General features: G+C 37.5%; 54 protein-coding genes (1 of these 54 running past the window's edge). 22 read left to right on the top strand and 32 right to left on the bottom strand.

The annotated features are described in order from the left end of the window. The 9 genes from ACOMC3_RS02825 to ACOMC3_RS02785 all read right to left on the bottom strand — a co-directional run. Positions 1-2329, bottom strand: partial view of a SusC/RagA family TonB-linked outer membrane protein gene (locus ACOMC3_RS02825; protein WP_420318014.1) — the 5' portion only. It extends 641 nt beyond the left edge of the window; only the first 2329 of its 2970 coding nucleotides appear in the window; it begins with the start codon at positions 2327-2329; its stop codon lies off the left edge, out of view. Positions 2330-2574: 245 nt separating this feature from the next. Next, positions 2575-4524 (bottom strand): OmpA family protein, encoded by a 1950-nt coding sequence (locus ACOMC3_RS02820; protein WP_420318013.1) that lies wholly within the window; start codon positions 4522-4524, stop codon positions 2575-2577. Next, positions 4479-5096 (bottom strand): 7-carboxy-7-deazaguanine synthase QueE, encoded by a 618-nt coding sequence (locus ACOMC3_RS02815; RefSeq protein ID WP_420318012.1) that lies wholly within the window; start codon positions 5094-5096, stop codon positions 4479-4481. Before ACOMC3_RS02815 ends, ACOMC3_RS02820 begins: the two co-directional genes overlap by 46 nt. Beyond that, a complete protein-coding gene (locus ACOMC3_RS02810; RefSeq protein WP_420318011.1) occupies positions 5080-5955 on the bottom strand; it encodes a bifunctional 5,10-methylenetetrahydrofolate dehydrogenase/5,10-methenyltetrahydrofolate cyclohydrolase in 876 nt (291 codons plus the stop codon). Before ACOMC3_RS02810 ends, ACOMC3_RS02815 begins: the two co-directional genes overlap by 17 nt. 1 nt (position 5956) lies before the next feature. Continuing rightward, entirely contained in the window at positions 5957-7750 is a 1794-nt protein-coding gene (gene lepA, locus ACOMC3_RS02805; RefSeq protein ID WP_420318010.1) for a translation elongation factor 4, read from the bottom strand. A 111-nt stretch (positions 7751-7861) separates the two neighbouring features. Then, positions 7862-8314 (bottom strand): D-aminoacyl-tRNA deacylase, encoded by a 453-nt coding sequence (dtd, locus tag ACOMC3_RS02800; protein WP_420318009.1) that lies wholly within the window; start codon positions 8312-8314, stop codon positions 7862-7864. Further along, the gene (locus tag ACOMC3_RS02795; RefSeq protein WP_420318008.1) at positions 8311-8985 is read right to left on the bottom strand and encodes an NAD(P)H-binding protein; all 675 of its coding nucleotides are present in this window, start codon (positions 8983-8985) and stop codon (positions 8311-8313) included. The genes dtd and ACOMC3_RS02795 overlap by 4 nt, the downstream gene beginning before the upstream one ends. Positions 8986-9018: 33 nt before the next feature. After that, positions 9019-9414: a YkvA family protein gene (locus tag ACOMC3_RS02790; protein ID WP_420318007.1), complete on the bottom strand. Its 396-nt coding sequence runs from the start codon at positions 9412-9414 to the stop codon at positions 9019-9021. A 3-nt stretch (positions 9415-9417) separates the two neighbouring features. Beyond that, positions 9418-9936, bottom strand: a complete 519-nt coding sequence (locus ACOMC3_RS02785; protein WP_420318006.1) for a hypothetical protein — start codon at positions 9934-9936, stop codon at positions 9418-9420. A gap of 166 nt (positions 9937-10102) precedes the next feature. On the opposite strand from ACOMC3_RS02785, the gene ACOMC3_RS02780 reads away from it, so the two are divergent. Beyond that, the gene (locus tag ACOMC3_RS02780) at positions 10103-10384 is read left to right on the top strand and encodes a HesB/IscA family protein (RefSeq protein WP_420318005.1); all 282 of its coding nucleotides are present in this window, start codon (positions 10103-10105) and stop codon (positions 10382-10384) included. Positions 10385-10436: 52 nt separating this feature from the next. On the opposite strand, the gene folB is transcribed toward ACOMC3_RS02780, so the two are convergent. Genes folB through ACOMC3_RS02765 form a run of 3 tightly spaced genes read right to left on the bottom strand, consistent with a single transcriptional unit; the run spans position 10437 to position 12688 of the window. Further along, on the bottom strand, positions 10437-10787 hold the full coding sequence (gene folB / locus ACOMC3_RS02775) for a dihydroneopterin aldolase (protein ID WP_420318004.1): 351 nt from the start codon (positions 10785-10787) through the stop codon (positions 10437-10439). A 3-nt stretch (positions 10788-10790) separates the two neighbouring features. Beyond that, a complete protein-coding gene (locus ACOMC3_RS02770; RefSeq protein ID WP_420318003.1) occupies positions 10791-11786 on the bottom strand; it encodes a DivIVA domain-containing protein in 996 nt (331 codons plus the stop codon). Continuing rightward, complete coding sequence (locus tag ACOMC3_RS02765) at positions 11783-12688, bottom strand: WD40 repeat domain-containing protein (RefSeq protein WP_420318002.1); 906 nt, start codon at positions 12686-12688, stop codon at positions 11783-11785. Before ACOMC3_RS02765 ends, ACOMC3_RS02770 begins: the two co-directional genes overlap by 4 nt. A 29-nt stretch (positions 12689-12717) precedes the next feature. Between ACOMC3_RS02765 and ACOMC3_RS02760 the strand changes: the two genes are divergently transcribed. Then, positions 12718-13323, top strand: coding sequence for a 4'-phosphopantetheinyl transferase family protein (locus ACOMC3_RS02760; protein WP_420318001.1), 606 nt, complete (start codon positions 12718-12720; stop codon positions 13321-13323). A gap of 65 nt (positions 13324-13388) precedes the next feature. Here the strand turns inward: ACOMC3_RS02760 and ACOMC3_RS02755 are convergent, their stop codons facing one another. From ACOMC3_RS02755 to ACOMC3_RS02725, 7 genes are all read right to left on the bottom strand, one after another. Further along, complete coding sequence (locus ACOMC3_RS02755) at positions 13389-15992, bottom strand: ABC transporter permease (protein ID WP_420318000.1); 2604 nt, start codon at positions 15990-15992, stop codon at positions 13389-13391. Then, positions 15989-16327 carry a PadR family transcriptional regulator gene (locus ACOMC3_RS02750; RefSeq protein WP_420317999.1) on the bottom strand — a complete coding sequence of 113 codons (339 nt, stop codon included), beginning with the start codon at positions 16325-16327 and terminating at the stop codon, positions 15989-15991. Before ACOMC3_RS02750 ends, ACOMC3_RS02755 begins: the two co-directional genes overlap by 4 nt. 112 nt (positions 16328-16439) lie before the next feature. Beyond that, positions 16440-17120: a DNA alkylation repair protein gene (locus tag ACOMC3_RS02745; RefSeq protein WP_420317998.1), complete on the bottom strand. Its 681-nt coding sequence runs from the start codon at positions 17118-17120 to the stop codon at positions 16440-16442. A gap of 22 nt (positions 17121-17142) precedes the next feature. Then, positions 17143-17994, bottom strand: coding sequence for a transglutaminase-like domain-containing protein (locus ACOMC3_RS02740; protein WP_420317997.1), 852 nt, complete (start codon positions 17992-17994; stop codon positions 17143-17145). 13 nt (positions 17995-18007) lie between these two features. Next, positions 18008-19636, bottom strand: a complete 1629-nt coding sequence (locus tag ACOMC3_RS02735) for an acyl-CoA carboxylase subunit beta (protein WP_420317996.1) — start codon at positions 19634-19636, stop codon at positions 18008-18010. Positions 19637-19646: 10 nt separating this feature from the next. After that, positions 19647-20564, bottom strand: a complete 918-nt coding sequence (locus ACOMC3_RS02730) for an MlaD family protein (RefSeq protein WP_420317995.1) — start codon at positions 20562-20564, stop codon at positions 19647-19649. Positions 20565-20576: 12 nt separating this feature from the next. Continuing rightward, the gene (locus ACOMC3_RS02725; RefSeq protein ID WP_420317994.1) at positions 20577-21377 is read right to left on the bottom strand and encodes an N-acetylmuramoyl-L-alanine amidase family protein; all 801 of its coding nucleotides are present in this window, start codon (positions 21375-21377) and stop codon (positions 20577-20579) included. A 166-nt stretch (positions 21378-21543) separates the two neighbouring features. Here ACOMC3_RS02725 and ACOMC3_RS02720 point away from each other — a divergent pair, with 166 nt between their 5' ends. From ACOMC3_RS02720 to ACOMC3_RS02690, 7 genes are all read left to right on the top strand, one after another. Further along, on the top strand, positions 21544-24276 hold the full coding sequence (locus ACOMC3_RS02720; RefSeq protein WP_420317993.1) for a putative LPS assembly protein LptD: 2733 nt from the start codon (positions 21544-21546) through the stop codon (positions 24274-24276). 72 nt (positions 24277-24348) lie between these two features. Beyond that, a complete protein-coding gene (locus tag ACOMC3_RS02715) occupies positions 24349-24615 on the top strand; it encodes a hypothetical protein (RefSeq protein ID WP_420317992.1) in 267 nt (88 codons plus the stop codon). 164 nt (positions 24616-24779) lie between these two features. After that, entirely contained in the window at positions 24780-27812 is a 3033-nt protein-coding gene (locus tag ACOMC3_RS02710; protein WP_420317991.1) for a SusC/RagA family TonB-linked outer membrane protein, read from the top strand. Between the two features lie 12 nt (positions 27813-27824). Further along, positions 27825-29195 (top strand): RagB/SusD family nutrient uptake outer membrane protein, encoded by a 1371-nt coding sequence (locus ACOMC3_RS02705; RefSeq protein WP_420317990.1) that lies wholly within the window; start codon positions 27825-27827, stop codon positions 29193-29195. A 63-nt stretch (positions 29196-29258) separates the two neighbouring features. Continuing rightward, positions 29259-31673, top strand: coding sequence for a T9SS type A sorting domain-containing protein (locus ACOMC3_RS02700; RefSeq protein ID WP_420317989.1), 2415 nt, complete (start codon positions 29259-29261; stop codon positions 31671-31673). Continuing rightward, positions 31670-32329: a hypothetical protein gene (locus ACOMC3_RS02695; RefSeq protein ID WP_420317988.1), complete on the top strand. Its 660-nt coding sequence runs from the start codon at positions 31670-31672 to the stop codon at positions 32327-32329. The genes ACOMC3_RS02700 and ACOMC3_RS02695 overlap by 4 nt, the downstream gene beginning before the upstream one ends. Then, positions 32289-32699, top strand: a complete 411-nt coding sequence (locus ACOMC3_RS02690) for a hypothetical protein (protein WP_420317987.1) — start codon at positions 32289-32291, stop codon at positions 32697-32699. Before ACOMC3_RS02695 ends, ACOMC3_RS02690 begins: the two co-directional genes overlap by 41 nt. On the opposite strand, the gene ACOMC3_RS02685 is transcribed toward ACOMC3_RS02690, so the two are convergent. Beyond that, a complete protein-coding gene (locus ACOMC3_RS02685) occupies positions 32692-33456 on the bottom strand; it encodes a helix-turn-helix domain-containing protein (protein WP_420317986.1) in 765 nt (254 codons plus the stop codon). The genes ACOMC3_RS02690 and ACOMC3_RS02685 overlap by 8 nt on opposite strands. A gap of 142 nt (positions 33457-33598) precedes the next feature. After that, a complete protein-coding gene (locus tag ACOMC3_RS02680; protein ID WP_420317985.1) occupies positions 33599-34048 on the bottom strand; it encodes a helix-turn-helix domain-containing protein in 450 nt (149 codons plus the stop codon). Between the two features lie 337 nt (positions 34049-34385). Between ACOMC3_RS02680 and ACOMC3_RS02675 the strand changes: the two genes are divergently transcribed. The 4 genes from ACOMC3_RS02675 to ACOMC3_RS02660 all read left to right on the top strand — a co-directional run bounded on the left by ACOMC3_RS02675 (position 34386) and on the right by ACOMC3_RS02660 (position 37073). Further along, a complete protein-coding gene (locus ACOMC3_RS02675) occupies positions 34386-34529 on the top strand; it encodes a hypothetical protein (RefSeq protein ID WP_420317984.1) in 144 nt (47 codons plus the stop codon). Positions 34530-34649: 120 nt separating this feature from the next. Continuing rightward, on the top strand, positions 34650-35237 hold the full coding sequence (locus tag ACOMC3_RS02670) for an RNA polymerase sigma factor (RefSeq protein WP_420317983.1): 588 nt from the start codon (positions 34650-34652) through the stop codon (positions 35235-35237). Then, entirely contained in the window at positions 35218-35925 is a 708-nt protein-coding gene (locus ACOMC3_RS02665; protein ID WP_420317982.1) for a hypothetical protein, read from the top strand. The genes ACOMC3_RS02670 and ACOMC3_RS02665 overlap by 20 nt, the downstream gene beginning before the upstream one ends. Before the next feature lie 11 nt (positions 35926-35936). Further along, positions 35937-37073, top strand: coding sequence for a hypothetical protein (locus ACOMC3_RS02660; protein ID WP_420317981.1), 1137 nt, complete (start codon positions 35937-35939; stop codon positions 37071-37073). 51 nt (positions 37074-37124) lie between these two features. Here the strand turns inward: ACOMC3_RS02660 and ACOMC3_RS02655 are convergent, their stop codons facing one another. Next, entirely contained in the window at positions 37125-37613 is a 489-nt protein-coding gene (locus tag ACOMC3_RS02655; RefSeq protein WP_420317980.1) for a hypothetical protein, read from the bottom strand. A 146-nt stretch (positions 37614-37759) separates the two neighbouring features. Between ACOMC3_RS02655 and ACOMC3_RS02650 the strand changes: the two genes are divergently transcribed. From ACOMC3_RS02650 to ACOMC3_RS02635, 4 genes are read left to right on the top strand one after another with little or no spacing between them, the layout of a single operon-like run. Next, positions 37760-38617 (top strand): SPFH domain-containing protein, encoded by an 858-nt coding sequence (locus ACOMC3_RS02650; protein ID WP_420317979.1) that lies wholly within the window; start codon positions 37760-37762, stop codon positions 38615-38617. A gap of 2 nt (positions 38618-38619) precedes the next feature. Then, positions 38620-38772: a hypothetical protein gene (locus ACOMC3_RS02645; RefSeq protein WP_420317978.1), complete on the top strand. Its 153-nt coding sequence runs from the start codon at positions 38620-38622 to the stop codon at positions 38770-38772. 10 nt (positions 38773-38782) lie between these two features. Beyond that, positions 38783-39292, top strand: a complete 510-nt coding sequence (locus ACOMC3_RS02640) for a hypothetical protein (protein ID WP_420317977.1) — start codon at positions 38783-38785, stop codon at positions 39290-39292. Beyond that, a complete protein-coding gene (locus ACOMC3_RS02635; protein ID WP_420317976.1) occupies positions 39285-39437 on the top strand; it encodes an Arc family DNA binding domain-containing protein in 153 nt (50 codons plus the stop codon). The genes ACOMC3_RS02640 and ACOMC3_RS02635 overlap by 8 nt, the downstream gene beginning before the upstream one ends. 39 nt (positions 39438-39476) lie before the next feature. Here the strand turns inward: ACOMC3_RS02635 and ACOMC3_RS02630 are convergent, their stop codons facing one another. Beyond that, positions 39477-41975, bottom strand: coding sequence for a M14 family metallopeptidase (locus ACOMC3_RS02630; RefSeq protein ID WP_420317975.1), 2499 nt, complete (start codon positions 41973-41975; stop codon positions 39477-39479). 123 nt (positions 41976-42098) lie between these two features. Between ACOMC3_RS02630 and ACOMC3_RS02625 the strand changes: the two genes are divergently transcribed. Further along, positions 42099-44321, top strand: a complete 2223-nt coding sequence (locus tag ACOMC3_RS02625; RefSeq protein ID WP_420317974.1) for a tetratricopeptide repeat protein — start codon at positions 42099-42101, stop codon at positions 44319-44321. Here ACOMC3_RS02625 and ACOMC3_RS02620 read toward each other — a convergent pair. Next, the gene (locus tag ACOMC3_RS02620) at positions 44318-45388 is read right to left on the bottom strand and encodes a 2Fe-2S iron-sulfur cluster-binding protein (protein WP_420317973.1); all 1071 of its coding nucleotides are present in this window, start codon (positions 45386-45388) and stop codon (positions 44318-44320) included. The two genes, ACOMC3_RS02625 and ACOMC3_RS02620, sit on opposite strands and share 4 nt — an antisense overlap. A 130-nt stretch (positions 45389-45518) precedes the next feature. Between ACOMC3_RS02620 and purB the strand changes: the two genes are divergently transcribed. Beyond that, entirely contained in the window at positions 45519-46862 is a 1344-nt protein-coding gene (gene purB / locus ACOMC3_RS02615; protein ID WP_420317972.1) for an adenylosuccinate lyase, read from the top strand. A gap of 43 nt (positions 46863-46905) precedes the next feature. Here the strand turns inward: purB and ACOMC3_RS02610 are convergent, their stop codons facing one another. The 5 genes from ACOMC3_RS02610 to ACOMC3_RS02590 form a co-directional block, all read right to left on the bottom strand. After that, entirely contained in the window at positions 46906-47220 is a 315-nt protein-coding gene (locus ACOMC3_RS02610) for a hypothetical protein (RefSeq protein WP_420317971.1), read from the bottom strand. A 65-nt stretch (positions 47221-47285) separates the two neighbouring features. Next, positions 47286-48209 carry an aspartate carbamoyltransferase catalytic subunit gene (locus ACOMC3_RS02605; RefSeq protein ID WP_420317970.1) on the bottom strand — a complete coding sequence of 308 codons (924 nt, stop codon included), beginning with the start codon at positions 48207-48209 and terminating at the stop codon, positions 47286-47288. Then, a complete protein-coding gene (gene pyrR / locus ACOMC3_RS02600; RefSeq protein WP_420317969.1) occupies positions 48206-48748 on the bottom strand; it encodes a bifunctional pyr operon transcriptional regulator/uracil phosphoribosyltransferase PyrR in 543 nt (180 codons plus the stop codon). Before pyrR ends, ACOMC3_RS02605 begins: the two co-directional genes overlap by 4 nt. A gap of 36 nt (positions 48749-48784) precedes the next feature. Continuing rightward, a complete protein-coding gene (locus ACOMC3_RS02595; protein ID WP_420317968.1) occupies positions 48785-50347 on the bottom strand; it encodes a hypothetical protein in 1563 nt (520 codons plus the stop codon). Between the two features lie 32 nt (positions 50348-50379). Further along, positions 50380-50787, bottom strand: a complete 408-nt coding sequence (locus ACOMC3_RS02590) for an EVE domain-containing protein (RefSeq protein WP_420317967.1) — start codon at positions 50785-50787, stop codon at positions 50380-50382. Positions 50788-50887: 100 nt separating this feature from the next. Between ACOMC3_RS02590 and ACOMC3_RS02585 the strand changes: the two genes are divergently transcribed. From ACOMC3_RS02585 to ACOMC3_RS02575, 3 genes are read left to right on the top strand one after another with little or no spacing between them, the layout of a single operon-like run. After that, on the top strand, positions 50888-51889 hold the full coding sequence (locus tag ACOMC3_RS02585) for a glycosyltransferase family 9 protein (protein WP_420317966.1): 1002 nt from the start codon (positions 50888-50890) through the stop codon (positions 51887-51889). Further along, the gene (locus ACOMC3_RS02580) at positions 51886-52371 is read left to right on the top strand and encodes a SixA phosphatase family protein (RefSeq protein WP_420317965.1); all 486 of its coding nucleotides are present in this window, start codon (positions 51886-51888) and stop codon (positions 52369-52371) included. Before ACOMC3_RS02585 ends, ACOMC3_RS02580 begins: the two co-directional genes overlap by 4 nt. Before the next feature lie 14 nt (positions 52372-52385). Continuing rightward, the gene (locus tag ACOMC3_RS02575) at positions 52386-52754 is read left to right on the top strand and encodes a VOC family protein (protein ID WP_420317964.1); all 369 of its coding nucleotides are present in this window, start codon (positions 52386-52388) and stop codon (positions 52752-52754) included. Here the strand turns inward: ACOMC3_RS02575 and hslU are convergent. Genes hslU through lon form a run of 3 tightly spaced genes read right to left on the bottom strand, consistent with a single transcriptional unit; the run spans position 52751 to position 57592 of the window. Then, positions 52751-54139: an ATP-dependent protease ATPase subunit HslU gene (gene hslU / locus ACOMC3_RS02570; RefSeq protein WP_420317963.1), complete on the bottom strand. Its 1389-nt coding sequence runs from the start codon at positions 54137-54139 to the stop codon at positions 52751-52753. The genes ACOMC3_RS02575 and hslU overlap by 4 nt on opposite strands. Continuing rightward, a complete protein-coding gene (gene porQ, locus ACOMC3_RS02565) occupies positions 54136-55128 on the bottom strand; it encodes a type IX secretion system protein PorQ (RefSeq protein WP_420317962.1) in 993 nt (330 codons plus the stop codon). Before porQ ends, hslU begins: the two co-directional genes overlap by 4 nt. 1 nt (position 55129) lies before the next feature. After that, positions 55130-57592: an endopeptidase La gene (lon, locus tag ACOMC3_RS02560; protein ID WP_420317961.1), complete on the bottom strand. Its 2463-nt coding sequence runs from the start codon at positions 57590-57592 to the stop codon at positions 55130-55132. Positions 57593-57671 lie beyond the last annotated feature (79 nt).

Here is a 57671-nt window from a genome sequence, read left to right as displayed (position 1 = left end):
CCTGGCTGCCATTGATGATGTCTTCACCATCGTTAAGCTCAAGAATTTCGTTTCTATTGAAGGCAACATTGAAATCAGTAGCCCATGAGAAGTCTCCGTTTCTAACATTAACAGTCGAAAGTACTACTTCAATACCCTCATTTCTGATTTTACCCAAGTTTTGAGTAGCAGTAGCAAAACCACTAGTTCTAGAAACTGGTACATCTAAAAGGAGCTCTCTCGCTTCTCTTCTATATACATCTACTGATCCTGAAATTCTGTCATCAAGAATACCCCAATCTAAACCTATGTTTAGGTTATCGGTTGTTTCCCAAGTCAATGCTGGATTAGCTATTTGTGTCGGAGAACTACCAGGAACATTGTTGTACGCAGTATTGAAACCATACAATCCTAAAGATGCAAAGTTGCCAATATCAGCGTTACCTGATGTACCATAACTAACTCTAAGTTTAGCATTCGATAGAACAGAAACTCCAGACAAGAAGTCCTCTTCTATTAGTCTCCAAGAACCACCTACTGAGAAGAAGTTCGCCCATCTTTGGTCCGCACCGAATCTTGAAGATCCATCTCTACGTCCAGCAAATGAAATATAATACTTATTCTGGTAGTTGTAGTTTACTTGACCCAAGAATGAAACAAACGCGTATGCAGTCAATGATCCATCCGCAATTAATGGAGTAGCTGTAGACTGTAAAGTCTTCAACTTACCAGAAGCAAGACCTGTACCTGAAGACCTGAATTCTTCAAAGTCAGCATCCTGAACTTCAAATACTGCCAATGCATCTAAGTTATGATCACTGCCAAACGTCCAGTTACCTGTTGCTTTCGTCTGAGAAGTAAATACCAGGTTCTGGTTAAATGCTTCATCAACCTGGCCCTGAGTATCAAAACCATCATTGGTCGTCAAATCAAAGTATCTTGACTCTCTAGAATTCAAAAGGTCAATTGCGACAGTTTGAGATAGTCTGATATTATCTTTTACGTTAATTCCTAACTCTGCTTTTCCAATTGCTCTAAGGTTGTTGTTAACTACAGGATTTAATGGTACCTCATATAGGTAATTAGTTCCAGTAAATATTGCCCATTCAGGCTCCAATCCTGTATACAATTCTCCAGTATTAGGATTAATTGGATTTTGTAAAGGAGTATTTACGAACGCTCCTAAAAGAGGAGATGAGAATCTGTTACCTGCAGTTGCATTTAGCTGATCCGTATATGAAATATTCATATTGACAGTCAAATCAACCACATCGTTAAAGATTTGATCCATGTTAGCTCTAACTGAGTATCTGTCAAATGAAGACTCAATCAAAGTTCCATCCTGCTTGTAATATCCTCCAGAAAGGAAATATCTAGTACTTTCATTACCCCCTTGAGCTTGAATCTCATAGTTACGAGTAACACCATCTCTAAAAGAAGCATCTCTCCAATTGAATGTACTATCCGGATTTAGCGGTCTATCAGCATCAATTTGAGCCTCAGTTCTTCCACCATTTCTTAGGACAACTCTTTCGTATTTGGTTACTTGATCTCCATCCATCATATCCATGTTACCAAAGTTTGGTCTGGTAACACCTACTGATGCACGTGCAGTAATTGTAGACTTACCTGATTTACCTCTTTTAGTATTGATCAAGATAACTCCGTTAGCACCACGAGAACCGTAAAGTGAAGTTGCAGCAGCATCCTTCAAAACAGTAATGTTAGCTATATCATTAGGGTTAATGTTAGCCAATGCATCATTTGTCTCAGTAAGCTGAGTGAAATCTCCATTTTCGATGATAATACCATCAATTACGTAAAGCGGGCCTCTACCAGCTGTAATTGAACCTGTACCACGAACTCTGATATCAACAGCAGCACCTGGCTGACCTGAACCAGCAGTAGTATATACACCTGGGCTTCTACCCTGTATAATCTGGTTAACATCAGTTAATGGAACATTGTTAATATTTTCCTCACCTACAATATCAACAGCTGCCACGTTTTTACGCTCAGATGTAGTACCGTAACCTGTCACAACAACTTCTTGAAGTTCTGTTGCTCCACCAAGAGTCACGTCAATTGTAGATCTTGCCCCTACCTGGATTTCTTGTGTTTCAAATCCAACATAAGAGAAGATAAGAGTAGCGCCATCATCTACTGACAAACGGTAGTTTCCATCCAAATCAGTAGTAACACCAGTTGTTGTGCCTTTAATCACAACATTCACACCTGGTAAAGCTTCACCTGTATCATCGGTGACCTTACCAGAAACCGTCCTTTGCGCTATTGCACTAAATGCAACAACAGTTAAGAACGCAAAACTTAGTAGTAAAATCCTCTTCATACTAACTAGTTAATCGTTAAACATTAATTATTTGAAACCCGCAATATATGCTTTTTTAAGATTATTTAACAAATTAAAAATCAGCGTTTTCAATTGCTAAATGGACAAAATGTTGGGAAAAAATGAAATTTGAATAAAAAATTTGAATAATGTAAAATCACCAAATTTTCCTCTACATCTTAATGTTATTCTTCAACAAAATTTTGCTTTCAATTTTGAAAATAATCCAATTATTATGCAACACTCTAGCGTTTCGTCCGTAGGACACTAAATTCTATCCTTCGGTTGGATTTTTTCCCTATTTCGGTTGCATTTGAATCTATCGGATTAGAGTCAGCATAGCCTTTGTAGGTCAACATTTCACTGTCTACACCTTTTTTAATAAGTTCATTGTATACTGTTTTTGCTCTCAACTCCGATAAAGTTTGATTATAGGATTTTCCGCCACTATTATCAGTGTGTCCAGAAATTTCAACTTTTATTTTAGGATTTTCCATTAACAGCTGATAAGCATTATCTAATTCTGAAAGAGATTTATCATTTAGCTTATAAGAATCTACCTCAAAGTAGATATTCTTTAAAATGATCTTTTCACCTTCTCCAACTCGCGTAAGTTTGATATCTATAGTATCTGGTTTGCGAATATTGTTACTCTCAGTTGTGAACTGAAAATCTGAATAGAGGTATCCTTTTTTCTTCACATAGGCCGCCAATTCCAAACCTACCGGTAAAACCATGTAATATTCCCCCGATAAAGAGTCAGATTTACCATTATACAAAGTAAGATTGTCCGAAAGTGAGACTACCTGGATGACCGCCTTCAATGGATCATTTGTTTTTGCATCAGTTATTCTACCTACGATATAAGATGTTGGATTTACTTTTAACTGCTTAGGGAGTGTAGTTTTAACGATTTTACTATCAAGAATCTCATAATTCTTTTGCTCCTCCTTTGCAAAGTAGGCGGACGTTCCATCAGAAGTAATCACAATGGAAACTTCATCCTTGTGTGTATTAATTGGATACCCCAGATTTTTGGGTTGAGTCCAAGATGAATCTTTTCTTATTGTTTCGTAAAGGTCATATCCTCCCATTCCTGGATATCCATTTGCAGAGAAATATAAATTTTTGCCATTTGAATGAATGAATGGGGTTGTTTCATCTTTCCTTGTATTTATTCCTTTACCAAGGTTTATGGGTTTGGACCATCGGCCGTTTTCATTTTCAGTCACCCACAGGTCTCGCCCTCCATATCCTCCTCTCCTATTTGAAGAAAAATACAAAGTGTTTCCATCAGCAGATAAAGAGGGTTGGGACTCCCAGTACATACTATTTACAGGTTTTCCAAGATTCTTTGGGTAAGACCATTGGTCCCCCACTTTTTTAGCAATGTATAAATCGCAACTTCCTAGCGAATTTCTTCCGTCACAAGAGGTAAATATCATTGTGCGGCCGTCTGCTGACACAGCACATGCCCCTTCATTTAATGGAGAATTGATCCTTGATGAAACGGATTGAGCAGGTTGCCATTTACCTGCTTTTTTCACACTAACGACTATGTCTTCATCGCCTCTTACATCATCTCTTTTGGTATAAAAAATAGATGCATCATCTATCGTAACAGATGGTAAGTATTGAAGCTTAAAGCGATTCACTTCCTTGGGCAAAATCTCAATTTGTACAGTATCACTAAATCTTGCTAGCTCATTTGTTGCAAAATCAATGCTCCTTATCAAGAGATCAATTTCATAGCTTGCAGCTCTTTCAGGCACCTTATTTAAAAATAAAGTTAGATACTTACTAGACTTTTCATATTCGCCTCGATCAAATGCGAGTAATGCCAATTTTTCCAATACAGAGGCAATAGGGTCAGGAGCCGTCTCTGCATAAGATTGAAATTTAGAATAAACTGAGTCTTCATTGCCTATAGCATTATAAAGGCTACCCATCCTTATAAACGCTTCAAAAAAGGTAGGATCTTCATTGACTGATTCTTCAAGCAAATCAATGGCAGAATAGAAATCCCTTGCTCTATACTCCTTGTCAGCTTTTTCGTAAAGTTTTCTGGCTTTCTTACTATCAGTTGAAAGATTTTGAGAGGCTAGAGGTAAAAATAAAACCACCAACAAAAAACAAGCAGCTACCCTTCTTAGGGTATGTCCATGTATTTGTGTGTTTGTAGAGAAATTTTCCATTTAGGGTTTTCCTTCACGAAATCAACGATCAAAGGTGTCATTTCTTTTTCTTTTGACCATTCCGGTTGGAGGAATAATTGAGAATTGGTATTCATTTGATTTCCATGCTCAATTGCCCATTTAAAATCACTCTTGTTATAAGCTATGACTTTCAGCTCATGCGAACTTTTGTAGAAATCTTTAAGAGGTGATTTAAATTTTTTGGGTGAGAAACAGATCCAATCCCAATTCCCCGTCAAAGGATAAGCTCCAGACGTTTCAATGTTGGTCTGCAAGCCTTCCTTTTTCAAAGATTCAGTAAGGAGTGACAAATCATACATTAAAGGTTCTCCACCCGTCACTACCACAACATTAGCTCCCGAATCTTTCGCTCGTTTTGTAATTTCTTCTATAGAAAACCAATCGAATTGTGATGCATCCCAGGAGTCTTTTACATCGCACCAAACACATCCTACATCACATCCGCCAAGCCTTATGAAGTAAGCTGGGGTTCCCGAATAGAAGCCCTCACCTTGAATTGTGTAAAATGACTCCATCACCGGAAGGTATTCCGGGTCAGTGATTGAGCTCATAGGCTTTTAAGGTATTTAGTAATAACGACGCAATAGTCATTGGTCCGACTCCACCAGGAACTGGAGTTATAAAACTTGAAATTGGAGCAACTTCATCATAAACCACATCTCCAGATAATTTAAATCCAGACTTCTTGGTATTATCCTCAACACGAGTCGTTCCAACATCTATAACTACAGCTCCCTCTTTTACCATGTCTTTAGTGATTAATCCAGGTTTACCCACGGCCACAATCAAGATATCTGCCTCTTTGGTGTGGCTCTTGAGATCTTGGGTGAGTTTATGGCAAACAGTAACCGTAGCTCCTCCATCTTGCAACATCATTAAACTAAGTGGTGCACCAGCAATTCTTGAAGCTCCGACGATCACGCAATGTTTCCCTTCAGTTGGAATATCATATCTATTAATAAGCTCCATAACCCCATATGGAGTAGCGGGTAATAGTAGCTGATGATGTGACATGATACTACCAAAATTTTGGTTAGTAAATCCATCAACATCTTTTCGAGGAGCAATTCTTTCAGTTATATGCTCAACAGAAATGTGATCAGGAAGAGGGATTTGTACAATGAAACCATCAATATCATCATCTTCATTGAGTTGTTGAATGTGTTTAATAAGTTTCTCTTCAGAAATCGTATTTGCAAAATGCATCAATGTAAAATCGAATCCTACCGCCTTGCATGCATTTATCTTTCCATTCACATATGTATGACTTGCTCCATCATCACCAACAATTATTATCGCCAAATGTGGTGCACGCATACCATCAGCTTTAAGCTGATCGACTTTTTGAGCGATTTCATTTTTAATGTCTTTAGAGACTTTTCTTCCGTCGATGATTATAGGTGATGACATTTTAATCCAATTTAAGTACGGCCATAAATGCTTCCTGAGGAATTTCTACATTCCCAACCTGACGCATTCGTTTTTTACCTTTCTTTTGTTTTTCTAAAAGTTTTCTTTTCCGCGAGATATCACCACCGTAGCATTTTGCCAATACATTTTTACGCATGGCTTTTACTGTTTCCCTTGCAATAATCTTTGTTCCAATGGCTGCCTGAACAGCAATTTCAAACATTTGTCGCGGAATTAGTTCCTTCAACTTTTCGCAAAGCCTTTTACCCCATTCATAAGCTTTGTCTCTATGTACAATGGCTGACAAAGCATCCACTTTGTCACCATTGAGCATAATGTCCAATTTGACCATATGAGATTGACGGTAGCCAATCAATTCATAATCAAGAGAAGCATAGCCACGAGAAATGGTTTTCAGCTTATCAAAGAAATCAAATACTATTTCAGCTAGTGGAATCTCGAAAGTAAGTTCAACACGATCTGAAGTTAAATAAACCTGATTTTTGATCTCCCCTCTTTTGTCAATACAAAGTGCGATAATTGGTCCAATGTATTCTGACTTGGTAATTATCTGAGCACGAATAAAAGGTTCTTCAATATGATCGATCATATTTGGCTCGGGAAGCTCTGAAGGTGCACTTACTTTCAATATCTCTCCATCACTTTCAATCGCATGAAATTGAACCGATGGAACCGTGGTGATTACCGTCATGTCAAACTCACGCTCCAGTCTTTCCTGAACAATCTCCATGTGAAGCATTCCCAAAAATCCGCACCTAAAACCAAATCCCAATGCTGCGGAAGTTTCAGGCTCCCAAATTAATGATGCATCATTTAATTGAAGCTTCTCCATTGAAGCTCTCAACTCTTCAAACTCACTAGTGTCGACAGGATAAATCCCTGCGAAAACCATTGGCTTTACATCCTCAAAACCTTTAACCTGGCGTTGTGTTGGACGCTCAACATGAGTGATCGTATCACCTACCTTCACTTCTTTGGCAACCTTTATTCCTGAGATTAGATAACCTACATTTCCAGCAGCTATGGATTTCTTAGGTTCGTGTTGAAGCCTTAATACTCCAATTTCATCGGCTTCATACGTTTTTCCTGTATTGACAAACTTTACTTTGTCACCTTTATTCAATGACCCATTGAATACTCTGAAGAATACTTCTATTCCTCTATAAGGATTGAATACAGAATCAAAGATCATGGCCTGAAGTGGCTCATCAGGATCACCTTGCGGTGCTGGCACTTTGCTTACGATTGACTCTAATATATCTGTAATGCCGATACCCTCTTTAGCACTGGCATGTATAATATCTTCTTTGGCGCAACCGATTAAATCAATAATCTGATCTGATACCTCTTCAGGCATTGCTCCTGGTAGGTCTATTTTATTAAGCACCGGAATGATTTCGAGATCATGCTCTAGTGCTAAATAAAGATTTGAAATTGTTTGCGCTTCTATTCCCTGTGCTGCATCTACAATGAGCAGCGCACCTTCGCATGCAGCAATGGATCTAGAAACTTCATAAGAAAAATCTACATGTCCTGGTGTATCGATCAGGTTTAATATGTATTTCTCACCATTCAATTCATAGTCCATTTGAATGGCATGACTTTTTATGGTTATTCCTCGCTCACGTTCCAAGTCCATGTTGTCTAGCAACTGAGCTTGCATGTCACGCTCATTTACTGTGTGGGTGAACTCCAAAAGCCGATCAGCCAAGGTGCTTTTTCCATGATCGATGTGGGCAATAATGCAGAAGTTTCGAATGTTCTTCATATCCATTTTTAGTGAATTGGGATCATCACATTTCGCCCAACCCTTTGAAAATTAGGCGCAAAGGTAACAAGCCACTCACCACCTTCAAAGGAGCGGCAATGTATTTGCTTAAATTAATTACTGCTTGTTTTTTGAGTCCAGCAAAATGGTGACAGGACCATCATTTATCAAAGACACTTTCATGTCGGCACCAAACTCACCGGTCATAACTTCCTTTTCTATCAGACTTTGTAATTCAGCAACAAATTTTTCATAGAGTGGGATCGCTATTTCAGGTTTTGCAGCCTGAATATAACTGGGACGGTTTCCTTTTTTTGTGCTGGCATGAAGTGTGAACTGACTCACCGCTAAAACCTCTCCATTCACCTCTAGAAGGCTCTTATTCATTACTCCATCATCATCTGGAAAGATTCGCATGTTCACTATTTTGCGACAAAGCCAATCAATATCTTCAATATTATCAGCATCCTCTATGCCAAGAAGTATCATTAATCCAGTTCCAATTTTAGATTTTACTTGTTTGTCAATTGTAACTGATGCTTCAGAAACGCGCTGAATAACTACTCTCATGATGAATAAGCGATATCTATCATTTGACCAGGTTTATACCTATTGAATCCAGGCTCATTTTTATGTGCCACTTCTATCATCGCTTTTGCTACTTCTACATCTCTGATTGCTCCTACTCTTTTTTTGGAACCTATTGTAAAGAATGAAGCGATGGCGCTAATAACTTTAGCGATCTCTTCAAAAATTCGAATCTCATTCCGATCACCTAAAAGAAGAGATGGCTGAAATATTTTTAAAGCCTTCAAATCAAGCTCTTGAAGTTCGTCTTCAAGTTTTCCTTTGGCCATATTGTAAAATAGCGGAGAAGAGCTATTTGCTCCTATCGATGACACCACAAGCAATTGCTGGAAATCTTTTTGGTTTTTTGCTATATCGGCAAAAGCAAGTGGATAATCCACATCAACTTTTAAAAATGCTTCTTTCGAACCTGCTTTACTTCGTGTTGTTCCAAGGGCACAATAAAAATCATGTCCATTCATTTTGGAGCTATATTTTTCAAGCTCATCAAAGTTCTTAACTCGAACTTCTACCAGTTTGGGATCTTTGGTCTCAAATGGAGATCTGGTAATAATGACTACTGAGTCATACCGATTATCCTGAAGAGCGAATCTTACCAGTTGCCTGCCCACAAGTCCTGTCGCTCCAATAATTACTGCTTTTCTTTCTGGCATTCCTGAATATTTGATTCAAGTAATACAAGAAAGTTAATCAGCTTGTTCCCATTGTTCCTCTTCCCATTGATGAAACCGCTTAATATCTCGATTAAGTTTCTTTATTATCAGCAAAACAACAGATGCATCGTCAGTAAAACCTATAGCTGGTATAAAATCGGGGATCAAATCAGTTGGAGTAATGAAGTAAACCAAGCCAAAAACAATAAGAACAATTGATGAGACTGGGAAAGCACGGTATTCACCAGATAAATGTGACCTGAACATGCGCATTAGTATTTCCAACTTCTCTTTGAATTCCTGCAATTCAGGTGAATTTTTAGCTAGTCTCTTCAATTTATTACCCGCTTTAGACAAAGTGGATTTCATAGCCTCTTTATCAGTGGCTGTTTTTTTTGCTTTTTCCCATATTTTCTCAGTTTTTTCCATGTTTTAAAAAACGTCTTGAATCTCTTCTTTGATATATTTTATGGCTTGTTTAGATGTATCTTCCTCTCCTGCCGTATTTTCAAGAATTGCTCTGGCCAAATCAAAACCTTTGGCTTTTGCTTCGAGACTATTTGCAGAAGAATTGATGACAGATATGGTTTGCTCTACTGCTGTGTTTACATAGGTCCATGCACTGTCTGACATATATACCTGTTGAGAAAGGTTATGATTAAATTCATTTCTTATTTCATGAATTAAAATTTGCTGAAATTCTTCCGCTGTATAATCAGAACTGCTTAGTCGAGAGACCAGATTTGCAGGTGTTATTCTTTCAAGAAGCAATACTATTCTTTCATAGGCCTGCAATCGAATGGGCACTACGATCTCCTGATTTTTTTGTCGAACACTAAAGGCAATCTCATCAAGCTGTTTTTGCAAAAAAGATCGAACAAGAAGGTACGCCAGATAAAGTACCAGGCCAGCTGGAATTGTAATTTTAAGAAGATCGTAAACCATTTCCATTGATTGGATTGTTTAGTGTGAAAAATGTATTGTCAAGATAAGCTAATTTCAGGGTCATCTCCCTTCATCCTCTCCAAGAGAGGGAGATATTGTTGCTTATCTTGATGCAATGATAAACGTCAAAAATAATACTTTTACACGGAGGCAATAAGTAAATCTTAAAGTGATGAAACCACCTGTGGAAATAACGGAGAAAGCGCTGGAAGAGGTCAAGGATATCTTGAAAAATAAAGGTATACCTGAGGGATATGGATTGCGAATTGCTACTAAAGGCATGGGCTGTGGGGTTGGATTCAAATTAGGATTTGATAAAAAGAAAGAAACGGATGATGAGTATGATATTGAAGGTGTACAAGTACTCATTCGAAAAAGTGAAATGATGTTTCTTGTTGGAAAGAAAATTGAGTTTTACGATGAATCTGATGGAAGAGGATTTGTGTTTGTCTAATTCCAACTAAGAATTTCAGATAGTATGTCATGAATTCTTATAAGAATTCATATCAACCTTCCAGTTCCACTGTCGCTTTATGACATAAACCTTTTATCGGAGGATTGTATTTGCTGATTCGAACCTGTACTTGATTGACTTCTGAGAAATTTTCCTTTAATGCTTTGATCATTTTACCTGCCAGATGTTCTAGAAGATTAGCATCAATGCTCATTACATTTTGAACAATTTCGTATACTTTTTCATAGTTGACAGTGCCCTCAAGTTTATCATCAGAAGCAGCTTCCGAAAAATCAACGTCAAGCGTCACATCAACGCTGTATTTATTCCCAATTACTCGCTCTTCTTCATAGTAACCGTGACGGGCGTAGAATTCCATTCCCTCTAGTGAAACTTTCCCCATCCTTTAGCTATCTGTGTCTAATTCGTCAAAGAATGAAACGGTCTTGGAAACTTTTGGGCCTTTTTTCTCCTCTCTTGATTCTTCTTTAGGCTCAACTTTTGTTGGTTCTGCCTTAGCTTCAGACTCAGATTCTACCTTTTTCTCTTCTTCTTTTATTTCAGGCGCTTCTTCCTTTTTAGGTTGCTCCGGCTCTTTAAACGAAGATTCAATTGTTTCAGTCTCTGCTTCAACTTGAGGCGTAGTGCGTTGAATTATGCGTTCTCTAAGCTCATCAGTTTTAGGCGGTTCATTTTTTGCTTCATGAATTTCTTCCTTCGGTTTTGTTTCCGGAGTTTCTGCTTTTGGTGCCTCAATATCTATGGGTGGAGCTTCAAGTTTTTTGCTTTCTGCCTGAACTTCTGTTTTTTCTGACTTGATTCGCTCTTCGCTTTCTCGAGCAAGTTTTTTCACTCGCTTCACATAGTCGTCAAACTTGAATTCTTTATTAGCTCCGGTATTTTTCTCGACTTTTTCAATTAGAGTAACCGAAAGATTTTTTAGCTCTTGCAGTGCGTTTTGGCGATGATTTTCAATGTCTCTGTGATTCTGCTCAATACTTTTCACAGCATCCTGAAGTTCTTCAATGATTTGACGGGCTTCCATTTCTGCCTGCTCTATCATCGCACGAGCTTTATTCTTTGACTCGCTGAGCAGCGCTTCAGCATTCATTTTGGTTTCCTTCATGTGAAGCTCCGCAGCTTTATTCGCTTGCTCTATCACATTGGCCCCTGTATCTTCAGCTGTTTTCAATGTTTTATAAAGCGAACTTTCTACCTCACGAAGCTTTTCAACTTCTTTCTCAGCCTGCTTTAATTTGAGGGTCAGTTCCTTATTTTCTTCGAGCATACGCTCCCACTCGTTCGAAAGTGACTGTAGAAAAGCATTGACTTCATCCTTATCGTACCCCCTCAGCTTCTTTTCAAAATCTTTCTGACGAATTTCCAGCGGTGTTATCTTCATTCTGCAAATTTAATTTCCCAAACCGAGATCGAGCGATCATCGCTACAAGTTACTAACAAGTCGCGATAATTCATCCAAAGCAACTTATTAACGCTATTTCCATGACCTGCGTGCCTATGTTTATCCAAAACTTTCAATAACTTAAAATTATGAGCATCCCATAATTTAATTGCCTTGTCCATGCTAGCGGTTACAAAATATCTACCGTCTGACCTAAAAATTACATCATTGATTGTGTAAAGATGGGCTGCTATTGATTCACGTAAAGTATACTCAGCTTGAGTATCCCACACCTTAAAATGCGCATCCCTTCCAGCAGATATCAGGTACTTGCCTGACGGGTGAAATTTGGATGCAAAAACTGAATTTTTATGACCTCTCAATTCAAATTGAACATCTAATGATTCTTCCTCTACAATTCGAATAACATTATCACTGCACGCAATCGCTATATCCTTATCGTATCTATCGATATTACGAATACGATCTTTCGCAAGTTTTTTACGACCTAAAATCTCCAGGTCCTTAGAAAGGATTAGGACCTCACCATTGGAAAGACCAGCCCAAATATTATTATTAAAAATCTCGATGGTGAATATTTGATGTTCTCCGAGATTAATGGATTTCACTTCCTTTTTAGCCTTGAGATCGATTTTATGAACCCCTTGGTTGTTTTGTCCAACATACAGGAATCCCTCCTTTTCATCAAAAGTAAGCGCATAAATGGAGCATGGAATCTTGACAATAACCTCACCTTCATCCGGAGATTTTAAATCCCACATCACCACCATACCGTCACCACCTGCGGAAATGAAACGAGAATCATCAAGAGCGTGAAGTGTGTAAATACTATCGGTGTGTCCTAAAAATGTATGGAGTTTTTTTACTTCGATCTTGCTCATTTGGTATACAAAATTATTACAATTGCTCTATGCCTTTGCTATTGAACAAGCAGATTGATGATCAATCTGCCTATGCAGTCTGGAATATTCAGGAAACCTTTTTGGAACTTCCATATTTATCTCCAGAACCATTTCCTGCGGAATTGCATCCTGTTAGGCAAGCAGAGTGGATAATTGGAAGAATGCTGGTCAAAAGTCTTTGTGAAAAATTCAACATAGAGTATAAAGGCATTAGTAAACAAGACAAGGGCAAACCCTATCTTAATGACAATAGAGCTAACATCTCTATTTCACATTCGTTCCCTATAGCTGCTGCAATGATTCATCTTGAAAAACCATGTGGAATAGACATGGAACGGCCAAGAGACAAGCATGAATATGTAAAACATAAATTTCTACATGAGTCTGAGGTACAATTCAAGGATGATCTCAATAAGCTTTGTACTATCTGGTGTGCAAAAGAGGTCATTTATAAGATTTTTGGCAGAAAGTTTTTGAGCTTAAAAGATGAGATCAAGCTGACTTTTGAATCCGATAGCATAATAATCGGTGAGATACTTAAACCTGGACATGAAAGCAATCATACCATTCATTATGAATGGATAAAAGAGTACTTATTGGCTTTTGGTACCTAAAGAGACCTGAAACCAGCTAACGAAGCTGATTTCAGGAATGATTTAAGGATTATTATATTTTTTACTTATTCGTCCTTAAGGACATTAACAGGATTAGTTTTTGCAGCCTGCAACGACTTAATACCGACAGTGAATGCGCCAATGACGAATGTAGAAACACCAGCAATAATGAATATCATCGGGCTCAATGATGTTCTAAATTCAAATCCCTCTAGCCAAGAATTACCAAAATAATATCCAAATGGAGTTGCCACAATGAAAGCAAAAATCATTAGAACTGAATAGTCTTTGGAAAGTAGAACAACCAACTGTCGGATATTCGCACCATGCACTTTTCGAACCCCTATTTCTTTTGACCTTTGCTCTGCCGTAAATGCAGACAAACCAAATAATCCAAGGCAAGAAATGAAAATGGAAATTCCAGCAAAAATCTTGACAAGTGTACTTACCGTCATTTCACTTTCATAGCTTTCAGCATATACCTGATCGACAAACTCATAATCTAAATCTTGATCCGGATCTAGTTCGCTATTCACATCAGCGATTGCTTTTAATGCATTATTTGGATCTCCCTGAAATCTAACCAAAGCGATATTGGTACGTGAGGGAATGATACAAGAAATGATAAGTGGAGCAATTGGTTCATGGAGATTTCTCATATGAAAGTTCTTAACCACTCCAACTATCTTTCCATCGATTCCCCAGAATGATAAATCCTTGTTGATAGGATCGTCAAATCCCATAAGCTCAGCAAGTACTTCATTAATAATAAAATTGGTAGAGTCGGTGAGTTGTTCATTAAAATCTCGTCCACTTTTAATCTCCATGCCCATTGTCTTGATAAAATGCTCATCTGTAAGCATAATATTAATCTCATACCCTTCTTCGCTCATTCCCTCCCATCGTACCGAGCTCGTAGATCTGCCGTAAGAAATCGGATTTCCGCTGGAGGCGGTCATTGCTTTAACTTCCGGAATTTTTTTAATTTCTGTTCTATACGTGTTTAATCGATCCCCGAAATTATCACCCATCTGCACAGCTATAAGATTATCCTTATCCAACCCCAGGTTCTTGTTAAGAACAAATTCCAACTGGGTGTATATCACTGCGGTTCCCACAATTAGAAGTGTAGATATTGCAAACTGAAATACTACAAGGCCTTTCCGAAAATAGGCAGCACCTGATGATTGCTTTATAGAACCTTTTAGCGATCTAATGATATTGAATGTAGGAAGCAAAACAGCTGGATATAAACCAGACAGAAATCCGACTCCAAAAGTGATTCCAAGTAAAAAGTACCAAGTAGTCGGCAGTCCAAAATTGATAGTCAACTGTCTGTCGACCAGCTGGTTGAAAGATGGTAAAAGCAACCAAACTAAAAGTGCTGATAATATAACAGCAATAGTAGAGAGTAGAATTGATTCAATAAAAAACTGTGTGCTAATAGAGGATTTGTGTGCTCCCATTACCTTCCGTAATCCAATTTCTTTGGATCTCCTCCCTGATCTCGCAGTAGCCAGATTCATAAAATTGATGCATGCGATAAGTAAAATGAAAATCGCTACTATGGTCATGATCTGAACGTATTCAATTCTACCACCGTCAACTACGCCATTCTCAAAATTTGAATAGAGGTAATTATCCTGGAATTTTTGAGTGATTAAATATTCTTCTCCAGAATTGCTCTGACCTGCCGCATGAGTTATGATTTCGTCATACATCCTTTCTTCCACAACGGGTAGATCTGCCTCATCTCGAAGAGTATAATATATTCTAAAACTACCATTACCCCAATCATCGACCCAATCGTTTTGGTTAAAGTAGTATTGTGCTGGTAGCAACCAGTCAAACTGTAAGCTGGAGTTAGTGCCGATATCTTCAAATACACCAGTAACGATTGCTTCACGCCCATCATCAATTACTATCGGTGTTCCAATAACCTCCTCTTTCCAATTAGATCCAAATATCTTCTCAGCTATTGATCTTGAAATGACAATCGAACCTAAATCAGTCAATGCAGTTTGTTTATCACCTTCCAGCAGCTCAAATGAGAATAGGGTAAGAAAATTTGGGGTTGCAAAAAACCCCTCTTCTTCAAAGCTTTCCTCCCCATTTACAAATTCCATATCCATCAACCAACTCAGCTGTGCTACTTTCTCCACTTCTGGATATTCTTCTCGGAACAGATCAGCCGCGGGTTTAGGTATGGACCAAGTAGTATTGACCATCCCTCCTGATTGCTTCATATTTCTAAATACCTGATAGATTCTATCACCATTTTCATGGAATTTATCTACCTGAATTTCATCATTTACCCACATTAGGATTAGCATGCTAGAAACCAGCCCTACTACTAGTCCAAGTAAGTTTAGTGCAGTGAAACCCTTATATCTCAAGGCATTCCGAAGTGCGATTTTCAAATAATTTTTAATCATAGCAGTATTAATTAGTCCGTTTTTTATTTCGAAGTTTCTGATGATTCCTGGCCTAAAGAGCAATAAGACATCTAATAGATACCTCCATTTTGCCTTGAATTGATTCTGCGAAGCACGTGCAGCATAAAGTTCTGATAAATCACCCTCTACATCTTCAATGAGCTGAGGATTACAAAACCATTTTAAAAATTGAGTAGGCCATTTTGGAGGCGATATTTGGATATGATCTCTCATCCAAATTTAAAATCAAACGCTACTGAAGGAATGGAGTCCCACAATTGCTTTCTTGTCTCCATCACCTGTTCCAATACTTTCTTACCAAGAGGTGTCACCTTGAAATAGCGCTTTCTCTTTCCGCCACGCACTGCGGTAGCTTCCCCGAACTCTGAATCGAGGTAACCCTTTTTTTCAAGTCTGTTAAGTGCAGTACGCATCGCTCCAACACTTACTTTTCGCTCTAGACGATTTTCAATTTCTTCTTTGATGGAAATGCCATAGGCGTTTTCATACAGTACAGCGACGGTTAGCATTACCACTTCTTCAAATTCTCCTATCGAATACTTATTCATAGATTTTATATTTAAATCCTAAAAGTAATCAAAATATATAAGTCTTAAATGTAATCTTAATACTCCCTGAAAGAGCAAAGGTTACATTGGAGGTAGAATTCCAGTGTCTAGATTATTTGTTTAAGCGTTCCTGAATGGACTCACTTTTTAATTCTCGCAAAGCATCAGCAGCAATCCATCTTGCCGCTTTTGAGTCTTGAAGCTTTATACGTTCTGCCGCTTCTATAGCCTGTAAATTAAGATTTGGATTTCGTTTACCGATTTGACGAAGTGCCCAATTCACCGCTTTTTTCACAAAATTTCTATCATCCCAGGATTCTCTTTCTATGATCGGAAAAAATTGGACAATCTTTTCATCTGGTTGCTTAGCACCTTTTAATGTAAGACCTACCATCGTTGCAAACGCCATCCTCTTTTCAAACTCTGGCTCGCGCTTGCTCCATTCATCAATTTTTCTGAAAGCAAATGGTGTTCCTGGTAAGATCTTCATCCCAATTCCATCTACTAAATCCCATGAATAGCAGTCAGATGTCCATTTTTCAGCAATCGATTCTGAAAATTCCTTTGGAATTGCTGTCAGGATAGCCAAATGCTTGCATTCATGAATTGGTTGCTCCCATAGTTCATTGGATAATGATTGATTTTTACCTAATCCTTTGGCGTAAGGCTTAAGAACAGCATTTTTAATCCCAAGAGCTTTGCCTCCTTTGATCCCAAAATATTCCATCTGAGAAACGTATTCTGGATCGGAAAGAGCTTGTAGATCACTCAGGATTTCTTTAATGGTTTTCACCCAACCAATTTAATTTGAATGGTTACAAACTAAAGTATTGATCATCCATTTTCTGGAGAATCAGCTTGATTTCATCGGCTTTGTGGTAGTCACCCAATTTTTCAAAAGACACAATGAGGTTACGAAGTGCTCGAAGGATAATATCAAGATTGGAACATGGGTTATAGAAGATGTCTTGCTTATTTAATTGCAAACTTTCCAGGTAATTATCAATGTCCTCTCGGGTGAATATTAAGCCTCTATTGAAAACATTGATATAAAAAGACTCTTCTCCTACCTGGTAGGTAAGAATGAAAAGATTAGGAAGGTTAACTCCATAAACTGGAAGATTCATTTTTTGAGCCAACATAAGATAAATTGAACACAGGGAAATTGGATTCCCCTTTTTTGTTTCCAATACTGCATTTATCATAGAATTTGCAGGAGAATGGAAATTTTTGGTATTGGCTCGGAATTTAAACGTGTTGAAAAAAACTTCATTAAATACCCTAATCCTATCATATGGATTCATTTCATCTTCCATATGCCTCCACAATTCGTGGTATAATTGCTCAACTGATTCGTTTAATTCTTCCAACTCTATGTCCGGATAGAGGTAAGTCGCTACTATCCACAGACCTTCCAACAAATCATTGGCTCCACTTTCTTTCCAATCAATGAATCGCTCTTTTAGTAATTCAAACTGAAGCTCATGAACCAAATCTTCAATTTTGCCCTGAATGATTGGATTGAATGTACTTTCCCATTCCTGCTCTAATAGCGGAATTATACTCGTTCCAATTGACATTATTTTTTCCTCTACATGAGAGACTACCTCGTGATCTTCATCGTCTAATAGGACAACAAGAGCTTTTATTTCAGATTCTTTGAGCACCTATATAAAGGTATTAAGTTTGAATGACACCTACATTCATACGTTCCTCAATCGGTGCATGATTGGCCATTTCTATTCCTTTTGATATCACATCTCTGGTTTGAATAGGATCAATGATTCCATCAACCCACAACCGAGAGGCTGCATAATACGGGCTGAGTTTTTCTCGGTAAGAATCTTCAATTTTCTTTAATTGAGCCTTTTTTTCTTCCTCAGTGAGTTCTTTCCCTTTTGCTTTGGCTGAGGCTATTTCAATTTGAAGCAAGGTTTTAGCAGCAGACCCGCCACTCATTACGGCAATTTCTGCTGTTGGCCAAGCGTATATCAATCTTGGGTCATAGGCTTTTCCGCACATCGCATAGTTTCCAGCACCGTACGAGCTTCCCATCACTATACTAAACTTTGGTACTACCGAGTTGGAGACCGCATTCACCATCTTCGCTCCGTCTTTAATGATTCCTCCATGTTCTGATCGGGATCCAACCATGAATCCGTTTACATCATGTAGGAAAACCAATGGGATTTTTCTTTGATTGCAGTTCATGATGAATCGAGCTGATTTATCCGCTGAGTCAGAGTAGATGACTCCACCCATTTGCATTTCTCCCTTCTTCGTTTTCACGACTTTGCGCTGATTTGCTACAATGCCGACACTCCATCCATCGATACGCCCGTAACCACAAACTATTGACTTGCCGTACAGTTCTTTGTATTGCTCAAATTCAGAATCATCTACCAAACATTTAATGACGTCAACGGCATCATACTGAATGCCTCTGTTGGCAGGAAACTCTCCATAGATATCATTCAATTTCTTTTTAGGTGGTTTGCTTTTAGACCTATTGAATCCAGCTTTATCGGATTCCCCCACTTTATCAAAAATCTTTTTTATGGCATCTAAGGCTGCTTTGTCATCCTTAAATTTATTGTCTGTAACACCAGAGATTTCACAGTGAGTTGTGGCGCCACCTAAGGTTTCGTTATCAACATCCTCACCAACAGCCGATTTTACCAAATAACTTCCGGCGAGAAAAACAGATCCCGTTCCATCCACAATTAAGGCTTCATCAGCCATGATTGGTAAATATGCCCCTCCTGCAACACAGCTTCCCATAATAGCAGCTATTTGGATAATGCCTTTAGAAGACATTACTGCATTATTTCTAAACTGCCGTCCGAAGTGTTCTTTATCTGGAAATATCTCATCCTGCATCGGCAGAAATACCCCTGCACTATCTACGAGATAGATAATTGGAAGATTATTTTCTATGGATATTTCTTGAGCTCTAAGATTTTTCTTAGCGGTCATTGGGAACCATGCTCCAGCCTTGACAGTGGCATCATTGGCTACAATCATGCATTGTCTCCCAGACACTTTTCCAATTCCCGTGACTACACCAGCAGAGGGACACCCACCTACTTCTTTGTACATGCCATCAGCTGCAAATGCACCAACTTCAAGGAAAGTATTGGGGTCGTCTAACAGATAATCAACACGTTCTCGCGCCGTGAGTTTACCTTTCTTATGATGAGATTCTATCTTTTTCTCACCTCCGCCAAGCATTACTTTTTTTAAGCGTTCGTTAAGCTTATATACCAACTGTTTGTTGGCATCTTCATTTTTGTTGAATTGAATGTCCATGAATTTTCCGCTACTTTCCTTCTTGTGAAACTCCTTTTAGCTTCTTGCTTTTTCTTCCTAATGGAGCCATGAAGTCTTTTGGATAATTGTTGAAATGAATAATTAATTCATCCATGTCAACCAAGAGCTTGTTAAGATTATTGTACACTGAATCATTATTGAGAAGTTTCCCAACAGTCCCTTCATCTGATTGCACTGCCAGTAACAATTTATTGACATGATCCAGTGATTCGTTTATTTTGACCAATGTTTCTGCTAAAGGAACCTGATTTAAAGAATCAATCAGATTTTTAGAACTCACAAGTAAACCCTCTAATTCATCTGATCGCATTTTCAAACTATTCATCAATGAATCGGTAGAGGCAACTACGCGCTCAATTTTCAAATTATTCGCTTTTGCAGTAAGTGAACCGATTGAATATTTCAATGTATCTACGGTTCCTTTAATGTCTGTTTCATTTAATTGGTCTAATAATGCATTTAGTTTTGTGATTGTAGTATTTAGGTTATCTGCAACTGGCTCGAATTGTGACATTAATCCACCATCCATATCTGATGTCAGCGTATCTCCGGGCTGCATAGGATTCTCAGATGTTCCTACATTCAATACAATCGCCTTACCACCAAAAAGTCCATCGTTAGCCAGGGTTGCAGAAGCATCTTCACTTAAAATTAATCCCTCATCAATATCAATAGAAACGACAATGTACCCTTTATTTTGAACCAGTTTAAATCCACTAACTCTTCCGATTGGCAATCCATTAAAATAAACCGGATTGGAGACATTCAATCCGGAAACGTTGGTATATGTAGCATAATATCGATTGGATGGTGAAAACAAATCTGAGCCTCTTAGAAAATTGAAGCCATAGTATAGGAGCGCTCCTGCTACAATAGTGATTACACCAATCTTAAATTCTTTTGACACTGTTTCTATTTTTTAATTCTGAGCATCAAATGCCTCTTTGTATTCTTTGATTGCTCGATAAATTCCGGATGCTATATAAGACTGTACGTCCGGGTTATTTAGTTCCTTTTCTTCGTCGGGATTGGAAAGGTAGCCAATTTCCACTAACACACTTGGCATTGCCGTACTCCATAATACCTGCAAACTTGACTGCTTCACCCCGTAGCTTCTACGTCCAGCCCTTTTGGTTAGTTGATTATCAATCAAACTAGCTAGCAACAAACTATTATCTTGATAGGCCGACTGTGTTAAGTTGAATAAGATATAAGATTCTTCTGATTGAGGATCGAAATCATAGTTTTTCTCATAGTCTTCCTCAAGAAGAATTACAGAGTTTTCACGCTTTGCAACTTCAAGAGCCCTTTCAGTATTTTGAGCTCCCATCACATAAACCTCTGATCCCTTGATCGAGAGCTTGCGAGTTAATGGTGTCTTTTTTGGTAAGGAGTTTGCATGAATCGATACAAAAAGATCAGCATTATGCTCATTGGCAATTTGAGATCGCTTTCTCAACTCAATAAAAGTATCCGTGTTTCGAGTAAATATGACCTCAACATCAGGTACATATTTTTTCACGTATTCCCCAACCTTCAGGGCAACTTCAAGGGCAACATCTTTTTCCTTAGTGTAGGAGCCAAGTGTCCCTGGGTCTTTACCCCCGTGCCCAGCGTCAATCACAATCTTTGTGACAGCAAAATTCTTTTCACCTGCAGGTTGCAATGATGATAACAGAAAAAAACATGTCAATCCTATGGGTAGTACCAGGTTTCTCACGCCCTATATTGTCTAAAATGAAATACTTTTACGCAAAAGTTAGAAAATCAGGCAAAAACAGCAGTTTTCAAATGAATCTATTCTCAAAAAACTTGCCAATTGTGCCATCAAGTAAACATCTCAAAGATAATTTGGTCATTGTTCATTTTCAAAAAAGCGCGAAGGATTGAGGTGTTTAATTGTACTTTTCTGTTTAATTCAAATTTTGAATGTCTCCGGTCAGGAAGTTGATTCACTCTACAATGATACTCCTGATAGCCTAATTCGAACTGATAGCTCAACAAATGAAGTCATTCAATCAACGGATTCAAGCCTTCGTAAGCCAGCATCAAGGCAAAGTGATATTGAAACAACAATCAACTACAATGCTAAAGATTCGCTGTTTTTTAATATAAAAACAAGAGAGCTCTTTTTATATGGAGAGACTCATATTGATTATGGTGAAATCTCGTTGGATGCAGAACGCACCGATGTAAACTGGGATAAAAGGACACTAAAGGCGAGATATATCACTGACTCGACAGGAAAAAAAATTGGCAAGCCAGTATTTAGTGAGCGTCAAGATACTTATGTAACAGATAATATCATATATAACTTCAAGTCGGAGCGTGCGCTGATAAAAGGTGTAATCACCGAGCAGCAGGGTGGGTTCATGCATGGTGAGGATGTGAAAAAAAATGCTGAAGACGAACTTTTTATAAAAGGTGCCGAATACACTACGTGTAATCTGGAAGACCCCCATTTCTCAATCAGATCATCAAAACTCAAAGTGATTCCGAATAATAAAGTTGTTTCTGGCCCCTTTAATATGCGATTTAGGGATGTGCCCACTCCATTATTTTTCCCTTTTGGGATGTTTCCACAACCTAAAGAAAAAGCTTCCGGAATCATTATACCTTCTTATGGAGAGGAGCGGCGCAGAGGATTTTTTTTAAGAGATGGAGGCTACTATTTTGCTATCAGTGATTATGTAGATCTAAGATTAACAGGTGATATCTATTCTAAAGGAGGTAATGCGATAAATGCTACTTCCAATTATTACAAGAGGTACTCTTTTAAGGGTACATTCAATTTTTCATATAATAAATCCGTATCTGATGATCTGGAAAATCCTTTAGAAACAAATGACTATTGGGTAAGGTGGAATCATACCCCTGAATCCAGAGGTAACTCATCCATTTCTGCTTCAGTATCAGCTGGTACCTCCTCCTACAATAACAACAACAACCTTGTCAATCAAGATTTTACCCGAAGTATAAACTCACAGTTTACATCCAATGTGAGCTACCGAAAGACATTTACAGGTACGCCATTTAACATGTCGAGCAACCTTAGGCATAATCAAAACATTCAGACTGGAGTTGTTAATCTTACGCTACCGGATTTCACCTTGAATATGAATCGGATATATCCATTCAAGAATGCTGTCAGCTCTAGTAACTCACCACTAGCTAAACTGAATTTTAGTCACAACTTTGTTGCGAAAAATGAGCTTTCAAACGATCGAGTCAGGGATCCATTTAATTTCAATGTAATAAACCGTGATCCAAGATCAGATTCTGTTATCGCCTTTAATCAAGACAATTTCTCAGAAATTTTAAGGAGATCACAATTTGGCGGAAAACATTCCATCCCCATTTCAACTTCGATGAGTATTCTCAAATACTTCACGCTAAATCCGACATTTAATTATCAGGAATTATGGTATACAAAGGAACTTCAATATGAGTATCTCCCGGGTGAAAACGGGGTTCGAGTAGACACGGTCACTGGATTTAGTAGAGCCGGAAGCTGGATCTCAGGTGCTTCGCTGAACACACGTATTTATGGAACAAAATTTTTTACTGGAGGTAAAATTCAAGCGATCAGACATGTAATGACTCCAAGTCTATCCTTCAACTACAATCCTGATTTCTCGGATACCAAATATGGCGTATATAGTGATGTTCAAATAGATGAAGAAGGAAATACACAACGAGTCAGTAAATATCAAGGATTTGCGTACGGTTCACCTCAAGGGAGAGAGAGCAAAACACTTGGATTTGCACTCTCGAATAATTTAGAAATGAAAGTAGCGAGCAAGAAGGATACTATAACAGGTTCAAAAAAGGTCAAGTTATTTGAGAACTTAGGTTTGAGTTCAGGATACAACCTGGCTGCTGACTCTTTCAAGCTTAGTGATATTAGTGTGAATGCAAGAACCAGTCTCCTAGATGGTCTTATCTCAATCAACTTTACCGGTGGAATTGATCCGTACGAATATCTTTTAATTTCAGAAAGTATCAATACCCAAGGTGAAAGAGTTGTTCAACAAAGAAAGCTTGACAGATTTACATGGAATAATGGAAACGGAATTGGTCGACTTTCCAGGATGACTACAGCAATTGGGTTAAATTTTTCTGGGAAAAAATCTAATAATAGTGGCACTAAAGATTCTCAAGCACCACTGGGCGGCTCTGGTATAATTCCTCCGGATGAGCAGGTTGGGTTTGATGGATTTACGGAATACGAACGTCAACAAGTCGAGCATATTCAAAACAACCCAGAAATGTACGTGGACTTCAATGTCCCTTGGAGCCTGCGCATGCAGTATTCAATTAATAGAAATAAGGTAGGGTTTGCAGAAGCATCTATCAGGCAAAGTTTCCAATTTAATGGCACACTAGGCTTAACTGATAAAACACAAATCACTTTTAACTCAGGTTATGATTTTGAAGCTAAGGACTTTACAACAACCAGAATAGGTGTTTCAAGAGATCTTCATTGCTGGACCATGAATTTTGATTGGGTCCCTTTTGGAAGATATCAATCATATTTTCTTTCCATCCGTGTGAAGTCATCAGTGCTTCAAGATCTCAAACTTGATAAGCGAAGAAGCTTTTTCGATTTCTTCGAATAATCGAAAAATGTAGAAATACAGGCATAAAGTCAGTAAATTAATTGTCCATTTATCAATTAAACCCTAATTGCTATGATTCAACACATTGATTTTACGCCAAAAGTCACAAAAAAAGGAGGCCTATTTAAGTCAGCACAAATAGAAAGTTTTGCTGAAATAATGAAAGAAATGAACGAATGGATAAATTCCTCCACTAATGAAATAATGAATATTGAAACGGTAGTATTGCCCAACATTCATGACTCTGACGAAGAGGGAAGTGAAGATACGATGTTAGGAACCGGACGGGAAAGTTCTTCTCACTGGTATCAAATTATACGGGTATGGTATAAAGCATAGCAACCCAGACCCACTCAATAAAAATATGGTTGTAATGCCTTTGCAACCACTTTAGCCCTTAAATCCCTTATGGTTTAAGGGCTTCTTTTTTACAATTAAATCGACTTTTTCGAAGCTAATCTTACCCGTTTAAAATCATTTTTTTTAACGAACAAATCATGCTTATGAAAAAGTTTTTCTTTTCATTGATTGTGTGCCTTTTTGCAGTGGCTCAGGTCCATGCTCAAAGGACGGTATCCGGAAAGGTCACTGATGATACAGGTGAGGCCCTACCCGGAGTGAATGTAGTGATTAAAGGCACTACTAATGGAACTACTACCGACTTAGATGGTAATTACAGACTACAGGTACAAGATAATACTACCCTAGTCTTCTCATTCGTCGGTTTCGAAACCCAGGAGATAAATATTGGTGGTAGAACAACTATTGATGTTACGATGGGCGGTGTAACCGAACTTCAGGAGGTTGTAGTAACGGGATATGGAGTTCAACGCAAATCCGATTTAACTGGTGCAATTGCTCAGGTATCTGGCGAAGAGCTTGAGGATTTCCCAGTTCCTGGTGTAGATCAGGCATTGCAAGGTAGAGTAGCCGGAGTAAACGTTATCAGTAGTAACGGACAACCTGGTGGTGGAGTGACTGTTAGAATTAGAGGAGCATCTTCTATAAACTCTAACAATCAGCCTCTATATGTAATCGATGGTATGCCAGTTGAGAGTTTTGATACTCAATCTACTAACCAGGGAACTTTTGGTGGTTTTGGTGGACAAACCGGAAACTCTTTAAATCAAATCAATTTTAATGATGTAGCATCAATAGAGGTTCTTAAAGATGCATCTGCGACCGCAATTTATGGATCACGTGCAGCTAATGGGGTTGTTTTGATAACCACAAAGCGAGGTAAACCAGGTCAAGCCAAAGTAAGCGCTACGTATTCGAGTGGATTTACTGAAGTTTTTGATCTTCCTGAACTTCTAAATGCGGAAGAATACGAATTACTTCATCGGGAATCAATAGTGAATGCTGGTGGTACACCTGATGATACTTTCTATGGAACTGATAATACTGATTGGCTTGGTGCAATATTTAGACAAGCACGGATTAGTCAATTTAATGTATCAGCATCAGGAGGAAGTAATGACATGAGTTACTTTACTTCCATTCAGTATGACGATCAGGAAGGCACCTTGGTGGGAACGAATTTCGAACGAGTAACAGCTAGACTAAATCTTGATGCGAATATTTCTGATAAAGTTAAAATCGGCTCTAGTTTGACTTTTGGTAATACCAAAGACAACATCCAGTCAAATGATAACTTTATCATTGGCCCATATTTCAGTGCATTAAGAACACGACCAGATCTTCCAATTTATAATGATGATGGAACTTTTGCTCCAACGAATCAATTTGACAATGCTGTCGCTGCTACAACGTATGAGAATACTTTCAAAAGCAACAGATTCCTGGGGTCTTTCTTTGCACAATATGAAGTAATAGACAACCTAATTTTAAAAGGAACGATCTCAGTCGATAGGGTTGGAACAAATCGTGATTTATATTGGCCAAGCACAACTCTTGGAGGTACTATTTTTGGTAATGTATGGATAGAGAGAGGTTTTGATGAGCAGACTACTTTCAATAATACATATACAGCCAATTATCAGTTTGATATCAACGATGATCATCGATTTAATGTGCTAGCTGGTGCAGAATGGCAACTGGTAAAACAGGATCAATTCTCTACATCAGCAACTGGATTACCCAATGATATTCTTAAGACGCTGAACTCAGCTTCAACTCCTATTAATACTGATGGACTTAAGACTCAGTGGGGCTTACAGTCATACTTTGGTAGAGTGAACTATGGGTTTAATGACAGATATCTGGCAACTCTTACTGTAAGAACCGATGGAAGTTCTCGATTTGGTCAAGACAACCAATTTGGATTCTTCCCTTCGGTTGCATTGGGATGGAATGTGATGAATGAATCATTCTTCTCTGTAGATGCAATCAATAATTTGAAACTTCGTACCAGTTGGGGAATTACTGGTAACCATAGAGTTGGAAATTTTGCATCCAGAGGATTGTTCCAGGGAGGATTCTCTTATGGAGGTGTGGGTGGTACTGCACCGACACAAATTGCAAATCCGTTACTTAAATGGGAAGAAACAGCTCAACTTGATTTTGGTATCGATTTCGGATTATTCCAGTCAAGAATTACTGGATCCATTGATTACTACGTCAAGAAATCTACTGATATCCTATTATTAGCTCCACTTCCAAGGTCTTCTGGTTTCAACAATGTAAACCAGAACATTGGTGAAGTAGAGAATAAAGGATTTGAAATCGAACTTGGAGGAGATGTGATTTACAATGATAATTTCCAATGGAATATTACAGGTAATCTTGCATTTAACAGAAACAAAGTAGTATCTCTAGTAGATGGTAATGATATCCAGGCTGCTGGATTTAATCAAAGTATCGTGAGAGAGGGAGAGCCAATAGGTGCATTCTACGGTTGGCAGGTTGAGGGTATCTTCCAAACTCAGGAGGAGATCGATAATCTGAATGCAGGATCATCAACAGGATTTTATCAGACAGCAGGTACTTCTCCTGGTGACCTAAGATTTCAGGATACCAATGGAGATGGAGTAATTACTGCAGATGATAGGGTAATCACAGGGTCTGCTCAACCAGACTTTATTGGCGGAGTAACAAGTACTACAACTTTTAAAGGATTGAGCCTGACTGCATTCTTCCAATTCTCACAAGGCAATGACATTATAAATCTTGCACATGGTGACTTATGGAGAATGCATAATGCGGATAATTCTGCAAAAGTTCTCTTAGATAGATGGACTCCCTCTAACACAGATGGCAAATTCCCTCGTGTGGTACAAGGAGACCCTAATGACAATGATAGAAACTCAAGCTTCTTTGTAGAAGATGGTTCATATGTGAGGCTCAAAACTTTGAGACTTTCTTATAATCTACCTCAGTCTATTCTATCTGATATGTTCCTATCAAACGTAACATTCTTTGCTCAAGGAACTAATCTATTGACAATTACTGATTACTCCGGAGTTGATCCTGAAGTAAACACTTTCGGTCAAAATAATAGTACTGCTCTAGGTGTGGATAACAATACATACCCTGGTGGCAAGACTTATACGTTTGGTGTAAAAGTTGGATTTTAAATCATAAGAATCATGAAAAATATTTTAATAAAAATTCTTTCAATGTTTGTTGCGATTGGTCTACTGACCTCTTGTGACTTATATGATAACTTGGAAGCAGAGCCGCAACAAAGCTTATCTGATGCTACTGCAATTACCAATGAAACTGATGCTGAAGCTGCCCTTGTTGGGACTTATGCTGCATTAAATCAGGATGGTTATTATGGTAGAATGCAAGTGATTTGGGGACCTACTCAGTTTATCTATTTAGGTTCTACCACGTCAACAACCAGAGCTTCTACATTTGACGCTGAATTAAACAATGTTAATCCAGCAGATAATACCTTGCTAGGGACATGGGATGATATCTATGAGCTTGCAAATAGAGCATCCAATGTAATCGTATCTGTGGAACAAATTGAAGGTGCCTCCTTCGGCGTTGCAGCGAGAAAAAATGAGATCATTGCTGAAGCCAGATTCTTAAGAGCTCTTGCTCACTTTGATGCTCTAAGATTCTATGGTAGATTCTGGGATCTTACAAGTGATCAGGGAATCCCATTAAGACTGGTACCTGGAAACACAAGTAATAAAGATCTACCAAGATCAACTGTAGCAGAAACTTACGCTTCGATTATAGAAGATCTGGACTTTGCAATCGCAAATGGGCCTGCTTTTTCATCTAGTTTCAGAGCTTCTGCAGATGCTGCCAGAGCTTTAAAGGCTAGGGTTGCTCTTTATTCTGAAGATTTTGCTACAGCCATTTCATTAGTGGATGAGGTTGTTCCAAACTTTACTCTAGAGGCCAACTATGCAGATATTTTCACAAATAGACTTAGTTCTTCTGAGTTGATTTTTGGAATGTTCGCTAATGCTACTGTAGAACAGTCAGGCCATGCATTCTTCTTCTTAAGCCAGGCAAGTGGTGGTAGACAAGATTATGGCCCTACTGCTGCATTCTTGAGTCTAGTTAATGGAGATCCGAGAGAGGCTGCAATTGTTAATGCGACTGTTCCGGAGGTAGTAAAATATCCGAACATTAGCACGCAAGATGATCCAACATATATAATCAGATTAGCAGAGCTGCACCTTATCAAAGCAGAAGCTTTGGCAAGACAGTCAGCCACTAATCTACCTCAGGCAATTGCTGAGTTGGCAATTGTTCAGAATAGAGCTGGGGTTGCAAATTCAACTGCGACTACCGTTAATGGATTTTTGGATGATCTTCAAAATGAAAAAGTGATTGAGCTTTCTTTTGAAGGAAGTCATTCATGGTTTGATGCTATCCGATTGGGCAATGCAAGAACATTAAAGTCTACCATTGCTACAGATGATCGGTTATTACTTCCTATTCCACAGAGTGAAATAGATACAAATGCATCATTAGGACAGAATCCTAGTTACTAATTAATATCAATCATCTTATTAAAAAGGGGCAATTATTGCCCCTTTTTTTAACCTTTTGAATGAATGAAATCAATTACTTATCTGCTATTTTTTTTCGTGAATTTTTATGCTCTTGGGCAAACAATTCAATTCCACCCAGGAGAAACTACTATTTGCTATGCTTCTGACATTGTTGAGAATACAAGTGTCCCAAACCAACTGTCAAAAGGAAGAATCAATGCCGAACCAACAGTTGAAATTAATGTTGTGTACAATGGCTTCACAGATGAAGCAAAAAAAGCCTTTCAATATGCTGTTGATATATGGGCTAGAACTATAACTAGTGAAGTTCCCATTCGGATTACTGCTAATTGGTCTCAACTTGGTTCTGGTGTCTTGGGATCAGCGAGCTCCACAAACACTATCAGCAATTTTAAAAATGCTCCAATATCAGATGTGAGGTACCCTATAGCGCTCGCAGAAAAACTTGCACGAAAACAACTTAATCTTACTACGCAATCAGAAATAACATCAAATTTTAATAGTGAAATTGATTGGTACTTTGGTACAGATGCAAACCCACCTTCTGATCAATATGATATGGTTTCTGTGGTTCTTCATGAAATCGGTCATGGATTAGGATTTTCTTCCTCATTTGGTGCAAATGCTCAGGTAGCCGTCTGGGGACTGAGTAATTCCGGACAAACTAATACACCTATTATATATGACCTGTATTTACAAGATGCACTTGGGAATCAAATCATTGATGAATCCGTCTATCCTAATAATTCAGCAGAGTTGTTAGTAGCAGTTAGCAATAACAATGTTGTCTATGGAAGTTCTCTTGCAAAAGATATTAACACTCAATTCCCATCAATTTATGCTCCTAATCCATGGAACGGTGGATCCAGTATTTCACATCTGGATGAATCAGTCTTTCCAGCTGGTAGTTCAAATTCTTTGATGAGTCCTCAGTTTGGTTTAGGTGAAGCCATACATCTTCCTGGTGTAATAACTGAAGCAATATTTGCAGAACTTGGATGGGTACATACATTTCTTTCACATGAAGAGATTCTATTCGCTGAAGAAGAAAATATGCCGGTAACATTTATCCTTGAAATCGCAAGTGACTCGTCCGTATTTTCTGAAAACATTGAATTAATAATATCAGAAGACAATTTCTCCTCGTCCTCTTCATTTAGTCTTAGTCAAACAGCTCAATCAGGACATTACGAAACCTCTATACCTTACGCTGATCTTTCAGATATCACTAGCTATTACTTTAAGTATACAAGCCCCGAAGGAAGGTTTTACTACTCCCCACGAGATAGTAGTTCGAACGCCTATACACTTATCAAAGAAGTTGATGACGAGCAACCCTTCATTACTCATCTTCAAGAGGGGTTCATTTCTAGTGAAGCATTTGGAATAGCATTTAATGTATTAGATAATTTTGGTTTGGATAGTGTTTATCTGGCTTTAAAAACTTCAAATGATGGTCAGATAACATTTCATGGAATTGAATTAAATGATGATACCGAAGATTATGAATTTTTATCCACACGAACAGATTTTGATCTAAATAATGGAGATACTCTCTTCTATCAAATTTATGCTGTAGATAAGTCGATAAATAAGAATACATCTATTTATCCAAGGGAAGGATTTATTATTAGGCCAGCGTTAGATCTGGGAACAGCGTTGGAATACTACGCTTTGAGCTTCGATTCTGAACATGTTTCAGATTCGATTATGTCCAATAATTTCATCCTAGAAACTCCCGAAAACTTCACAACGAAAAACATTAATTCTATACATCCTTATGAAAATGGATCAAAAGGATTTGCATCAATTATATTAAAGCATCCAATAATCTTAACTGCCCAAAGTATACTAAGTCTTGATGAAATCGTACTTCTTGAACCTTCAGAAGGACTTCTTGATAGTGACTATCTTACCATTGAGGGTTCGGTAGATGCTGGTGAAAATTGGATCCAAATAGACGAAAAAGTCAACGCTGAAAAGTTTGAAGGCTGGACAACCAAATTTAATTCAGAATTATCCACTTCTGGATCTTCAGCAGTTGGCGATCCTTCACTTTATAGAACCCGTGAAATTTCGCTTATTTCTCCTGAACTACCCTTTAGAATAAATGATGAGCTAGTAATTAGAATTTCTATGGTTACTAATGAAGAAATAAACGGTTGGGGAATCAATATTGATAACATTATCGCTGGAAAAACCCCAATAACAGGAATCATCAATGACAAACATCTGAATGTATATCCTAACCCTACACATGGTCATATTTATTTAAGCCATCATTCAGAGATAGCTTCCATTTCCATTAAGGATTTAACAGGCAAAATGATCAAAAGGTATCATCCGATACAAATTGAGACCATTGATCTAAGTGAGCTGAATCCTGGTGCGTATCTTGCGATAATCGAACAAAAGGATTCGAATAAAGCAACTGTCATAAAAATTATTAAAAAATGAAAGGGTCATTTTTGTCCTTCATTATATGCTGCACCCTCTCAGCTTTAGCTCAGGGAAAAAAAGGATTTGTAACAACTAATCAATCCACCGAAAACATAGAAGAGGGATTTACAATAAGAACATTTGATACCAGATATGAAGGGGTCGTTGGTCATCCATATTTATTTGAGTCCTTTTTAGATATAATTGTTACTACACATTCTGGAGATCAGGTTTCATTCAATGGAAATTTGAATATCTATGAGAAAGCAATTGTGATGAATAATTCATACAAAATGCTTCCGCTTGAAAGAGTCAAGAATATTGAAGGTGAGGGGAAGATATTTAAAATTTTAAAAGAAAATGATCAATTTTTAATCGTAAGAAATCTTCATCAAGGAGAAGATTTTTCACTTCTAAAATCCTACAATAAAATCTTTAAGGAAGCGCAATATTCAGGAGCATATTCTGCGGGAAAAACCAGAGATCAGTTTAAAGACAACCATCAACTTTTGATTCTAAGGGATAATGCAATGGTTCCTTTCAGATTTAACTACTCTTCTATTGCAGAATTATATGGTGTTCCAAAAAAAACAGTCCGGCAAAAGATCCGAGATAGTTACTTAAATATTCAAATTGAAGAACAATACAGTGCGATACTCCAGCTATTTGAATAAAATTATCATTCTTGTTGTTGTAGCAGTTCTGTCCTTATGTTGTACTAATTCGGCATACATCATTAGTATAAGCGATGGATTATTGTCCAGTCAAATTAAAACTTTGATTCTGAATTCGCCACCAAATAATCAACTTCAAGTGATTGATAAAAAAGGCAATAAATACAAACTATCTGCTGATTATGAACATTTGCATAACCTTCTCGAAAAACATACCTCCGACTCATCAATAATACTCGAAAGACTAGATTATCCTTCCTACATGATTATCAATTCACGAAATGATACAAAAACCCTTATTCAATCAGATTCTGAAATTTATCATCAAATTCAGCACCTCCTAAAAAGTATAGATTTCGAATCTAAATAGTGTATTCACTATTGAAATATTTTTTGGGGCTTGTATCCAGAAAATATTTAAAGTCTTTTATTAAATGTGACTGATCGTAATATCCACACTGATAGGTTAATTCTGTTAAGCTTTGATTAGGGTTTGATACATAGGAATTTATAAAACAGTTTATTTTTTCAATTTTACAAAACTCCTTCGGAGTAAGTCCGATTTCTCTATTGAAATGCTGTTCAAGTTTAGATTTGCTAACATTTAGCGTGTTATAAATTTCTTTCACTGAGACTGTGCCGCATGAATTTTTGATTCTGTCGATGGAATCTATAATTGTAAAGTTGTAGTCGAATAAATCCGTTTTAGCATAAAAAAACTCCCGTATAGCATCACTCGCATCATAAATGTCTGCATCTAAAAACCTGTGCTGTATTGAAGCCATTTTAAATGCAAAAATTCCATTTGAAATCTCTTCCAAATTTTCTGATATCTTCTTTGCATAGATAGGGTTCAGTTTGATCATAAGACAGCTAGTACCTTTATCTATAGTCAACTCTGCACCTCTTCTTCTCGGCTTCATGAAAACACTTTCATTTGCTTCAATGGTAAGAGATCTTACACTTCCCAATGATTTGAATTGAAGGTTCCCATTCAAAGCGAAAAATACTTCGGCTTTATTATTGGGAACTAAAACATAATCCTGATTTATTTCAACTTCATTTATCAGCTGAATTTCATCAACGATAGCTAATTCTTCTTGTAGTCCTAATTCTTGAGTGTACATTTTGGTGATATTTGTTTCATCCAAAACGTATTCACACAGCCCTATACTTACTGATTTTCAGTCACATATGTTAAGAATCGTGATTCTTTATATAAAAAATCATGCTTTTTTACAATCACAAATAAATTGCTTAGGGAAGCTACTATTTGGATTGTTTTGCTGCTCTGAATTGAGTTGGAGACATCCCGGTTACACCTTTAAAGGCATTATAAAACGAAACCTTATTGGAAAATCCGGAATCCTCAGCGATTGCTTCAATTGTGTAGTGGTCAAACTTCCCTCCTGTTAATAACTCTTTTGAGTGCTCAATTCGAAATGAATTTATAAACTTGTTGAAGTTACTATTCCCGAATTTGTTGATTGCGCGTGATAGTTGTCTTTCATTACACGATAATTCTTTAGCTAAATCAGAAAGTTTTAAGTTTTTATTTAGGAAATATTTTTCTGTATTTAATAGGACTATGGTTCTATTAAATATTTCTTTTAATTCCTCCTCCTCTCTTTCTATATCTTCTGGCTGAGACTGATTCGGTCTAAATCTGGTATACCAAATCAAGGCTATTCCCAACAAAGTCAGGCCAATTGCAATCATAATCCAATTCACTTTGAGTCTCAGCTATAAAACAAGTGATAAAGCTAACAACCCCCATTGTCGGGAAAAATCTTCTTTTTTACAGTTAGTTAGTTTCAACCTTTTTTACAATTATCCACTACGCCTCTATTCTATCCTTGTATTCCTCTTCATACTTAACAGAGGGGTACCGTGTTGTAATTCGGCCCCTCTTTTTTATTAATAGTCAATTAGTTTTATAGAATTATTCCAAGAATACCATTAAATAATTCAGAGTTATTTAAAACTTCAGAACCGCAAATATTTTTTTTACGTTAAAAAATGTAGATTTGATAAACAATCAGCTAAACTGTCAACCATGGAAAAGAAAAGAGACAACTGGCTCAATTTCAAGAATATCATCCACTATGCTTTCGACGATATGTGGACAAGCATGTGGAGATTCCTACTGAAAAGGCAAAATAGATTTAATAGACATCATGCTCATCATGAGAATGATTGATAAGAATAAATAAGAATTATCTAAGAAGCTGGCAATTGCCAGCTTTTTTTGTTTTGAATAATTTCACCCTCACGCAACCATTAGCTAAATAGCTGCATCTACCCCATGAAGGTCAAAACCATGCTGCGCATTAATAAGTCACTAACCGAAGAAGAACTACTCGAAGGTTGTCGAAAAGGCAAAGCTTCGGCGCAGCGTGGCATGTATGACCGACTTGCTCCCAAAATGTTGGGGGTTTGCTTCAGATACATAAAAGACCGTGAAGAAGCGGAACATGTCATGATCGGAGGAATTGTGAAAGTATTTGAAAAATTGGATCAGTTTAAAAGCGAAGGAAGTTTTGAAGGGTGGGTTCGAAGAATTATCGTCAATGATTGCCTGATGTATATTCGTAAAAATCGAAATATGTCATTGCAAACAGACATAGAAACCGCTTCTGATAGTCCAAATCTTAGTGTAATGGAAGATTCACTGAGACAGGAAGACTTGTTAAAACTGATAAACGAACTGCCTGTAGGTTACAGGACCGTTTTTAACCTCTATGCAATAGAAGGTTATAGTCATGCTGAGATTGCGAAGCAGTTGGATATAAGTGAAAACACTTCGAAATCACAGTTGAGCAGAGCCAGAAAATGGTTGCAAGCAAAGCTTGCAGAAATTGAAAATGAACTAGAAAATAAAATTACCAATGGATCAACAAAACATTGATCGGTTATTTAGGGAGAAGCTAGACCAAATGGAAGTCACACCTTCCAGCAAGTCCTGGTCTCAAGTCGAAAAACAAATTCGACCTAAGAAAACACCTGTGTTGTATTGGGTGGCAGCTTCTATTTCACTTCTTATAATGTCTTGGTTTGTTTGGTCGGATCGTCCATCCCAAACTGAAACATTTAATCCTATTGCCTCAGAGGTGAATCATCCTCTACCTTCCCGAACACCGGAGTTCATCGTTCCAGTAGTAAAAGCAGAGGACAAAAAGCCAGTGATTAAAAAATCTCCTGAACCAAGAAAAGAATCAACGATTCAGCCACAATTTGCAGAAAACAGTGAAAAAGCGACTAATGAGGACAAATTGGAAGAACTTCCAATTCTGGAAGTAGAATCAAAAACCATGGTTGCAACAGAAGATGTTGAGAAGCCTGAGATCTTAGAAAATGTAAAGGAATCTATTAATAAACCAGAATTCAGAACAGTAAAGATCACTTATATAGCATCTTCCAATAACAATAGTGTTCAAGCAAATACTGAAAAAACAGACTCTACCGGAGTACTTAAAAAGTTTATTGCATTTGCTGAGAAGATAGATCCGGGAGATGTATTGGCTGACATTAAAACAGCTAAAGACAATTTGCTTAACGGTGGATTGAAGAATAAAAAGGACAGAAACTCATTATAAATCGGACGGACATGAAAAATAAATTGAACATAAAGACTAAGATGAAATCATTTATAACCGCATTGATGATAGCTCTTATATTCCCAGCGATGGCATTTGCGGAAACAGATCCAAAACAGGATACTGTGATCATTGAACTAAATAATAACAGCAAAATAGTCATAATCACAAAAAGCAGAGCAGATCTTGCGTCACTTGAAAATTATGATGTAAATCAAATGATCAAGGATCTCAACGCTCAACTGTCAGATAGTGTGGAGTATTTGGAGATCAGTGATGGTAAAGCATATGTCAATGATGATGATGAGGTAGAAATGAAAGATTGGAAAATCAATGATGATGAAGTCAGAATAAAACTAGGAGGCGTGGAAGTAGATGTTGACCCGGATGAAATAGACGATTGGGATGAGAATGACTGGGAAGATCGTAAAAAAGTAACTTATGAAGCTGAAAGAGTTGACAGAACCTCACACCACTTCAACATCGACATTGGACTAAACAATTGGCTAGATGATGGAAATTTTCCAGATATGAATAACGCTCCATATTCAATTAAACCATTCGGTTCGTGGTATGTTGGGTTAAATAGCACAAATAGAACCTGGGTAGGAGGACCAGTATTCCTGGAATGGGGCCTTGGGATCAGCTGGTACAATTGGAAATTACAGGATACTGATTTCATTATTGAAGAAGGATCTGAGAGAATTGAATTCAACCAAGCACCGGCTTCAGTCAATGGACAAAAAAGTAAACTAACAGCATCCTATATCAATGCAACTGTCGTTCCTATGTTTGATTTTTCCAGAGGAAGAAGAAAAATTACCAGCATTGAATCAGGCGGTGTTAAAATCAAGAAATATTCAAGAAAAGGATTCCGGTTTGGTCTTGGCGGATACGCCGGATATCGAATTGGTAGTCACACCAAATATAAATTTAAGGAGAACGGTAGTACTGAAAAAGATAAAGAAACCGACAACTTCTTTCTGGAAAATTTCAGATATGGTCTACGAGCTCAGGTCGGATGGAAAGGCGTGGAACTCTTTGCAAATTACGATCTAAATGAAGTTTTCTCTACTAATAGAGGCCCGCTTAATGCAAACAATCAAAGCGCAAACCTGAATGCGATAAGCTTTGGGATAACTTTATAGGATAAAATCATTAAGAAACAGCAAGCACTACTCATTTGAGTGGTGCTTTTTTCATGCCTGCTTATGCAGCCATTCTCTATCCGATTTTGTAAGCCGCATATCTCTAACAATCTTATCTTCAGACGGTCTCAAAAATGAAAATTGAATTAAAGTTGACAAGTAAGCAATGACAAAAATGAATGAAGGTTGAATCCACATTGCAAATGAGGCAATCATTCCAATTATCGTTAGAAGCAAATATTTGCTAACATTCTTCTTTCTAAATTCCTTTAGCTTTTCTTGAACATCCATCCCCTCCTCTGAATCATATTGCACTTTGCTTCCTTTCCATACATACCAGGACAAATAACCAATGACCCATAGCAGCTGAAGGGTTATAATAAAAATCCAACTTTTGGGATTCGCCTGAACATTGTCAATCTCCGAGTTCCATTGAAGGAAAAGCAATGCGAAAGGCACCAATGTGACTGCTATTAGCCCATGGTAAACTTGATATATCTGATGATGATAGTCTTTCCAGATAAAGCCCTCTTTCTTCATTATACAAATGAATGCAATTATTCATTTATAACCATTTTTAAATTTTTACCGTATATTACTATGATATCATTTTAATATCACTTTTTGAATTAACATTTTAAGTTCATTAGCCTTTGAATTCATTTAATCTTTAAATCCATAGAACCATGCAATCACAAGAAAAAACTTATATGCCTATCTCTGGCTATTTAGGCCTTTTTACCAATGTAGTAATTTTAGCCACCGCCATTTCATTGCTGGCATTAACCAAAAATCCTATTTGGGCTCTTCTATTTTTAGCTTGGATAATTATGATCCCCGGGTTCTTTTACGTTAATCCAAATGGCTCAAGAGTCTTGGTCTTATTTGGTAAGTACATTGGTACTGTGAAAGACAATGGATTCTATTGGGTAAATCCTTTCTACGCCAAAAAAAGAATAAGTCTAAGAGCCCGAAATTTTGATAGTGAGCGAATTAAAGTCAATGACAGCATTGGTAACCCAATTATGATTTCTGTCATTCTTGTTTGGCGTGTCAAAGACACATTTTCAGCTGCTTTTGAGGTGGATGATTATGAAAACTTTGTAAGAGTACAAACAGATGCTGCTGTGAGGAAACTTGCCGGAACATATCCATATGACAACTTTGATGATGAACAAGCGGAAGTAACACTGAGATCCGGTATCAAAGAGGTCAACGAAGATCTGGAAAAAGAGCTAGATGAGAGGCTTGCTATTGCAGGTATAGAGATTCTGGAAGCACGAATTGGTTACCTGGCATACGCGCAGGAAATTGCCAGCGCTATGTTACGTAGACAACAGGCCACTGCTATTGTGGCTGCACGTCATAAAATAGTAGAAGGTGCAGTGAGTATGGTGGAAATGGCGCTTGAACAATTGAAGGAAAAAGATGTGATTGACTTGGATGAAGAAAGAAAGGCTGCCATGGTAAGTAATCTTATGGTGGTTCTTTGTGCGGATAAAGATGTCTCACCTGTAGTTAATTCTGGAACATTAAATCACTAATTATGAATAGTCATAAATTCTTAAAGCAGAAAGCTTTCGAAAAAGTAGAACGTTTTGAAAAAAGACTGCAAGAATCAATAAGTCAAGGTTGGAAGGTAAATAGTTTTGCTTCCGATCAAGGGTCTTTAATTGTACTGTTAGATCGTGAGCGATAATTGATCAGCAATGAAAGGAAAGATTCTATTCAAGGAAGAGCAGAGTTTTGTTGGAACATGGATGTTCTATTTAGTAATAGCCATCACCTCACTTTCAATGATTGGCACTGCTATTACCATTTTATTGAACAAAACATCTGAAGAAGGAATTATCGGACTCATCATAGCGGGGCTAGTAACCGCGGGACTATTGATGCTTTTCATTTATTCAAAACTCTATGTAAGTATCGATGATAAAGCCATCTATTATAGATACCCTCCCTTTGTTAATAAAGAAAAAAAGCTAACCAAAATAGATGTTAGCGAGGTATTTGTTCGAAAATACAATCCAATTTGGGAATATGGTGGCTGGGGATACCGTGTCAGACCTGGAAAAGGAAAAGCTATGAACGTAGCAGGCAATCAGGGTTTACAACTAATACTTGCTGATGGTAAAAAAATATTATTAGGTACACAGAAACCAGGTGCAATAAGTCATGCGATAAAGAAGTTGAAAGAAAACTGGAAGATGGATGGCTAAGAAAAAACCGTTTGCATTAAGACTCAATGAGGATACAATGAAGGCACTTGAAAAGTGGGCTGCAGATGAATTTCGTTCCACAAATGGTCAGATTGAATGGATTATTCACAAGGCCTTGAAAGATAACGGAAGATTAAAGAAATGAGCCATAGGAGGTAGTTGATCTCCAAGGCTCATTTTTAAGTTACTGCCCAACAAAAAACATGGCATTAACCATCAATAGTTTCCCATTCTGCCAAAAAGACCTGAACATAGGATTATCAACAATATGTACAATCTGACCCCTTCCTTTATTTTCTACTCCAAATACCAGGGACTCAGCCATGTCCTCCTGTGCGTATTGACCAGCAAAGCCGCTCATTAAATCATCCTTATCAACGATTACTCCCACATTGTTTCCATCAAGATAAGCGACTCTATTTGATCCCGTTTTTAGCGTGTAATAGGTGCCCCCATATCCAAACGCCAAAGGATGTGTCTGATCTAACTTGACCTCATAAATGGCACCAGGTGCAAAGCCTTTTATAAATTCTCTTTCCCTTTCTTCATAAGGCACCAAACGTGCTGCCATCGTTCTTTCATCCTTCTTCTCTTTGGCTTCATTTTTATCTTTATCATCAGCATAAGCAGATAATGAAGAGTAATCGGTATCCTTAAGTTTATTCAGTGCTCCTTCCACAGCTATTAATTTCCCACCGGCTGAAACCCATTCCATTATTTTTTTCATTTCTCCTTCACCAAAATCACTATACCATCCACTTTGCATTATCAGGACATTATAGTTGGAAAGGTCTACTCTGTTAAAGTAATCAGTACCCAAAATCGTAACAGGATATTCTAATTCCTGTTCCATGAAATGCCACATGGCACCAAATGCTAGTGAAGACGTTCCTTCATAGCCTAACATTGCGATTTTTGGTTTATTTAAAAATCGGATATCTGATGACCCAATATCAGGGCCACTATCCATAAATCCTGTTTGAATCACATCAAGTTTTCTTTGAAACTGATTTGCCAGCTTTATGATTGACCTTTCAAATTCTTTGCGATTCTTGTTGTCACGTCTTGCGATAACAAGACTTCCTCTTTCAAACGATGTGCCTTTGTAATTCATCGGCCTTTCAGTAAATCTCACCTTGATATTTTCCTTTAAGAGTGCTGCAAGAAATCGAGCATCATCCATGCTATTCCATTTACTTATAAATGCATATGCTTTCTCTGGTGGCTTAACAATTTGAAATTTATCTTTTTCAATTTCTGTAACAGAAATACTTTGATCAGATGCATATGCCTTAATTCCATAAGCATAAGGAACTCCCCATGCCGTAATATCATACGTCACTGAATCTACCAGTTTTGTTTTAGGCTCAAAAAGGATATGTGCTAGAGTTGCCTTTGGCTGATTTGTGCTGATCACCAAATCCTCAGAATCAATGGAGAAATCAGTATTTTTTCCTGAGCTATAGTCAAAACCTTTTAGTTTTCCTGAGGCCGTCCCATATGTTATCCCATGGTCATCCAACCAGGATTTTAATCCATTGAATTTATCATCATTACCATCATATTTAAGCACGAAAGTTTTGTATTTTAAGCTTGAGTTATCACCAAAAAACTTATTGAAATTATTAAGTAAACGGTCTGCATTTTCAACTGCCACTTCGATAGTAGATAGTCCTGTTGTATAATGATGATCGATTCTATCTTTTAAAGTAAGTGTATCTCCTTCTTGCTTGATAATACCTAGACCAGCCCTACCATGACCAGCTTGCTCATAAGTCATCCCTATCGCTCCATTATAAGTGGGATATGTATCCCCATAACTTGGATATAAAAGATCAAAACGTTGCTTAGTAAAGTAAAACCAGTTGTTTTGATCAAAGTACTTGGCATGATTCCTTCCGATCTCTGTTTGAAAATCACGCTGAAAAGAAGTAATAAGTTCATGATATGGTTGTGCTGCTGGTGCAAAATAGTATGGTGAATTAATTCCTTGCTCATGAAAATCAACATGAATTTGAGGAAGCCATTTATTGTAAACTTTCATTCGGCTTTTTGTTTCTATTTGTGTCAACCAAGCCCAATCCCTATTTAAATCGAATAAGTAATGATTTGGCCTTCCACCGGGCCATGTTTCATTATGCTCCATAGCGTTAGGATCTGGGTTGAGTTGCTGACTCCCATATTGCCAGAAAAAATTTACATATCGATCTCTTCCATCTGGATTTATACATGGATCAATAATGATAATGACTTTATCCAGCCATTCACTTTTATCAGATCCATCTCTTATGAGCTCATAGATTGTCGCCATTGAAGCTTCCGTTGAGGATGACTCATTACCATGAACATTATAACTGAGCCAAATAATCGGAATATTCGTTGTGGGCGTGCCGGATTCAATGCCTGCCCGAATAAGGTTGTCTTTTCTAATAATTTCAAGATTATCAAGATTCTCTTCGGACGAGACATATGCAAGCAAGAGCGGTCTTCCTTCATAGGTGCTTCCATATCGTTGAAGGGTTACTTTATCAGAATTTTCGGATATATGAGTGTAATAATCGACCACTTGATGGTGGCGAGTAAATTTTTCACCCAATTCATATCCATGAAAATCTGCTGGACTCAGAATTTGAGCCATAGACAGCAGAGGAATAAAAAGCAATAAAGTCGTTAGTATCTTCATCTAGATTAATAATTTGTAGCAAATTAAGCTGATAACAATCATGACGAAACAAAAAAGTGTTGGACGGTCATTTCGTTTGAGGTTATCAAAAGATTATATTTGAATAACTCGCTATTTTCAATAATGCGCAAAATCAACCTCCTATTAATTGTCTGGCTTTTATCAATTCCGTTGTTTGGACAATTATCTAAAATTGATAGTTTACGTGATCAAATAGCTGGTGCCAAACATGACACAACTAAGGTTACTTTATTAATTGATTTGGCATACGAACTCAATGATTCCTCCAGTTTAGGTGTTGCAAAAGAAGCTTATGAAATAGGGAAGAGATGTGAGGACCATCCTAAATATAAAGGGAGATCAGAGGCAGTTTATGGCTTATTTCTTTCTAGTTATGATCTTGATTCTGGGATTTTTTTAATGAATCAGGGTGCCAAAAGATATCTTGATAATGACCTCACAAGCAGAGCAGCAAATGCACTTTATATCAAAGGAATTATTCAAGAAATAAATGAGCTTACGGATTCCGCTATAGTGACGTATAATAAAACTGCAGAAATCAGTGAACAAAACAATCATTATAAAGAATTGGGGGATGCTACATATGCCTTAGCTAATATTTACAATACACGTGGAAGAAATATCATGGCTTTAGAGGAAGCATTAAGAGCAAAAGATGCTTTTGAAAAAGGGGGCTTTCCTCAACAGGTGGGCCAAACGCTTAATCAAATTGGAATTATTTACGACCAAAAGGGCCTGTATTCCGAAGCATTGGATAATTACCTTCAAGCACGAGAAATTGCAATTCAAACAGATGATGTTGATGGAGAAATATTGATCAACAACAACATGGGTGTTATTTATGATAACATGAATGATACTGAAAAAGCCATGCAATACTATGGTGATGCGCTTGAAAAGGCGAGGATAAATGGCATAGAGGATAGTGAAGCTACCCTATTAAATAATCTATCTTACATTCATCTAAAGAATGGGGATACGTCTCAGGCCATTACCCTGCTTCAAAGGTCTTTAAATATAGATCTATCTGAAATATATCCATGCTTCGAAAGTTATCCTCTTGAGGGACTTGGATTTATCTATATTTTTAAAGACAAGTTAGATTCTGCTGAATTCCTGTTAAAAAAATCACTGGATCGTGGTGTAAAATGCCAAGATGTAAGCGTCCTTACTTCTGTTCACAAGGATTTAGGGATTCTTTATTCTAAACTTGGTAGAAATGATGAAGCCAGAAATAATCTTGAGAAATCACTTGAGATCAGTAGATCATCTAATCTCATTCAAGAATCAAAAGAGACCTTATTCGAATTATATAAATTTTATAAAAAAAATAAAAATACCCCTGAAGCAATCTCATACCTGGAGCAATATCAACAATTAGTAGATTCTATTTATGATGCTAAAAATGTAGAGAAGGCAACACAGCTTGCAGCTGAATATGACTTCAGAAAACAGGTGGCTGAAATGGAGCATGAGAGATCTCAATCTGAAGAAAAATTAGCTCAAGAAATAGAAGCTAAAAAAAGTGAGAATAGACTCATACTTCTTACTTCCATTCTATTTTTTCTGCTTGCCATCTCCCTGGCTAGATTATACTTTGCTATTCAAAAGCGAAATAAAAAATTAAGGTGGTTAAACGATGAAAAAAACAAACTTATGGGTGTTGTGGCACATGATCTTAGAAACCCTCTTAATATGATCCTGGGGCTCATGCCATTATTCAAAATGCACCTAGAGAATAATGAGGATGAGAACCTTAAAAAATATGTGGAGCTAATGGAAGTGTCATCAGAGCGGATGAGAACAATGATCGATCGCGTACTAGATATTAGTGCTATTGAGAACATGAAAGTCAACCTAAAGCTTGAAAAGACTAACCTGGCCACACTTACATATGAATCAATTCATAATTTTGATATTATAGCAGCTCAAAAACAGATTAAGATCGTTGACAATATTGATAAATCAAAGGAACTATTATCTGTCGTAGATCCTAATTATTTAGTTCAGGTTATTGACAATTTACTATCCAACGCAATCAAATTTTCTGAACGTGGAAAGCAAATAGATGTGTCAGTCAATTCAGAAAATGGTGTACACGAGATATTGGTTACAGATCAAGGTCCTGGAATAAGCAAAGAGGAACAGGAGAATCTTTTTAAAGCTTTTACTACCCTGAGTTCAAAACCTACGGAGCAAGAACGTTCTTCCGGATTGGGATTATCCATTGCTTTTAAATTCATAAAGGCAATGGGAGGTGATATTACATGTGATAGCAGTCCCGGTAAAGGAACCACGTTTAAGCTGATATTTGAAACGGCTTAACCTATCTCAACCTTGATACGATCTGTAAGAGGTTTTCCTACGCAGGTGAGTACATATCCTTCATCAAGCTCATCCTGTGACAATCCCTCAGCTTCATCGATGCTAATTTGTCCTTCGACGCATTTTCCCCGACATGCTGTACATAGTCCACTCTGACATGAGTATGGCATATCAAGATCATTGTCTAAGGCTGTTTCAAGAATGGATGCATTCTTTTTTACAGTGATGCTATATTCTTCACCATCCAATAGAATTGCGACTTCACTTTCGGATGACCCTTGATCTATAATGGTTGATGGAGATGTCTTTCCAGCTTCAAAACTTTCCATTCTAATATTGCCTGCCTTAACACCTTTCTTATTAAGACCTTCAGACACAACATCCATCATTGGTTGTGGTCCGCATATATAATATTCTGTTTTGTTGCTAACATTTATTGCTTCGCAAATCTCTCCAATCAAAGCAGGAGTAGGCCTCCCTTGATAGTCAGCATCTCCCTCCTCTAAAATATGGATCACTCTAAATCGCTCTGGATACTTCTCAGTTAATTCAGCAATTAAGTCTTTAAAAATCACAAATTCTTTACGTCGATTCCCATAAACTAACGTGGTTTTACTATTAGGCTCTTTGAGAAGAATAGATCTTATAATGGACATTAATGGTGTAATTCCACTTCCTCCACCAAAAAACACCGCGTCTCGTTTGTTGTTCGTTTCATAAGTTGTCGTGAACATCCCCATTGGTTCCATTATCTGTATTTGGTCACCCGCTTTCGCATGATCATTTAAATCATTGGACATTGCTCCACCGTCTACGCGCTTTACAGTTACCGCAGGATTTTCATCTTCGAATGGTGTGGTGCACAAAGAGTATGCTCTTCGTATTTTTTTACCATTTACCTCTTTAATCAGAGTGATGAACTGACCTGGCTCATATTCAAAAGACTCTGGTTTCTCAAAAACAAGATTTACGGCATCTTTAGCTACATGAACAACCTCTTTGATTGTCAACACCTGATACCTATCGTCTTTTTGTTTTTTCTTTTTCTTGAATAATCCGAATGCCATGTTATCAATTTTAAGGGCGCAAAGATAGCTCGCCATTTTAGCCAAGCCAAGAAAACTTGATTTATAGACCAGCTTCTGCAAGTAAACATGATGAGGTACTTTTGTGTTCGTTTTTACAATACCAAACTGAATGAATTTTAACCCACTAGAGGGGATTTCCCCAATCGACGGTAGATATAGATCAAAAGTATCCGTGCTTTCAGATTATTTTTCTGAAAAAGCCTTAATCCAATATCGAGTAAAAGTTGAAGTACTCTACTTCATTGCCCTTTTTGAAAGTGGTATTCCTCAATTAGGTAACTACAACAAGTCCCATAATGAAGACTTAAAAAAGATTTATGAGGTATTTACGTTAGAAGATGCCGAATCCATCAAGGAAATAGAGAAGACAACCAACCATGATGTAAAAGCAGTTGAGTATTTTTTGAAGCAAAAATTTGATCAGCTAGGGCTGTCTGAATTTAAAGAATTTATTCATTTCGGTCTCACTTCTCAAGATATCAACAATACCTCCATCCCACTTTCTCTCAAGGAGGCATTAAACGAGGTATATCGACCTAAACTTGCTGCTTTTATAGATTCTCTTGAGGATAAAGCTATGAAGTGGGGTCACATTCCAATGCTAGCCAAAACTCATGGGCAACCAGCATCACCAACAAGGTTAGGGAAAGAAATCATGGTGTTTGTATCAAGATTGAAAGAACAGCTGGCATTGCTTGATCAGATTCCTTTTGCAGCAAAATTTGGTGGTGCTACTGGAAACTTCAACGCTCATAATGTTGCGTACCCGGATTATGACTGGCATTTATTTGGAGACAAGTTTGTCAAGGAGAAGTTAGGGTTAAAAAGAAGTCACCCAACCACTCAAATAGAACATTACGACCATTTAGCAGCCCTGTTTGATGCATTAAAGCGAATAAACACTATTTTGATTGACTTCTCTCGTGACGTTTGGCAATACATTTCCATGAATTACTTCACTCAGACTATTGCAAAGGATGAGGTTGGTTCTTCGGCTATGCCTCATAAAGTAAATCCAATTGATTTTGAAAATGCCGAAGGGAATTTGGGAATTGCCAACGCAATTTTTGAGCACTTAAGCGCCAAACTTCCAATCTCAAGACTTCAAAGGGATCTTACAGATTCCACTGTTTTGAGAAATATTGGTACGCCAATCGCACACTCCTTTATTTCATTGCTCTCGCTTGAAAAAGGGCTATCCAAAATACATGCAAATGAAAACGCCATTCGAGCAGATCTTGACGAAAATTGGGCAGTAGTAGCAGAGGCTATTCAGACAATTTTAAGAAGGGAAGGGTATCCAAAGCCCTATGAAGCATTAAAGTCTTTAACTCGTACAAATGAATCAATCACTCAGGAATCCATTCGTGTATTCATTGACGAATTAAATGTATCGGAGGAAATAAAGGCAGAACTAAAGGTGATAACACCGTATAATTATACGGGGAAATAAAACTATATCCGTTAAATCACTGATCTTTAGTCAAGATTCCTTTTTACTCAACAGAGGTAGACATGTATGTTCCATTTACGAGTAATTCTATTTTAATGCCATCTGAAACCAGTGCTTCTTTTCCATTTTCTGTTACGGTTACCTTAATCGGCACGCTCGAATTCAAAGATTTTAATTGAGCTTCAAACCTTTCATCATAAATTTCTAAATAGTAGGGTGTTTTAAATGTTTCAGCACTTGACCCACTTGTTATGATTTCAAACTGAACAGGTGACTCGGCGGTAACGCTCATCTCTCTGCTCACTTTTTGACCACAGGAAACTAGCGCCATGCATAGTATTAATGAAATTCGTATCATTCGATTACAGGTTAGTTATTTGCAAAATAAAAATAATATCAGATTAGTGTCAAATCTTTTTTGACTTAAGCCACTCCAGCAAGAAGATAAAGGACAGCCATTCTGACAGCCACTCCATTTTCAACTTGTTGGAGTATAATTGAGTGCTCAGAATCTGCTACATCACTGGTTATTTCTACTCCTCTATTGATTGGCCCTGGATGCATGATGGTTATGTCTTTATTTAAAGAATCGAGCAAACCTTTATTCACCCCAAAGTACTGAGAATACTCTCTTAAGGACGGGAAATATTTCATCTGCTGCCTTTCGAGTTGAATTCTCAAAATATTGGCTATATCGCACCATTCTAAAGCTTTTTTGATACTTGTTTCAATTTTGACCCCAAGCTCTTGAATATGTTTTGGCAATAGTGTTGCCGGGCCACAAACCATTACTTCAGCACCGAGTGTTTGAAGTGCGAAAATATTGGACAAGGCAACTCTTGAATGCAAAATATCACCTACTATTACCACTTTCTTTCCCTCAACAGATCCACATTTTTCTTGTATACTAAAAGTATCCAGCAAAGCTTGTGTTGGGTGTTCATGTGTACCATCACCGGCATTAATAATATTTGCATCAATGTGCTTAGCAAGGAAATGGGGAGCTCCGGGACTTGGATGTCTCATCACCACCATATCTACTTTCATTGCCAATATATTATTGACTGTATCAAGTAATGTTTCTCCTTTTTTGACGGAACTACCAGACGAAGAGAAATTTATCACATCAGCAGAAAGTCTCTTTTCTGCAAGTTCAAATGAAAGTTTTGTTCTTGTTGAGTTTTCAAAAAAGATATTGGCGACCGTGACATCACGAAGTGAAGGTACTTTCTTGATTGGACGATTAATTACTTCTTTAAAGTTTGTTGCTGTCTGAAAAATGAGTTCTATATCCTCTCTGTCAAGGTTTTTTATTCCAAGGAGATGTTTAGTTTTTAGTTGACTCATTCTACTTTAGTGATTAACCAAATATGATCTTCTTTTTGATTCTGATCTAATTCGACAAGGACTTTTTGAGATTGAATGGTATTTACCTTTCTGCCCACATAAGTAGCTTCAACTGGTATGTGTCGACTATACATTCTATCTATCAGTACGAGTAATTCCACTTTAGCTGGTCTACCAAAAGTATTCATAGCATCCAATGCAGCACGAACCGTTCGCCCTGTGAATAATACGTCATCCACAAGGATGACATTCTTATTTTCTATTAAAAATGGAATTTTAGTTTGGCTCGGAGTTACTGGTTCATCCCTTCTTCGAAAGTCATCTCTATGAAAGGTGGTATCCAGATATCCCAAATGAATTTCTTTTTTTACCTGTTTTTCTAATTGTGCTTTTACCCTCTCTGCCAGAAATATTCCTCGAGGTTGCATACCGATAATAACAGACTGGGAAAAATCTTCGTGAACCTCAATGAGTTGTTGGCACAACCGACTGATTGTGACTTTCAAAAGTGGGCTATCGAATAGCAGGCGCTTTTGCATGAGTAGTTCTTCGCCTCAAAAGTAATCAGTTAGGGTTTAATTTGGTTGCTTATCTAAATCGTATTGAATTTTATTAATGTAAAAAACCTTTCTTGTTGTTTTACCAGCTACTCCACTTGGATTTTTAATGTTCTGTTCTCCATAAGCAAACAAGGTTTCATCATACCACTTTTTAATCCCTTCCACACCTGGATCTCTCGTTTTTAATTCATCATTCTCATGAGAAAGCTTTACTGGACTAAAAGTCCTTCCTTCAACAATTTCATTTCTCTCTACCACTTTTGAACGAATCTCATTTTCCTCTAAGTACATAAGTATAACTCTATCTCCAGAACCACTTACTACTACATTTTCTTCTAAAGAATAAGTTTGGATATCCTCAATTTTGAAAGTTTGATCCCATAAGATGTTGCAATTTGGATCGAAGGCAAGAACTACTGCATGGGTGTATTTATACCCTAAAAAATATGGATTACCGCGCCCAGTTCCTGGTGCATATCCACCAAAGCTACTGAAATTCGAACCAGTTGCTGAGTAATTATATCTTGGATAATAAGCCTCGGCAATCATGATATACTCTCCGTCACGTTCAAGAATCTTATGAACCAATAATCTGTAATTGAATTTCTTTGTTTTCCCCCTCGCTCGCTTTTTTTCGATTCGATTCATGATTCTTTCTTCTCTTTTGGGTTTCATGTGACCGAAAAAGTTATTCAATTCAGCAAACGCATAAAATTTATTGAATTGCTGCTGCCCATTTATAAATTTACTTAGATAGAACCCCTGGCTGTACTGCAAAGACTTTCTGGAGTGCGTACCCGCGAGATATTGCAAACCTCCTGCAAATGTTGTGCTAGCAGCATCCAGCAAACTTTTCTTCTCTCCTGGATTTACAAGGTTATCCTGAATGATATCTCCTTTTGAAGTAAAAGTTTTCACCCTCACAGTGTATTTCTTATTCTTCATTCTTTCTTGTAAAATCACAGTAAAGAGTTGAGAATGTTCATCAACGACTATATCCAGAATATCATTTTTATTGTCATAAAATCCAGGGACTACTCGCGGTATCCGATCATTGATATTATAGGTAATTACTACGGGTCTGAAATTTGCATATCCAGCAATCAAAAGAGTTTCTCCTACAGATTCGAAGTGTGTGATATCTATTGGGAAGACTGTAGTAATCTCATACGTTCTAAAATCCGGTCGGTCTCTATCAAATTGATAAACGATCAAATCCTCACTCCTGTACCTATCTTTGTTGAAGAGTAGATAGAATCTTCCTTCAAAATATTCGTAACCGATAATGTAACCGTCAGAGGGCAGAATCATAGTAGAAGACCATACCACCTGCAACGCGGTATCTACCATGTGTAATTTCCATTCGTATCCTCCAAATGACCCAGCTTCTAGAGTTTCCTCTACTATCAGAATTCCATCTGCTCCACCAGGGACTACATAGAATTCTGATGCATCTCTGTTTTTCTCGAACTCAATGCGATTTGGTTGAAGAATGACCGCACTTGTATCCCTGTCTTTCTTTCGTTGGGGGAAAACAATAATCGGAATGACTAAAAGAATGAAAGTTATTTTTCTCATGGATTCTTATAACAATTACAACTCATGTATCCCTATCGTTCACTTAATTCTAAAATGATATCAAACTCTTCCTTTTTCACACTCTGAACAGAAAGTCTTGAATATTTAACCAATTGCATATCACTTAACCTATCATCAGCTTTTACTTCAGCCAGAGTAACAGGTTTTCTAAGTTTTCTAACAGGAACCACATCCATTACATACCACCTATGATCATCCGTCGTTGGATCCTGATAATATTCTTTGACCACCTCAGCTATTCCTACTACAGCCTTTTCGTTTACACTATGATAAAACAGGCATAAGTCTCCAACCTTCATTTGCTTGATATTGTTTCTTGCTTTGAAGTTTCTGACGCCATCCCAATGATCTCTTCCCAGCCTAACTAAATCATCCCAGGAATAAGTATTCGGTTCACTTTTAATTAACCAGTAATTCATGATTACATTTTAATTAAAGCTATAAAAAAGCTTAGACGGTATCGATTTCTTAATGGAAAATGTTTTCAAACAATTCATTATTAGTTCACTTTTACCTACAATGAAAATTTTACTTATCCAGTCTGATAGTTTGGTGCATTCGCTAATGATCACTCCCATCATTCGTTCCTTAAAAACTGAACTTGATTCAGAAATACATTTATTGACATATTCTCGAAGAGAATTATTATTCAAAGAAAATCCCTATATAGATAAAATCTTATCATTCGAAGAAAGTGATGGCCTAAAAAAAGAGCTAAAAAAAAACCACTTTGACTATGTATTGGATTATCAAAATAGTTTAAAAACAAAAATTTTTAGGTACGGGATTGGAAAGGAAACTTTTGCATTTAAGAATGAAAAAATCAAACAATGGCTGTATTGCAAGACTAAGATTAACCTCCTCAGTAAGAAACACTTAGTTGATCAGTATTTCGAGCTACTAGATCCATTGAATATTAAATCAGATAATTTAGGTTATGACTTCAAAATACCTGACAAAGATGAGGTCGAGAGAGAATGGCTACCAGATACACACCAGAGTGAATTTGCTTTAGTTGCCATAAATGCTGATTTCTTTACAAGAAAACTACCGGCAAACAGACTTATTGAGCTTTGCGATCGGATCAATAAACCAATTGTTCTTCTTGGGAATGAATGCGATTTAGACGTGGCTAATGAAATTGAGGAATTTTTTAAGAGAGGAACTCAAGCTGAAGAAGAAGAAATTGAAGGTTTAAATAAAAATGCTATCATCTTTAATGCCTGTGGTAAATTCAACTTCAATCAATCTGCATCACTAATAAAACAGGCCAGCTGGGTCTTTACTCATGACAATGAATGGATGCATATTGCTGCAGCTTTAAAAAAGAAGGTTTACACCATTTGGGGTAACACAACGCCTCTATTTGGTCAGTATCCCTATAAAAATCAGTTCACAGTTTTTGAAAACAACAAAATAAACTGCCGGCCATGTTCACCAAATGGATATTCCAATTGTCCTAAAGGGCATTTTAAATGCATGAATGATGTAACTTTTGATTTCTATTTGGCAGAATCATGAAAACATTATATCTCATACGTCATGCTAAATCATCCTGGTCATTTGACCTTGATGATCATGATCGGCCCCTAGGAAAAAGGGGTAGAAAGGATGTCATTAAAATGGGCGCTCATCTCTCCAAAAATCAGCCTAAACCAGATGTTTTAATTTCAAGCACGGCGAGCAGAGCTTTTTACACTGCATTGCATATTTGTGATCAAATGGGAATAGATGAAGGACAAATCCGACTAGATAAAGAACTTTATCATGCAGGAGCCTCCGAAATCCTGAAAGTTGTAAATGAAGCACCTAAATGTGATCGACTTGCCATTTTTGGACATAACCCAGGTTTTACTAGTGCTGCAAACGCATTTGCCAACTTAGATTTCGATAATGTGCCTACCTGTGGGATGGTGGGCATCAATTTTAATGTGAAATATTGGAAAGATGTACGTTTTGGTGAAGGGATGTTGGCTTTCTTTTACTTTCCAAAGGAGATTTAGTAATTCAAATTTTGATGGATCAAACCAAAATCATAGGAATGACCATTGCAGTTACAGATATGCACAAAATGGTTGCTTTTTATTCTAAGGTATTTCATTTGGTATTTGAAGAAATCGAGATGTATGAGTCTAAACTCTCCAAAACACAAATAGATGCCATCGAATTATTATTCTGTCCAGCCGAAATAGCCCGTAATACTGCCAAGCAAAACAGGCATCAATTGGAATTTGAAGTCGAAGATCTTGATCATACCATTTCCCTTGTAAAAATGAATGATGGAACTGTCATGGGTGAACCATCGAAAGATTCATATTTCGTCCAAGTTGGAATCAAAGATCCCGATAACAATTCGATAGTAATCAAACAAGTTCTAGGAATTTAAAGAATGTACCTGCTCAAATCTTTATCTTTCACTAAACCAGCTAACTTTTCTGTAACCATATTTTTATCGATAACGATCTGCGCATTTGGTCCAATTGTATCTGGGATATCAAATAAGATCTCATTCAAAAGCTTGCTCATCACCGTGTGTAATCTTCTCGCTCCAATATTTTCAACTTCTTCATTGATCTGAAAAGCCATCTCAGCTATTTCTTCCAATGCTTCTTCTTGGAATGAAAGGTTTACTTCTTCAGCAGCGACAAGTGCTTCATATTGCTTAGTGAGGGCATTCTTAGGTTCTGTAAGTATTCTAAGAAAATCAGCTTTTGTGAGATTATCCAATTCCACACGAATAGGGAATCTACCCTGCAACTCTGGAATAAGATCTGACGGCTTACTAAAATGAAATGCTCCTGCAGCCACAAAAAGTATATGATCAGTGTTAATGATCCCATACTTGGTATTTACTGCACTTCCTTCAACAATTGGGAGCATATCTCTTTGGACACCTTCTCTACTTACATCGGGTCCGCCTTTTCCAGAATCTCCTCCTTTCGCAATTTTATCTACCTCATCTATGAAGATGATCCCTGTATTTTCTGCTTTGAAAATTGCCTCCTCTTTCACCTCATCCATGTCAATCATCTTTGAAGCCTCATCTTCAAGCAAAATTTTGCGTGCTTCCGCGATTGTAACTTTTCTCTTCTTTTTCTTCTTAGGCATCATATTGCCAATCATCTCTTGGATATTGATCATAGAAGCCTCATCCATCCCCCCTCCAATCATTCCTACATTTCCAGATGGATTAGCAGTTACATCTATTTCAATCTTTCGATCATCAAGCTCGCCATTTCTGATTTTATCTCTGAAGCGAGCCCTTGTTTGTTCGTTAAGCTCTACTTCATTTTCCGGCTCATCACTTCCAATTTTAGTTGCATAGGCATTAGGACTTCCTTTTAATGGAGGGATCAACGCATCAAGAATTAGTCCTTCTACAACCTCAGCAGCCTTTTCTTTCACTTCTTCCTTTTTGGCGATCTTGACCATATTTACAGCCTGCTCGACCAAATCTCTTACCATACTCTCTACATCTCTTCCAACATAACCTACTTCAGTAAACTTAGAAGCTTCCACTTTGGTGAAAGGAGCATCAGCTATTTTGGCCAACCGTCTTGCAATTTCTGTTTTACCAACTCCTGTGGAGCCAATTAAGAGAATATTGTTAGGAACTATCTCCCCTTGAATCTCCGCTTTTACATTCATTCTTCTCCACCGATTTCTTAATGCAATAGCCACATTACGCTTGGCATCCGTTTGCCCAATGATGTATTTGTCTAACTCCGCAACTATTTGTTTTGGTGTTAAATCATAATTTAACTCACTCATAAAATCTTTTTAAAATCATTTAAATCTGTCCTCAGACTAATGAAGCTGCTCCCTCCTGCTACATGATATGTAGCCCTTGAAAATCTAAATTCAATTTGTCTGACTTTAAGCATTATGCCATAAGAAAGTCCGGCACCTCCCCCTCTATCATCCAACCTCAATTCCTGTTTTCTCTTATGATTATACCCAATTAAAAATTGAAAGTTTTTACTTAACAATACTTCTGCTCCTAAGTTCACACGCTTCCATACCTTGTCGATAGCGTTAGTATCTCTCCCACCAGCCTCTTCTGATTCAATGTAGTTTTCGTTGATCAGATTGTTTGAGGTTAGCGTAAAGCGAAGTGGCATGTATTCTGGCTTAAATGTTGTTCCGAGTACCACATCAAATGGAACTTCCGGAGTTGAAGCTATCGCACTTGTAGAAATATTTGTACCTAAATTTTTCATTACCATCGCAACCGTCCAATTTCTTGATACATGAAAGGTTCCTCCAAAATCCAGCATCAATGCAGTTGAGCCATATGATTCGATCGAACTATGAGCCAATTTAAAATTGGCTCCCAAAGTAAATGGACCCAATTTATGAGCTTTTCCAACATAAAAACTAAAGTCCTGAGAATTGAAAGAGCCAACTTGACTGCCCGTTTCATCTGTAAGGTTAAACTCTCCGTAATTCACATAATTTATACCTGCAGCCATTACACCCAATTTTCCAACATTAAATGAATATGCTCCTGTGAAGACGAATACATCAACAAAATATGGATTGAAATGTGCAAAAAGATTCTGTGAATTCACAGAATCTAACGTTGCTGGGTTTTCGAAAAATTGAGAAATATCTCCATCAGATAGTGAAATAGTTGTTCCTGCTAAGGCAGCAGACCTTGGATTGGTTGTCAAATTCAATGACTGATAACCGAATTGTCCCCCAATTTGAGATGAACCCCAAAATGGGATTAAACATGCTATAACAGCTATAAACTTCAACCTATTTGTTTTCAGGTAGAATAAATTCAATTGGATTGGAGGCTTTTTGCTTAGTTAACGCTATCTCCAATACTTGTGGTACATACTCTACAAAATGGATTTTAAGTCCTTTTAGATATTTCTCACTGATTTCTTCAAGGTCTTTTTGATTCCGTTTGCACATGATGATCTCCTTGATACCAGCACGCCTGGCAGCTAGAATTTTTTCCTTGATTCCACCAACCGGTAACACTTTGCCTCTTAGGGTAATCTCTCCCGTCATCGCCAGCTGTTTTTTAACCTTTCTCTGAGTAAAAACAGATGCCAATGATGTAAGCATAGTGATTCCCGCCGATGGTCCATCTTTTGGAATAGCTCCTGCAGGAACGTGCACATGAAGGTCATAATGGTCAAATACTCGATGGTCTATGCCAAACATATCTGAATGTGAGCGTAGATATGAAAGGGCTGCTACTGCAGATTCTTTCATTACATCTCCAAGTTGTCCGGATAAGGTAAGCTTTCCCTTCCCTCTACTCAATGAGGACTCGATGAATAAAATATCACCTCCAGAAGGTGTCCATGCAAGTCCGGTAACTACTCCGGGGACCGAATTATCTTCATAATTGTCCTTATCGTAGATCTCAGGCCCGAGAATATCTCTTACTCTATCGGCAGTTATTTTAGAATCATATTCTTCCTCCATAGCCACAGATTTTGCAATGGAGCGGATAACTGCAGCTACCTTACGCTCCAGACTTCTCACTCCAGATTCTCTGGTGTAGTCATTAATCAGTTTCGTAATTGCTGATCTATCGAATGAAATGTCTGTTGCTTTTAAGCCATGCTCCTTTCTTTGTTTAGGAATAAGATGCTTCTTAGCAATTTCCACTTTTTCTTCCAAAGTATAGCCGCTGATATCAATGATCTCCATTCGATCTCTTAGCGCTGGCTGGATTGTATCCAGAGAATTGGCAGTGGCAATAAATAAGACCTTTGAAAGATCATAGTCAACTTCCAGGTAGTTGTCTTTGAATGTTGAATTCTGCTCCGGATCTAAGACCTCCAACAAAGCAGATGAAGGATCGCCTCTAAAATCAGAACTGACTTTATCTATTTCGTCCAAAATAAAAACAGGATTGGAAGATTTGGCTCTATTAAGATTCTGAATAATCTTACCAGGCATAGCTCCTATGTATGTTTTTCGATGACCTCTAACCTCTGCTTCATCATGTACCCCTCCCAGTGACATCCTAACATACTTTCTATTCAATGAATCGGCTATGGACTTTCCAAGCGAAGTTTTACCTACACCAGGAGGGCCATATAAACAAAGTATCGGTCCTTTGAGGTCTTGTTTTAGCTTTCTTACAGCCAGGTATTCAATGATTCGATCTTTTACTTTTTCCAACCCAAAGTGATCTCTATCAAGAACCTTCCTTGCATTTTTTAAATCAAAATTATCCTCTGTTACCTCATTCCATGGCAAATCCACTAACAGTTCTACGAAGCTCATTGCAACAGGAAATTCTGCCGCTGCAGGATTCATCCGTGAGATTTTATCCAGTTCCCTTTCGAAATGGTCTTTTACTTCTGCCGGCCAATCTTTCTTATTCCCCCGTTTTCTCAGCGCTTCTACTTCTTGATCCGGTCCGTCCTGCCCCAACTCGTCCTGCAGAATTCTGATTTGCTGTCTGAGGAAATAATCTCTTTGTTGTTGATCTATATCTGTATGAACTTTTTCTTGGATTTCCTGCCTCAATTCCAACATCTGCAAATCCTTCAACATAAATTGAAGTAGTTTTTCAGATCTTTCCTTCGGATCATCTATCTCCAACAAAGATTGCTTATCATCTACTTCGGCATTGATATTGGATGACAGAAAATGGGTCAGGAAATTGAAATTATCAATATTATCAACTGCTACCCGAGCCTCCTTAGGGATCTCCGGGCTCAAACCCATAATTTTTGTGGCAGTGTCTTTTAGTGATTGAATGATTGCTTTTTGTTCCTTCTTGGAGAGCGCATTTGGTCTATCAGGGACCGTTTCATATTTAACAATATGGTGCGGATCGTCTTGTACTTGATCAGTAATTCTAAACCTTTTTTGACCTTGAATAATGATCGTTGTATTACCATCTGGAAGCACAATCATTTTCAAAATTTTAGCAATTGTGCCAATTTCGAAAAGGTCGGTGAAATGAGGCTCTTCTGTCTTTACGTTTTTTTGAGCAAGTACTCCTATTATCCTATCTCCCTTATAAGCTTTCTTAACTAATCGGATTGATTTGGTTCTTCCGACAGTAATGGGAAGCACAACACCAGGGAAAAGCACAGTATTTCGTATTGGTAGAATAGGAAGATCTTTAGGTAAATCAGATTCAGCCATTTGATTCTCTTCAGGAGATATGATCTGAATTAATTCTTCTGATTCTTCGTCTACAAATTCAGGTATGAAAATTGATTTCAAATTAATGTCATTCATAAAATGCCAATGTGTCAGGTATTTTGTACACACACCCTCGAATGAGGGAAAGGTACATAATTGTCAATCGCTATGCCAA

Source organism: Ekhidna sp., assembly GCF_965212185.1.
Taxonomy (GTDB): Bacteria; Bacteroidota; Bacteroidia; order Cytophagales; family Cyclobacteriaceae; genus Ekhidna.
This window is presented reverse-complemented; position numbering and strand designations above follow the sequence as displayed.

Coding starts and splice junctions, on each gene's coding strand:
- ACOMC3_RS02620 (WP_420317973.1), bottom strand. CDS start 45,388: ATGGCATTCGGATTATTCAAGAAAAAGAAAAAACAAAAAGACGATAGG.
- ACOMC3_RS02575 (WP_420317964.1), top strand. CDS start 52,386: ATGGATCAAACCAAAATCATAGGAATGACCATTGCAGTTACAGATATG.
- ACOMC3_RS02675 (WP_420317984.1), top strand. CDS start 34,386: ATGGAAAAGAAAAGAGACAACTGGCTCAATTTCAAGAATATCATCCAC.
- ACOMC3_RS02630 (WP_420317975.1), bottom strand. CDS start 41,975: ATGAAGATACTAACGACTTTATTGCTTTTTATTCCTCTGCTGTCTATG.
- ACOMC3_RS02815 (WP_420318012.1), bottom strand. CDS start 5,096: ATGAGCTCAATCACTGACCCGGAATACCTTCCGGTGATGGAGTCATTT.
- lepA (WP_420318010.1), bottom strand. CDS start 7,750: ATGGATATGAAGAACATTCGAAACTTCTGCATTATTGCCCACATCGAT.
- ACOMC3_RS02755 (WP_420318000.1), bottom strand. CDS start 15,992: ATGAGAGATCATATCCAAATATCGCCTCCAAAATGGCCTACTCAATTT.
- ACOMC3_RS02595 (WP_420317968.1), bottom strand. CDS start 50,347: ATGAGAAAAATAACTTTCATTCTTTTAGTCATTCCGATTATTGTTTTC.
- ACOMC3_RS02610 (WP_420317971.1), bottom strand. CDS start 47,220: ATGATACGAATTTCATTAATACTATGCATGGCGCTAGTTTCCTGTGGT.
- ACOMC3_RS02820 (WP_420318013.1), bottom strand. CDS start 4,524: ATGGAAAATTTCTCTACAAACACACAAATACATGGACATACCCTAAGA.
- ACOMC3_RS02760 (WP_420318001.1), top strand. CDS start 12,718: ATGCCTTTGCTATTGAACAAGCAGATTGATGATCAATCTGCCTATGCA.
- ACOMC3_RS02640 (WP_420317977.1), top strand. CDS start 38,783: ATGAAAGGAAAGATTCTATTCAAGGAAGAGCAGAGTTTTGTTGGAACA.
- ACOMC3_RS02780 (WP_420318005.1), top strand. CDS start 10,103: ATGAAACCACCTGTGGAAATAACGGAGAAAGCGCTGGAAGAGGTCAAG.
- ACOMC3_RS02655 (WP_420317980.1), bottom strand. CDS start 37,613: ATGAAGAAAGAGGGCTTTATCTGGAAAGACTATCATCATCAGATATAT.
- ACOMC3_RS02605 (WP_420317970.1), bottom strand. CDS start 48,209: ATGAGTCAACTAAAAACTAAACATCTCCTTGGAATAAAAAACCTTGAC.
- ACOMC3_RS02770 (WP_420318003.1), bottom strand. CDS start 11,786: ATGAAGATAACACCGCTGGAAATTCGTCAGAAAGATTTTGAAAAGAAG.
- ACOMC3_RS02625 (WP_420317974.1), top strand. CDS start 42,099: ATGCGCAAAATCAACCTCCTATTAATTGTCTGGCTTTTATCAATTCCG.
- ACOMC3_RS02700 (WP_420317989.1), top strand. CDS start 29,259: ATGAAATCAATTACTTATCTGCTATTTTTTTTCGTGAATTTTTATGCT.
- ACOMC3_RS02735 (WP_420317996.1), bottom strand. CDS start 19,636: ATGGACATTCAATTCAACAAAAATGAAGATGCCAACAAACAGTTGGTA.
- ACOMC3_RS02765 (WP_420318002.1), bottom strand. CDS start 12,688: ATGAGCAAGATCGAAGTAAAAAAACTCCATACATTTTTAGGACACACC.
- ACOMC3_RS02650 (WP_420317979.1), top strand. CDS start 37,760: ATGCAATCACAAGAAAAAACTTATATGCCTATCTCTGGCTATTTAGGC.
- ACOMC3_RS02665 (WP_420317982.1), top strand. CDS start 35,218: ATGGATCAACAAAACATTGATCGGTTATTTAGGGAGAAGCTAGACCAA.
- ACOMC3_RS02660 (WP_420317981.1), top strand. CDS start 35,937: ATGAAAAATAAATTGAACATAAAGACTAAGATGAAATCATTTATAACC.
- ACOMC3_RS02795 (WP_420318008.1), bottom strand. CDS start 8,985: ATGCCAGAAAGAAAAGCAGTAATTATTGGAGCGACAGGACTTGTGGGC.
- dtd (WP_420318009.1), bottom strand. CDS start 8,314: ATGAGAGTAGTTATTCAGCGCGTTTCTGAAGCATCAGTTACAATTGAC.
- ACOMC3_RS02750 (WP_420317999.1), bottom strand. CDS start 16,327: ATGAATAAGTATTCGATAGGAGAATTTGAAGAAGTGGTAATGCTAACC.
- folB (WP_420318004.1), bottom strand. CDS start 10,787: ATGGGGAAAGTTTCACTAGAGGGAATGGAATTCTACGCCCGTCACGGT.
- ACOMC3_RS02710 (WP_420317991.1), top strand. CDS start 24,780: ATGAAAAAGTTTTTCTTTTCATTGATTGTGTGCCTTTTTGCAGTGGCT.
- ACOMC3_RS02810 (WP_420318011.1), bottom strand. CDS start 5,955: ATGTCATCACCTATAATCATCGACGGAAGAAAAGTCTCTAAAGACATT.
- ACOMC3_RS02785 (WP_420318006.1), bottom strand. CDS start 9,936: ATGGAAATGGTTTACGATCTTCTTAAAATTACAATTCCAGCTGGCCTG.
- ACOMC3_RS02790 (WP_420318007.1), bottom strand. CDS start 9,414: ATGGAAAAAACTGAGAAAATATGGGAAAAAGCAAAAAAAACAGCCACT.
- ACOMC3_RS02705 (WP_420317990.1), top strand. CDS start 27,825: ATGAAAAATATTTTAATAAAAATTCTTTCAATGTTTGTTGCGATTGGT.
- ACOMC3_RS02585 (WP_420317966.1), top strand. CDS start 50,888: ATGAAAATTTTACTTATCCAGTCTGATAGTTTGGTGCATTCGCTAATG.
- ACOMC3_RS02635 (WP_420317976.1), top strand. CDS start 39,285: ATGGCTAAGAAAAAACCGTTTGCATTAAGACTCAATGAGGATACAATG.
- ACOMC3_RS02580 (WP_420317965.1), top strand. CDS start 51,886: ATGAAAACATTATATCTCATACGTCATGCTAAATCATCCTGGTCATTT.
- lon (WP_420317961.1), bottom strand. CDS start 57,592: ATGAATGACATTAATTTGAAATCAATTTTCATACCTGAATTTGTAGAC.
- purB (WP_420317972.1), top strand. CDS start 45,519: ATGAATTTTAACCCACTAGAGGGGATTTCCCCAATCGACGGTAGATAT.
- ACOMC3_RS02680 (WP_420317985.1), bottom strand. CDS start 34,048: ATGATTGCAATTGGCCTGACTTTGTTGGGAATAGCCTTGATTTGGTAT.
- ACOMC3_RS02590 (WP_420317967.1), bottom strand. CDS start 50,787: ATGAATTACTGGTTAATTAAAAGTGAACCGAATACTTATTCCTGGGAT.
- ACOMC3_RS02685 (WP_420317986.1), bottom strand. CDS start 33,456: ATGTACACTCAAGAATTAGGACTACAAGAAGAATTAGCTATCGTTGAT.
- ACOMC3_RS02645 (WP_420317978.1), top strand. CDS start 38,620: ATGAATAGTCATAAATTCTTAAAGCAGAAAGCTTTCGAAAAAGTAGAA.
- hslU (WP_420317963.1), bottom strand. CDS start 54,139: ATGAGTGAGTTAAATTATGATTTAACACCAAAACAAATAGTTGCGGAG.
- ACOMC3_RS02695 (WP_420317988.1), top strand. CDS start 31,670: ATGAAAGGGTCATTTTTGTCCTTCATTATATGCTGCACCCTCTCAGCT.
- pyrR (WP_420317969.1), bottom strand. CDS start 48,748: ATGCAAAAGCGCCTGCTATTCGATAGCCCACTTTTGAAAGTCACAATC.
- ACOMC3_RS02670 (WP_420317983.1), top strand. CDS start 34,650: ATGCTGCGCATTAATAAGTCACTAACCGAAGAAGAACTACTCGAAGGT.
- ACOMC3_RS02715 (WP_420317992.1), top strand. CDS start 24,349: ATGATTCAACACATTGATTTTACGCCAAAAGTCACAAAAAAAGGAGGC.